The organism is Pseudomonas sp. p106, from assembly GCF_003936645.1.
Lineage (GTDB): Bacteria > Pseudomonadota > Gammaproteobacteria > Pseudomonadales > Pseudomonadaceae > Aquipseudomonas > Aquipseudomonas putida_E.
Map to the genome: position 1 here is coordinate 1 of NZ_RHQR01000003.1, position 42582 is coordinate 42582.

The following is a 42582-nucleotide window of genomic DNA, read 5'->3' on the forward strand; positions in this document are numbered from 1 at the left end:
GAACTCAGTAGTGAAACGATGCATCGCCGATGGTAGTGTGGGGTTTCCCCATGTGAGAGTAGGTCATCGTCAAGATTCATTTCGCAAAACCCCTATCTGCGCGAGCAGGTAGGGGTTTTGTCTTTCCAGCTCCGTTTCCCGAAAGTCGGCTCCCACATTTCGAGCTGTATCACTAGAATAGAGCCGACGTACCTATTCAGAACCTCGAGATGCCCAACCCAGTCGAAACCCAAGCGCTAGAGCAGTTGCCGCTGGACGAGCTGGTCGCGTGCCATGAATGCGACCTGCTGATGCGCAAGCCCCAACTGCAACACGATGAAAAGGCGCAGTGCCCCCGCTGTGGTTATGAGCTATACGCTCACCGGCACAATGTGGTCAATCGCAGCCTGGCACTGGTGCTGACCGCGCTACTGCTCTTCGTGCCTGCCAACTTCCTGCCAATCATGCAGCTGCACCTGCTTGGCCAGACTTCAGACGATACGGTGTGGAGTGGCGTGCTGGGCTTGTACAACTCCGAAATGCGCGGTGTCGCTGTCGTGGTGTTCCTGTGCAGCATGGCGGTTCCGTTTCTCAAGCTGATGTGCCAGCTCATGGTGCTATTGAGCATCCGCCTGAACGTCGGGCGTAGCTACGGGCTGTTGTTCTATCGCATTTATCATCATTTGCGTGACTGGGGCATGCTCGAGGTCTACTTCATGGGCGTATTGGTCGCAATCGTGAAGCTGGTCGACCTTGCCGAGCTGACCGTAGGGCTAGGGTTGTTTTGCTTCATAAGCCTGTTGCTGATTCAGGTTTGGCTTGAAGTGGTGATGTCTCCACACCAGATCTGGAGTGCGCTGTCAGGGGAGGATCTGCATGCGGGCGATTGATGCGGGCATTATGGTCTGCAATGAGTGTCATGAACTGAATCGACAGGATTCCGAGAGCAAGTCGCAGACCTGCACGCGCTGTGGCGCGATTGTGCATGCACGTCGGCCCAACAGTATCGTCCGTACCTGGGCGCTACTCATCGCTGCCTCGATCCTGTACATACCTGCCAACGTGCTGCCGATCATGACTGTCAGTACATTGGGGCAGGGCAGCCCGGACACGATCATGTCCGGCGTCATTACCCTGCTCAAGCATGGCATGTTGCCCATTGCCGCAGTGGTGTTCATTGCCAGTATTCTGGTGCCCACCTTCAAACTGGTGGGCATCGGTTTGTTGTTGTATTCGGTGCAGCGCCGCCAACCCTTGTCAGCGCGGCAACGCATCTTGATGTATCGGTTCATCGAGTTCATAGGACGCTGGTCCATGCTGGACATCTTCGTCATCGCCATCTTGGTGGCGGTGGTGAATTTCGGCCGTATCGCCAGTGTCGAAGCCAACCTGGGCGCTGTCGCCTTCGCTACTGTGGTGATTCTCACGATGCTCGCTGCTTTAACTTTCGATCCCCGACTGATTTGGGATAACACGGAGTCGGATGACGACCATGAGTGACATGCCAACGGCTAAAACCCGGCCCGCCTCCAACTGGTCGGCCATCTGGATTCTGCCGCTGATCGCTTTGATGATTGGAGGGTGGCTGGCCTGGCAGGCCTACCGTGATGCGGGTGTGGAAATCGAGGTTCGTTTCGAGAGCGGTGAGGGCATCGTCGCCAACAAAACCGAAGTCATCTACAAAGGCATGCCCGTGGGCAAGGTAAAAAGCCTGGTGCTCGATGCCGAGGGCGAAAACCAAGGTGTCATTGCCACTATCGAGATGAACAAAGACGCAGAGCCTCACCTTACCAAAGGGACACGGTTCTGGCTGGTCAAGCCCAGTGTCACGCTGGCGGGTATCTCGGGTCTCGAGACATTGGTGTCAGGGAATTACATTGCCGTCAGCCCTGGCGAAGGTGAGCGAACCAAGCGCTTCAAGGCATTGAAGGTGGCGCCACCGCTTTCGGACAGCGAACCGGGCCTGCACCTTACGCTCAAGGCCGATCGCTTGGGCTCGCTCAACCGCGATAGCCCTGTGTTCTACAAGCAGATCCAGGTTGGCCGGGTAAAGAGCTATCGCCTTTCCGAGGATCAGAGCACGGTTGAGGTCAAAGTGTTCATCGAGCCGGCTTATGCCAGCCTGGTGCGCAAACACACGCGCTTCTGGAATGCCAGCGGCATCAGCATCGATGCCGGGCTGTCCGGGGTAAAAGTACGCAGCGAATCCCTCTCCAGCATCGTTGCCGGTGGTATCGCCTTTGCTACACCGGAATACCGCAAGGATAGCCCGCCCACCGACCCGAGCCTGCCATTCCGCTTGTACGAAGATTTCGATGCCGCCCAGGCGGGTATCCGTGTGAAGGTCAAGCTGAGCGACTATGAGGGACTGCAGGCGGGGCGCACCCCGGTCATGTACAAAGGCATTCAAGTCGGTTCGCTGAAAGCCCTGAAGATGGAAAACAACCTTGGCAGCGCCATGGCTGAGCTGACCCTGGACCCCCTGACCGAAGACTATCTGGTCGATGGCACGCAGTTCTGGGTGGTCAAACCTTCCATTTCACTGGCGGGTATCACAGGCCTGGAGGCCTTGGTGAAGGGTAACTACATTGCCATTCGCCCGGGTGAGAAGGGGGCCACGCCGCAGCGCGAGTTCGAAGCAAGGGCCAAGGCACCGCCGCTGGACCTCAAGGCGCCTGGCCTGCACATGGTGCTGTTCGCCGATACGCTGGGCTCGTTGGAGGTCGGTAGCCCGGTGATGTATCGCCAGGTCAAGGTTGGTAGCGTGCAGAGCTACCAGTTCGCCCGCAACAGCAATCGCATCCTGATCGGTGTGCACATCGAAAAGGAGTACGAGAACCTGGTCAATGGCTCTTCGCGTTTCTGGAACGTCAGCGGCATTACCCTCACCGGTGGCCTGTCGGGCATCAAGATAAAGAGTGAGTCGCTGCAGACCCTGATGGCCGGTGGCATCGCCTTCGACACGCCAACGCCGAACGTAGCCCTCAAGCGCCATATTCCAAGGTTCCGGCTGCACGACAGCCAGGAGGCGGTAAACCGTGCCGGCACGCTGATAACCATCCGTGTAGACCGTGCAGATGGCCTCAAGCCGGGAACGCCCATCCGTTTCCGTGGCCTGGATGTTGGTAGTGTCGAGAGTGTCGACCTGACCAAAGACCTGCAGGCTGTGTTGTTGCGCGCGCGTATCACCGAAGCGGCAGACCGCATCGCCCGTGCAGGGACGCAGTTCTGGGTGGTCAAGCCGGCCCTTGGCTTGGTGCGTACAGAAAACCTCGATACCCTGATTGGCGGCCAGTACCTGGAAGTGCAGCCCGCTGTTAAGGACAAAGGCCCGCAGCGTGATTTCATAGCCTTGGCTGACGCGCCTGAGGTCACCGGGGTGGAAGTCGGCCTGCCATTGACCCTCAGCGCCCCGCGCAGGGGGTCGATCAAGCCGGGCGTGCCGGTGACCTACCGTGAGGTCGCGGTGGGTAAGGTAACGGGCTTCGAGTTGGGCCAGACGGCAGACCGCGTGCTGATTCACATCCTGATCGAGCCACGCTATGCCGCGCTGGTGCGCGGTGGCAGCCGGTTCTGGAACAGCAGCGGCTTCGGTTTCGACTGGGGCCTGTTCAAAGGCGCCACTGTGCGCACCGAGTCGCTGGAGACCCTCATCGACGGTGGTATTGCATTCGCCACGCCTGATGGCGAGCAGATGGGTAACCCGGCGCGGCCGCAGCAGACCTTTGCCTTGTTCGACAAGCCCGAGGACGCCTGGCTGCAGTGGGCACCGAAGATCCAGATCGCCAAGTAATGCAGGGGCCGCTATGCGGCCCTATCGCTTTTGTGGGGCCCGGCTTGCCGGCGATGAGGCCGTAACTGGCAACACAAGCATCATCAAATCGCAGGCAATAAAAAACCGACCCTAGGGTCGGTTTTTCGACAAGCGTCGCTTAGGCAGCTGCAGCTTCTTTCAGCGCCTTGATGTGGCCATTCAGACGGCCTTTGTGGCGAGCAGCTTTGTTCTTGTGGATGATACCCTTGTCGGCCATACGGTCGATTACAGGTACAGCCAGAACGTAAGCGGCTTGCGCTTTTTCGGCGTCTTTTGCGTCGATGGCTTTGACTACATTCTTGATGTAGGTGCGGACCATGGAACGCAGGCTGGCGTTGTGGCTGCGACGCTTCTCAGCCTGTTTTGCACGTTTCTTGGCGGAAGGTGTGTTGGCCACCGTCGAGCTCCTCGAAAGACTTTAGGTAAATAGCAAACAAAATAGGCCGCGAATCATGCCGATCAGTTGACCGGATGTCAAGGCCACCTGCAGGGTTCCGCCGAGCGGTGTACCAACAGGAGGGAAATATTCCTTTCTGCTGCACGACCTGTAAACTCGGGAATTTTTGGCTCCCCTGCGAAGGCGCGGGAGTATCGCACATTCGGACGCTGTCTGGCAGCGTCCTCTGCCCTTGGCGTGAATCTTTTCGATGAACCTGCTCAAATCCCTGGCTGCAGTCAGCTCCATCACCATGATTTCCCGGGTGCTGGGGTTCGTGCGTGACACCATCCTGGCCCGTGTTTTCGGCGCCGGCATCGCTACCGACGCCTTTTTCATCGCCTTCAAGTTGCCCAACCTGCTGCGGCGGATTTTTGCCGAGGGGGCCTTCTCCCAAGCGTTCGTGCCGATCCTTGCCGAATACAAGACCCAGCAGGGCGAGGAGGCGACGCGCACTTTCATCGCCTATATCAGCGGCCTGCTGACGCTGGTCCTGGCCCTGGTCACGGTGATTGGCGTGCTTGCGGCACCCTGGGTGGTTTGGGCCACCGCGCCCGGTTTTGCGGACGATGCCGAGAAATACCAGCTGACCACCGACCTGCTGCGGGTGACCTTTCCTTATATATTGCTGATCTCACTGTCGTCCCTGGCCGGTGCGATCCTCAATACCTGGAACCGTTTCTCGGTCCCGGCCTTCACGCCGACCCTGCTCAACGTGGCGATGATCATCTTCGCCCTGCTGCTCACGCCGTATTTCGACCCGCCCATCATGGCACTGGCCTGGGGCGTGCTGGCCGGAGGCCTGGCGCAGTTGCTGTACCAGCTGCCGGCACTGAAAAAAATCGGCATGCTCGTGCTGCCGCGCCTGAACCTGCGTGACTCCGGCGTGTGGCGCGTGCTCAAACAGATGTTGCCGGCCATTCTCGGCGTTTCGGTCAGCCAGATTTCGCTGATCATCAACACCATCTTCGCCTCCTTCCTGGTGGCCGGCTCGGTGTCCTGGATGTACTACGCCGACCGTCTGATGGAGTTGCCCTCGGGCGTGCTTGGCGTTGCCCTGGGTACCATCCTGCTGCCGACGTTGGCCAAGACCTACGCCAACAAGGACCGCGAGGAGTATTCGCGGATCCTCGACTGGGGCCTGCGCCTGTGCTTCCTGCTGGTGCTGCCCTGCACACTGGCCCTGGCGATACTCGCCGAGCCGCTGACCGTTGCATTGTTCCAGTATGGTAAGTTCAGCGCCTTCGATGCGGCGATGACCCAGCAGGCACTGATCGCCTATTCGGTAGGCCTGTTGGCGATCATTCTGGTCAAGGTACTGGCACCGGGCTTCTATGCGCAGCAGAATATTCGTACGCCCGTGCGGATCGCGATCTTCACCCTCATCTGCACCCAACTGTTCAACCTGGCCCTGGTCGGCCCGCTGCAGCACGCCGGCCTGGCCCTGGCGATCAGCCTGGGCGCCTGCCTGAATGCGGGCCTGCTGTTCTGGAAGCTGCGCAGCCAGCAGCTGTTCCAGCCGCAACCGGGCTGGACGCTATTCCTGCTTAAACTCGTGCTGGCGGTAGCGCTGATGGTGGCGGTACTGCTGGTGGGCATGCACTACCTGCCGGCGTGGGAGCAAGGCAACATGTTCGAGCGTTTCGTGCGCCTTGGGGCGTTGATCGCGGCCGGTATCGTGACCTATTTCGGTTGCCTTTACCTGTGCGGCTTCAGGCCCCGGCATTTCGCCCGCAAGGCCCTGCACTGAGCTGGATGGCGGGTCAGGCGTCGGTTTTTCGTTTTCCACGCTGCACCGGGGCGCTGCTGCCTGTCACCAGCGCCCGGGTGTGGTTATAATCGGCCACTTTATGAGCAAGAAGCGCGTTATGCAGCTGGTTCGAGGTCTTCACAACCTGCGCCCCGAGCACCGGGGCTGTGTCGCCACCATTGGCAACTTCGACGGGGTTCACCGCGGCCACCAGGCAATCCTGGCGCGTCTGCGCGAGCGCGGCCAGGCACTTGGCCTGCCTACGTGCGTGGTGATCTTCGAGCCGCAGCCGCGCGAGTACTTCGCTCCGGACACCGCGCCCGCCCGGCTGGCGCGCCTGCGCGACAAGGTCGAGCTGCTGGCTGGCGAAGGTATCGATAGGGTCTTGTGCCTGGCGTTCAACCAGCGCCTGAGCAACCTGAGCGCCGATGAATTCGTCGAGGCGATCCTGGTCGATGGCCTGGGCGTGCGCCACCTTGAAGTGGGCGACGACTTCCGCTTTGGCTGCGACCGCGCTGGCGATTTCACCTTCCTGATCGAAGCCGGCAAGCAGTACAGTTTCACCGTCGAGGCCGCCAACACGGTGATCCAGGACGGTTTACGGGTCAGCAGTACTGAGGTACGCCAGGCGTTGTCCGAAGGCAACTTCGAGCTCGCCGAGCACTTGCTGGGCCGCCCCTACAGCATTACCGGGCGCGTATTGCACGGCCAGAAGCTGGCCCGCCAGCTCGGCACGCCCACCGCCAACATCCAGCTCAAGCGCCGTCGCGTACCGTTGTCCGGGGTCTACCTGGCCAGCATCGAAATCGACGGCAAGGCCTGGCCGGGTGTCGGCAACATCGGGGTGCGCCCCACCGTGGCCGGCGACGGCCGCCCGCACCTTGAAATTCATCTACTGGATTATGCCGGCGATCTGTATGGCCGGCGCCTGACGGTGGAATTCCACCACAAGCTGCGTGAAGAGCAGCGATTCGCCTCCCTGGAGGCGCTGAAGTCGGCGATCGATGCGGATATCGCCGCCGCACGTGCACATTGGCACGCTCAACCGCTAACCAAGAGCCTGAAATGACCGACTACAAAGCCACGCTAAACCTTCCGGACACCGCCTTCCCCATGAAGGCCGGCCTGCCTCAGCGCGAACCGCAGATCCTGCAGCGCTGGGACAGCATTGGCCTGTACCAGAAGCTGCGCGAAATTGGCAAGGATCGTCCGAAGTTCGTCCTGCACGACGGCCCGCCCTATGCCAACGGCAAGATTCACATCGGTCATGCGCTGAACAAGATTCTCAAGGACATGATCGTCCGCTCCAAGACCCTGTCCGGCTTCGACGCGCCTTACGTACCGGGTTGGGACTGCCACGGCCTGCCGATCGAGCACAAGGTCGAAGTCACCCATGGCAAGCACCTGACGGCCGACCGCACCCGTGAGCTGTGCCGCGAGTACGCTGCCGAGCAGATCGAAGGGCAGAAGACCGAGTTCATCCGCCTGGGTGTGCTGGGTGACTGGGACAACCCGTACAAGACCATGAATTTCGCCAACGAGGCCGGTGAAATCCGTGCCCTGGCCGAAATGGTCAAGCAGGGCTTCGTGTTCAAGGGCCTCAAACCTGTGAACTGGTGCTTCGATTGCGGCTCCGCACTCGCAGAAGCCGAGGTCGAGTACGCCGACAAGAAGTCGCAGACCATCGATGTGGCCTTCCCGGTCGCCGACGCTGACAAACTGGCTGCCGCGTTCGGCCTGCCGGCGCTGGCCAAGCCCGCTGCCATCGTGATCTGGACCACCACCCCGTGGACCATCCCCGCCAACCAGGCGCTGAACATCCACCCGGAGTTCAAGTACGCTCTGGTCGATACCGGCGAGCGTCTGCTGGTGCTGGCCGAAGAACTGGTCGAGTCGTGCCTCACGCGCTACAACCTGGAAGGCTCGGTCATCGCCACCGCCCAAGGCTCGGCCCTGGAGCTGGTCAATTTCCGTCACCCCTTCTACGACCGCCTGTCGCCTGTCTACCTGGCCGACTACGTCGAGCTGGGCGCAGGTACCGGTGTGGTCCACTCCGCGCCAGCCTACGGTGAAGACGACTTTGTCACCTGCAAGCGCTACGGCATGGTCAACGACGATATCCTCACGCCGGTGCAGAGCAACGGTGTGTATGTCGAGTCGCTGGAGTTCTTTGGCGGCCAGTTCATCTGGAAGGCCAACCCGGCCATCGTCGAAAAGCTGAGCGAAGTCGGTGCGCTGATGCACACCGAAACCATCAGCCACAGCTACATGCACTGCTGGCGCCACAAGACCCCGCTGATCTACCGCGCTACCGCGCAGTGGTTCGTCGGCATGGACAAGCAGCCAAGCACTGGCGAGCCGCTGCGTGAGCGCGCGCTCAAAGCCATCGAAGACACCCAGTTCGTCCCGGCCTGGGGCCAGGCGCGCCTGCACTCGATGATCGCCAATCGCCCGGACTGGTGCATCTCGCGTCAGCGCAACTGGGGTGTGCCGATCCCGTTCTTCCTGCACAAGCAGACCGGCGAACTGCACCCGCGCACCGTCGAGCTGATGGAAGCCGTGGCCAAACGCGTCGAACAGGAAGGCATCGAGGCCTGGTTCAAGCTGGACGCCGCCGAACTGCTCGGTGATGAAGCCGGCCAGTACGACAAGATCACCGACACCTTGGACGTGTGGTTCGACTCCGGCACCACCCACTGGCACGTATTGCGCGGCTCGCACGACATCGGCCACGCCACCGGCCCGCGTGCGGACCTGTACCTGGAAGGCTCCGACCAGCACCGTGGCTGGTTCCATTCCTCGTTGCTGACCGGTTGCGCCATCGACAACCACGCGCCGTACCGCGAACTGCTGACCCACGGTTTCACCGTGGACGAAAGCGGCCGCAAGATGTCCAAATCGCTGGGCAACACCATCGAGCCGGAAAAGGTCAACAACACCCTGGGTGCCGACATCCTGCGCCTGTGGGTATCGGCCACCGACTATTCGGGTGAGATGGCCGTTTCCGAGCAGATCCTGCAGCGCAGCGCCGACGCTTACCGTCGTATCCGCAACACCGCACGTTTCCTGCTTTCCAACCTGTCCGGCTTCGACCCGGCCCGCGACCTGCTGGCCCCAGAGGACATGCTGGCCCTGGACCGCTGGGCAGTGGACCGTACCCTGCTGCTGCAACGCGAGCTGGAAGAGCACTACAGCGAGTACCGTTTCTGGAATGTCTACTCGAAGATCCACAACTTCTGCGTGCAGGAACTGGGCGGCTTCTACCTCGACATCATCAAGGACCGCCAGTACACCACTGGCGCCAACAGTGTCGCCCGTCGTTCCTGCCAGACCGCGCTGTACCACATCAGCGAAGCGCTGGTGCGTTGGATCGCGCCGATCCTGGCCTTCACCGCCGATGAAATCTGGCAGTACCTGCCGGGCGAGCGCAACGAGTCGGTCATGCTCAACGGCTGGTACCAGGGCCTGAGCGAGCTGCCGGAAGGCACCGAGCTGGATCGCGCCTACTGGGACCGCGTGATGGCGGTCAAGGCTGCGGTCAACAAGGAGCTGGAAAACCAGCGTACCGCCAAGGTCATCGGCGGCAACCTGCAGGCCGAAGTCACCCTGTTCGCCGAAGAGGGCCTCAGCGCCGACCTGAGCAAGCTGGGCGATGAGCTGCGCTTCGTACTCATCACCTCCGCTGCCAGCGTGGTGCCGTTCGCCCAAGCGCCGGCCGATGCCGTGGCCACCGAAGTCGAAGGCCTCAAGCTGAAAGTGGTCAAGTCTGGCCACGCCAAGTGCGGCCGCTGCTGGCACTTCCGCGCCGACGTCGGCAGCCATCCGGAGCACCCGGAAATCTGCAGCCGTTGCGTCGATAACCTGAGCGGTTCCGGTGAGGTGCGCCACTATGCCTAACCCTGCAGCGGGGCGCTTCGGGCGCCTTGCATGGCTCTGGCTCAGCCTGCTGGTCCTGGTCGTTGACCAGGCCACCAAGCTGTATTTCAACAACGCCCTGAGCATGTACCAGCAGATCGTGGTCATCCCTGACTACTTCAGCTGGACCCTGGCCTACAACACCGGCGCGGCGTTCAGCTTCCTGGCCGACAGCTCCGGCTGGCAGCGCTGGCTGTTCGCCCTGATCGCCGTGGTGGTCAGCGCCGTACTGGTGGTCTGGCTCAAGCGCCTGGGGCGCAACGAGACCTGGCTGGCCGTGGCGCTGGCGCTGGTGCTCGGTGGGGCGCTGGGCAACCTGTACGACCGCATCGTGCTGGGCCATGTGGTGGATTTCATCCTGGTGCACTGGAAGAACGTTCATCACTTCCCGGCCTTCAATGTGGCCGACAGCGCCATCACCGTTGGTGCGGTGATGCTGGCGCTGGATATGTTCAAGAGCAAGAAGTCCGAGGATCCGGTCCATGACTGACACCCGTATCGGCCAGAACACCGAAGTTACCCTGCACTTCGCGCTGCACCTGGAAAACGGCGACACCGTCGACAGCACGTTCGACAAGGCTCCAGCCACCTTCAAGGTCGGCGATGGCAACCTGCTGCCGGGTTTCGAGGCCGCGCTGTTCGGCTTCAAGGCCGGTGACAAGCGCACGGTCGTGGTTGCCCCGGAGAATGCTTTCGGCCAGCCTAACCCGCAGAACGTACAGGTCATGCCACGGTCCCAGTTCGAGGGCATGGAATTGTCCGAAGGGCTGCTGATCATCTTCAACGATGCCGCCAACACCGAATTACCCGGTGTGGTCAAAGCGTTCGATGACAACCAGGTGACCATCGACTTCAATCACCCACTGGCAGGCAAGACCCTTACCTTCGAGGTGGAGATCCTCGAGGTGAAGGCCCTGTAAGCCTGGAGCCGAGCATGCAAATCAAACTCGCCAACCCTCGCGGTTTCTGTGCAGGGGTCGACCGGGCGATCGAGATCGTCAACCGTGCGCTGGAAGTCTTCGGCCCGCCGATCTATGTGCGCCATGAAGTGGTGCACAACAAGTTCGTGGTGGAAGACCTGCGCAGCCGTGGCGCCATCTTCGTCGAAGAACTGGATCAGGTACCGGACGACGTCATCGTCATTTTCAGCGCCCATGGTGTTTCCCAGGCCGTGCGCCAGGAAGCCGCCGGCCGCGGCCTGAAAGTCTTCGACGCCACCTGCCCGCTGGTGACCAAGGTGCATATCGAGGTCGCCAAATACAGCCGTGACGGCCGTGAGTGCATCCTTATCGGCCACGAAGGGCACCCGGAAGTCGAAGGCACCATGGGGCAATACGACGCCAGCAACGGCGGTGCCATCTACCTGGTCGAAGACGAGGAGGATGTTGCCCGGCTGCAGGTGCGCGACCCGGACAACCTGGCGTTCGTCACCCAGACCACGCTGTCGATGGACGACACCAGCCGTGTCATCGATGCCCTGCGTACGCGCTTCCCGAACATCGGCGGCCCGCGCAAAGACGACATCTGCTACGCCACCCAGAACCGCCAGGACGCCGTCAAGCAACTGGCCGGTGAGTGTGATGTGGTACTGGTGGTGGGCAGCCCCAACAGTTCCAACTCCAACCGCCTGCGTGAGCTGGCCGAGCGCATGGGTACCCCGGCCTACCTGATCGATGGCGCCGAGGACATGCAACGCGGCTGGTTCGACCAGGCTGCGCGGATTGGTATCACTGCTGGCGCTTCGGCCCCCGAAGTGCTGGTGCGTGGCGTGATCGACCAGCTCAAGGCCTGGGGTGCCACGGGCGCCGAAGAGCTTGACGGGCGCCCGGAGAACATCACGTTCTCCATGCCCAAAGAGCTGCGGGTTCGTTCGCTGATCTGATCAGCGGCCTGCGCACAGGGACTTTTTCAGTTCATCAGTGCGCAGGCTGACCCTACCGCTGGTCGCCAGCACAACACGGTGCCGGCTGGTTGCAGACGAGCGCTCACAGACCTCCAGCCGCCCCCCTGACAAGTTGTTGCTCTTCCCCAATGGCACACCCAGTGCGCTGAATTTCACCTGGCTCCCGATATTGGCTTTCACCCGCTGGGGCCGAGCCAGTCGGTACTCGCGCAGCAACTGCTGGTTATGTTCCAACAGCACGCGCCAGCCCTTGCCCCAATCATTGTCCAAAGACTGCACCACTACCGCCTGGCCCTGCAGGGCCGCGTGGCTGCGTGCGCTACGCAGCGCCTGGGCCAAGTCGCGGGCTGCTGCTGCCCTGTGCAGGTCATCGCTCAATTTCGCGTAGGCCGGCATGCCAAGCTGCGTCAGCAGCGCCGCCATAGCCAGCCCGAACATCATTTGTATCAGTGTTACGCCCTGTTGCTTCACCGTGCATTCCTCCCTGGAAGTGCTTGGCTGTAGCTTCACGGTCGTTGGGCAAGAGGTCCAGTCGGCGAGGTGCAAGGCAATTGCGGGAAAGATCGCAGGAGGTGCAGGGATGCACACGAAACAACGGGGCATGACGCTTCTGGAGGTACTGTTGGCCGTAGCGGTGGTGGCACTGGGCATGTTCGCTGCCGCAGCGTTGCAGCTGCAGGCATTGCAGGCCACTGACAGTGCGCGTCGTGATATGCAGGATGCGCTGGGCGCCCATACGCTGCTTGAACGGGGCAAGGCCGCTGGCAAGCTGACGGTGCCGCGGCCATGAAGCGTGAGCAGGGTGGTTTCGGCCTGGTCGAGGCAATGCTTGCGCTTGCCATCGGCCTGATGCTGCTGACTGCCGCCAGCCAGCTTTTCATCTCGGCCCACCAGAGCTCACTCCTTCAATCTGCTGCGTTGCGCATGCAGGCGGACGCCCGTCTGGCATTGTTGCGTATGGCCCAGGATATCCGTATGGCCGGCATGTTCGGTTGCCTGCGCCTTGAGCCTGGCGACTTCAGGGACCCATCTGCGCGAGAAGCGTTTGCGCGGCCTTTGCAGGTTGGCCCGGCAAGCCTGAGCCTGATAGTGGCAGAGCCGCCTGGGTACCCCGGGGCTCCGGACTGGACCTTGCACACCGATTGTATCAGCGAGGCCGAGGTGCACGCGGGGCGTGCTCAAAGCCCCGGTTTGCCCTTGGCATTTCCCATCAGCCGGCACCACTACCAACTTCGCGGCAGCACACTGAGGTTCATGCGGCGCAACAGCTCTCAGCCCTTGGTCGACCACGTGCGCGAAATGCGCGTTGAACCTGTCGACACCGCCGAAGGGCAGCGGGTGGATGTGCAACTGACCTTGTTCGATCCTGGTCTGGGCATCGAGCAGCGTTACGACATGAGTGTGGCGATCCGCAACCCGGTTGCCAGGCCATGAAGCGCCAGCGTGGCATGGTACTGCTGCTGGCGCTGGTCCTCAGCCTTTTGCTTGGCCTGCTGGCGGCTTCGGCGTTGCGCGATGCCCTGTTGGAAACGCGCATGGCCGGCTACCTGCGCGAGGGTTTGCAGGCATTCGATCAGGCCGAAGCCACGCTGCTGGTCGCAGAGGCCGAACTGCAGCGCGCGCCGCCTGGGTTGTGCCAAGCGTGCCTGCCACCCCCGCGCGCGCATGACTTGCTGGGGCAATGGCAAACCAGCGAGAGCGGATACTTCCAGCTGCAGAACCTTGGCCTAACTACCCGGGCCGCGCATAGGCCGAGGGATGAACCCGTCATGCTTTACCGGGTGACCGCAGTCAGCCGGCAACTCGCGGCCCGGCAAGTACTGGAGGCGGTGTATGCCATGCCAGCGGCTCAAACACAGGCGCCGCAGCGGATTCTCTGGCGGCAGAGACTGAGGGAAGACTGACATGCAGCAAGGCCTGAGCCTGATCGAGTTGTTGATTGTCGTGGCTGTCACCGGCATTCTGGCAGCCATTGCCTACCCCAGTTACAGCGACCAGCTCAGGCGAGCCGCACGCAGCGAAGTGGTTGGCCTGCTGCATGACGCTGCCCTGCGCCTGGAACACCACCGTGTACGCACCGGCCAGTACGCCGAGGGCGAACCGGCATTGCCCGCTGGCAACCGCCATTACAGCCTGCATGCCGAACGCGGCAGCGATACCTTCACGCTGCGTGCACGGCGTCTGCCGCATGGTTTGATGGCGGACGATCGCTGCGGTGATTTCCAGCTCGACCAGGCCGGTGTACAGAGCAACCCGGATGGCACCGGGGCTATTGAGCGCTGCTGGGGGAGCTGAAGGTTGAATGATGCCCGTGCATCGCGGTTTTACTTCAGGTGTTGGATCGACAGATGAACAAGCAAGTAGTGGTGGTCGGCGGCGGGGTGATCGGCCTGTTGACAGCGTTCAACCTGGCAGCGAAGGTCGGCCAGGTAGTGGTATGTGACCAGGCCGAGGTCGGGCGTGAATCGTCCTGGGCGGGCGGCGGTATCGTCTCGCCGCTTTACCCTTGGCGCTACAGCCAGGCAGTCACTGCCCTGGCGCACTGGTCGCAGGACTTTTATCCACAGCTGGGTGAGCATCTGTTCTCCAGCACCGGTATTGATCCGCAAGTCCACACCACCGGCTTGTACTGGCTCGACCTGGACGATGAAGCCGAGGCGCTGGCCTGGGCAGAACGCGAGCGGCGGCCGCTCAGCCCTGTGGATATTTCGGCGGCCTATGACGCGGTCCCCGTACTGGGCCCAGGCTTCAAGCGCGCCATCTACATGGCAGGCGTGGCCAATGTGCGCAACCCGCGGCTGGTCAAGGCACTGAAGGCTGCGCTGCTGGCAATGCCCAACGTGACCTTGCGCGAGCACTGCCAGATCACCGGCTTTGTTCAGGACGGTGAGCGCGTGACTGGCGTGCAGACCGCAGACGGCGTGCTGCAGGCTGATGATGTCGTGCTCAGCGCTGGCGCCTGGAGCGGCGATCTGCTGCGCACGCTAGGCATTGAGCTGCCGGTGGAACCGGTGAAAGGCCAGATGATCCTGTTCAAGTGCGCCGAAGACTTCTTGCCGAGCATGGTGCTGGCCAAGGGACGCTATGCGATTCCGCGCCGTGACGGGCACATTTTGGTGGGCAGCACGCTGGAGCATGCCGGGTACGACAAGACCCCGACCGAGGATGCACTGGCGAGCCTCAAGGCTTCAGCGGCAGAGTTGTTGCCGGAGCTTGCGGATGCCACGGTGGTGGCGCACTGGGCAGGGCTGCGGCCAGGTTCGCCTGAAGGCATTCCGTATATCGGCCGAGTGCCGGGGCATGACGGGTTGTGGTTGAACTGTGGGCATTACCGCAATGGGTTGGTGCTGGCGCCAGCTTCGTGTCAGTTGTTTACTGATTTGCTGACAGGGGTGGAGCCGATCATTGACCCGGCGCCTTATGCCCCGGCCGGGCGTCTTGGCTGAAATCGCTGGGGCCGCTTAGCGGCCCAATCGCCGGCAAGACAGTTGCTCCCACAAGGTACAGCGTGGGAGTCGGCTTGCCGGCGATTGGGCCCGTGCGGTACTGGCTCAGTCCTGCTGGCCAGGCCCTTGCTGAAGGTGCGCCTGGCTGCAATACCACTGACTGCCCTGCTGCAGCGCCCGGTCATTGGGCAGGTGCACGCCGCAGTGGGCGCAGCGCACCATCTTCAGCGGGTCGTCGAGTTTCGGCTCGGACGGCGACTGCTGGCTGATCTTGAATTTGCGCCACAGCCAGAACGCGGCGGCGATCAGGGCGATCCAGAAAAGTAGGCGAACCATGGTGTCCAGCTTGTCTATTGATTGAGGCGACAGTCTAGGACGAGGCCAATAAAAAAGGGAGACCTCAGTCTCCCTTTCTCGCACCCTGTTGAATCAGTCGAACAGACCAAAGGTCATGTAGCTGAACCAGGAGCGGTCTTTTTCGGCTTCTTTCGGCCCTTCCGGCAGGATCGGGTCGCCGTCTTCATCTTTGGGCAGCAAGTCCTGCGGCATCTCGGCGCGGGCATCCTGGAACTGGCGGACCACGTCCTGGTTGGCGCGGGTTTCACCCGGTGGCAGTGGCGCGTCGGTTTCGATCAGGCCCAGGGTGGCCTTGGACAGCCAGCCGCGGCCGTCAGACTCGGTTTGCTTGGGCTGGAACTCACCATCGGCCAGGCTCGGGTGGTCAGGGTAGTTGAGCTTGAGGGTTTCCAGGCTGGTGGCGGCCAGGTCGTCCAGGTGCATCTTCTGGTATGCCTCGACCATCACGGCCAGGCCGTCGCCGACCGATGGGGTTTCCTGGAAGTTTTCCACCACGTAGCGGCCACGGTTGGCGGCGGCCACGTAAGCCTGGCGACTCAGGTAGTAGTCGGCCACGTGGATTTCATAAGACGCCAGCAGGTTGCGCAGGTAGATCATGCGCTGCTTGGCGTCCGGGGCGTAGCGGCTGTTGGGGAAGCGGCTGGTCAGCTGGGCGAATTCGTTGTACGAGTCGCGGGCGGCACCCGGGTCACGCTTGGTCATGTCCAGCGGCAGGAAGCGCGCCACCAGGCCGCGGTCCTGGTCGAACGAGGTCAGGCCCTTGAGGTAGTAGGCGTAGTCGACGTTCGGGTGCTGCGGGTGCAGGCGGATGAAGCGCTCGGCAGCCGACTTGGCAGCCTCGGGCTCGGAATTCTTGTAGTTGGCGTAGATCAGCTCGAGCTGCGCCTGGTCGGCGTAACGGCCGAACGGGTAGCGCGACTCCAGGGCCTTGAGCTTGTTCACGGCGCTGTTGTAGCTGGAGTTGTCCAGATCAGCCTGGGCCTGCTGATACAGCTCGGCCTCGCTGAGGTTCTCGTCAATGACCTCTTTATTAGAGGAACAGGCCGCGGTAAGCCCGAGGATGGCGATCAGCAGCAGGTGTTTCACTTGCATAGCGGCTTGCGTCCCTTTGACGGCCGCTGTCTTGGGCGGTGCCGTCCTGTTATGATGAGCGCCCCGGCCAACCCCGGGACAAAAGAAGCCGTATTTAACCACAAGCTCGCAGCCGAAACCAAAGGCTGTGCGCCCGCCGAATCGAGCATGTCCGAGATCATTCAACTTAGCGCAGAGGTACCGTCCGAACTGGGCGGTCAACGCCTCGACCAGGTCGCCGCCCAATTGTTCGCCGAGTACTCGCGTTCGCGGCTTACTTCGTGGATCAAAGAGGGCCGCCTGACGGTCGATGGTGCCGTCGTGCGCCCTCGAGACACCGTCCATGGTGGCTCCATGCTTGCACTTGAGGCCGAGCAAGAGGCCCAGGGCGAGTGGATCGCCGAAGACATCGAGCTGGACATCGTCTACGAAGACGACCAGATCATGGTGATCAACAAGCCGGCCGGGCTGGTCGTGCACCCGGCTGCCGGGCACGCCAGTGGCACATTGCTCAACGCCTTGCTGCACCATGTGCCGGATATCGTCAACGTACCGCGCGCTGGCATTGTCCATCGCCTGGACAAAGACACCACCGGCCTGATGGTCGTGGCCAAGACCCTGCAGGCGCAGACCAAGCTGGTCGAGCAGCTGCAGAGCCGTACGGTCAGCCGGATCTACGAGTGCATCGTGATCGGCGTGGTAACTGCCGGCGGCAAGATCAACGCCCCGATCGGCCGTCACGGTGGCGCACGCCAGCGCATGGCAGTGACCGAAGGCGGCAAGCCGGCGGTCAGCCACTACCGTGTGCTCAAGCGCTTCCGTTCGCACACCCACGTGCGGGTCAAGCTGGAAACCGGCCGTACTCACCAGATCCGTGTGCACATGGCCCATGTCGGTTTCCCGCTGGTCGGCGACCAGACCTACGGCGGCCGCTTCCGCATCCCGCCGGCAGCCAGCCCGACCATGGTCGAGGCTGTCAAGACCTTCCCGCGCCAGGCCCTGCATGCACGCTTCCTGGCGCTGGACCACCCCACTACCGGTGAGCGCATGGAGTGGGCGTCGGAACTGCCGGATGACTTTGTCTGGTTGCTGTCGCTGCTGAACCAGGACCGCGAGGCGTTTATCGGATGAGTGGCCTGACGCAGGCGCTGCTGTTCCCCGACTGGCCGGCTCCGGCCTCGGTTCGCGCCTGTGTCTCCACCCGTGAGGGTGGCATTAGCCTGCCGCCCTATGAATCCTTCAACCTCGGTGACCACGTGGGCGACGACCCGCTTGCGGTCGCCGAGAACCGCCGCCGCCTGAGCGACGAATTTGCCATTCAGCCCGCCTGGCTCAAGCAGGTGCATGGCGTGATCGTGGCGGATGCCGACCCGTCGGTGGTCGCCGAAGCCGACGCCGGCTGGACCGACCAGCCAGGCATTGCCTGCACCGTAATGACTGCCGACTGCCTGCCCGTGCTGTTCTGCGACCGCGCGGGCACCCGTGTGGCTGCCGCACATGCGGGCTGGCGCGGGCTGGCCGGTGGCGTGCTGGAAGCCACGCTGGAGCGCCTGGCATTGCCGCCTGAAGAGGTGCTGGTGTGGTTGGGGCCTGCCATCGGCCCGCAGGCATTCGAAGTGGGCCTGGAAGTGCGGGATGCCTTCACCGCCGTGCACCCGGAGGCTGCCAAGGCCTTTGTCGAGGGTGAGCGGCCGGGCAAGCTGATGGCCGACATCTATGCGCTGGCGCGCATTCGCCTGGCGGCGCGCGGCGTTACTGCGGTCTATGGCGGCGGTTTTTGCACCGTCAGCGATGAGCGGTTTTTCTCCTATCGCCGCACCCCGCAGGGTGGGCGGTTTGCTTCTTTGGTCTGGCTAGATCCTCGCTGACAGGCCCGGCCTCATCGCCGGCAAGCCGGCTCCCACAAGTACCCACCTTTCTTGAAGTTTGCGCATTCCTGTGGCCGGCTTGCCGGCGATTGGGGCACCGCTAATCCATTAGGCTGACTTTAGTCAACCCCGCTACGCTTGAAACTTCCAGAATCACCCTTATCTATAAGGTCATCTCAGGCAGGTTTCTTCATCAAAGGCGCTGTCCATCGCTCCGACCTGCCCTTACAGGAAGGTATCCCCATGCGAATAGACCGTTTGACCAGCAAGCTTCAATTAGCGATATCCGATGCCCAGTCCCTGGCCGTTGGCATGGACCACCCTGCCATCGAACCCCTGCACCTCTTGCAGGCGTTGATCGAGCAGCAAGGTGGTTCGATCAAGCCACTGCTCATGCAGGTCGGCTTCGACATCAACAACCTGCGCCAGGCACTGGTAAAAGAACTCGACCAGCTGCCGAAAATCCAGAACCCCACCGGCGATGTGAACATGTCGCAGGACTTGGCGCGCCTGCTCAACCAGGCCGACCGCCTGGCCCAGCAGAAGGGCGACCAGTTCATTTCCAGCGAGCTGGTGCTGCTCGCCGCCATGGATGAGAACAGCAAGCTCGGCAAGCTGCTGCTCAGCCAGGGCGTGAGCAAGAAGGCCCTGGAAAACGCCATCAACAACCTGCGCGGCGGCGCGGCGGTGAACGACGCCAATGCCGAAGAGTCGCGCCAGGCGCTGGACAAGTACACCGTCGACCTGACCAAGCGTGCCGAAGAGGGCAAGCTGGACCCGGTCATCGGCCGTGACGACGAAATTCGCCGCACCGTGCAGGTGCTGCAGCGCCGTACCAAGAACAACCCCGTGCTGATCGGCGAACCCGGCGTGGGCAAGACGGCCATCGCCGAAGGCCTGGCCCAGCGCATCATCAACGGTGAAGTGCCGGACGGCCTCAAGGGCAAGCGCCTGCTGGCGCTGGACATGGGCGCGCTGATCGCCGGCGCCAAGTACCGCGGTGAGTTCGAAGAGCGCCTCAAGTCGTTGCTCAACGAGCTGTCCAAGCAGGAAGGCCAGATCATCCTGTTCATCGACGAGCTGCATACCATGGTCGGTGCCGGTAAAGGCGAAGGCGCCATGGACGCCGGCAACATGCTCAAGCCGGCGCTGGCCCGTGGTGAACTGCATTGCGTCGGTGCCACCACGCTCAACGAATACCGCCAGTTCATCGAGAAGGACGCCGCCCTGGAGCGGCGCTTCCAGAAGGTATTGGTGGAGGAGCCGAGCGAGGAAGACACCATCGCCATCCTGCGTGGCCTCAAAGAGCGCTATGAAGTGCACCACAAGGTGGCCATCACCGACGGCGCGATCATTGCTGCGGCCAAGCTCAGCCACCGCTACATCACCGACCGCCAGCTGCCGGACAAGGCCATCGACCTGATCGACGAAGCGGCCAGCCGTATCCGCATGGAGATCGACTCCAAGCCGGAAGTACTCGACCGCCTCGACCGTCGCCTGATCCAGCTGAAGGTGGAATCCCAGGCGCTGAAGAAAGAAGAAGACGAAGCAGCCAAGAAGCGCCTGGAGAAGCTGACCGAGGAAATCGAGCGCCTGGAGCGTGAGTATTCCGACCTGGAAGAAATCTGGGCGTCCGAGAAGGCAGAAGTGCAGGGCTCGGCGCAGATCCAGCAAAAGATCGAGCAAGCCCGCCAGGAGCTGGAAGCGGCCCGTCGCAAAGGCGACCTGAACCGCATGGCCGAACTGCAGTACGGGGTTATCCCGGACCTGGAGCGCAGCCTGCAGATGGTCGACCAGCATGGCAAGACCGAAAACCAGCTGCTGCGCAACAAGGTGACCGAGGAAGAGATTGCCGAAGTAGTGTCCAAGTGGACCGGCATCCCGGTGGCCAAGATGCTGGAAGGCGAGCGCGAAAAACTGCTGAAAATGGAAGACCTGCTGCACCAGCGCGTGATCGGCCAGCACGAGGCGGTGACCGCCGTAGCCAACGCCGTACGCCGTTCGCGTGCCGGCCTTTCCGACCCGAACCGGCCAAGTGGTTCGTTCATGTTCCTCGGCCCGACCGGTGTGGGCAAGACCGAGCTGTGCAAGGCCCTGGCCGAATTCCTGTTCGACACCGAAGAGGCTATGGTGCGGATCGACATGTCCGAGTTCATGGAGAAACACTCCGTGGCTCGCCTGATCGGCGCCCCACCAGGCTATGTAGGTTATGAAGAGGGCGGTTACCTGACCGAAGCGGTACGGCGCAAGCCATACTCGGTGGTGCTGCTGGATGAAGTGGAGAAGGCTCACCCGGATGTGTTCAACGTGCTGCTGCAGGTGCTCGAGGATGGCCGCCTGACCGACAGCCACGGCCGTACGGTGGACTTCCGCAACACGGTGATCGTGATGACCTCCAACCTGGGCTCGGCGCAGATCCAGGAGCTGGCCGGTGATCGCGAAGCGCAGCGTGCGGCAGTGATGGATGCGGTGGGTGCGCACTTCCGTCCGGAGTTCGTCAACCGGATCGACGAAGTGGTGGTGTTCGAGCCCTTGGGCCGCGAGCAGATCGCCGGCATCACCGAGATCCAGCTTGGCCGCCTGCGCAGCCGCCTGAGCGAGCGCGAGCTGGCCTTGAGCCTGAGCCCGGAGGCGTTGGACAAGCTGATCGCGGTGGGTTACGACCCGGTGTATGGCGCCCGGCCGCTGAAGCGGGCGATCCAGCGCTGGATCGAGAACCCGCTGGCGCAAATGATCCTGGCCGGCAAATTCATGCCGGGTTCGGCGATCACTGCCAAGGTGGAAGGCGAAGAAATCGTGTTCGCCTGATCCCTTCGCTGCAAAAACTAGCCCCGCACCTGCGGGGCTTTTTTAAGGCCGCAGCGTTTCGGCAGCCCACGGGGAACCCTGTGGGGGGCGGCTTGCCGGCGAACAGCCCCGGCCAAACCCAGCAAAATCGGGGCCTCGCCAGTTTTTTCCATAACTTGCTGAAATTTTTGAAAAAAACGCTTGCACAGAAATTAGAGTGCCCCTAATATACGCCGCGTTGTCAGGCACTAAGCGAATCACCAGCAACATCGGTGACCGCAAAACAACTTAGAAATCAGTAAGTTGAATGAAAAAAAGTGGTTGACAAGCAAAACGAAGAATGTAGAATAGCCGGCCTCAGCAGCGACAACGCGAAAGCGGATAGCCAAAGAGATCGAAGCTAACACAGACTTCGAAGCTGTAAAGATGTACCGAAGTTCAGTTCCGCGATAGCTCAGTCGGTAGAGCAAATGACTGTTAATCATTGGGTCCCTGGTTCGAGTCCAGGTCGCGGAGCCAATCTCGGGGTGTAGCGCAGTCCGGTAGCGCGCCTGCTTTGGGAGCAGGATGTCAGGAGTTCGAATCCCCTCACCCCGACCATTTTCAGGGTCGTTAGCTCAGTTGGTAGAGCAGTTGGCTTTTAACCAATTGGTCGTAGGTTCGAATCCTACACGACCCACCATGTAAAAAGGGCATCTCGACTGAGATGCCCTTTTTCTTTTGTCTCGCGAAAAGTTTTGGCCAGTACCGCCAACCGGAAGCAAAAAAAAGGGCCGCATCAGCGGCCCCCTTTCTACACGATCAGTGCAGCTTCAGTCGCGGCTCAGTGCCCCTCCCAATTTTGCTTCCCAGCATCATCATCGCCGTGCGGAAGAACCCGTACAGCGCCATCTGGTGCATGCGGTAAAGCGACACATAAAACATCCGCGCCAGCCAGCCCTCCAGCTTCACGCTACCCATCAGGTTGCCCATCAGGTTACCCACCGCCGAGAAGCGCGACAGCGACACCAGCGAACCGTAATCCTTGTAGGCATAGGTCGGCAGCGGCTTGTTCTCCAGGCGCGCTTTCAGGCTCTTGGCCAGCATCTCGGCCTGCTGGTGCGCTGCCTGGGCGCGTGGCGGCACGTTGCGGTCGCTGCCCGGTTGCGGGCAGGCTGCACAGTCACCGAAGGCGAAGATGTCATCGTCGCGGGTGGTTTGCAGGGTAGGGCGCACCACCAGCTGGTTGATACGGTTGGTTTCCAGGCCGTCGATATCCTTGAGGAAGCCCGGCGCACGAATACCGGCCGCCCACACCTTGAGGCTGGCCTGGATCACTTCGCCGTTGGCGGTCTTCAGGCCATCGGCGGTCACTTCGCTGACGGCAGCGTTGGTCATCACCGTCACGCCGAGCTTTTCCAGGGTCTTGTGCACCGGCACGCTGATGCGCTCTGGCAGCGCCGGCAGCACGCGCGGGCCCGCCTCGATCACGGTGATGTGCATGTCTTTTGGCTGGATACGGTCCAGGCCATAAGCCGCCAGTTCATGCGCTGCGTGGTGCAGTTCGGCCGCCAGCTCCACACCGGTGGCACCGGCGCCGACGATCGCCACGCTGATCTTCTCGCTGGCCTGGTCACCCGCATGGGCACGCAGGTAGTGGTTGAGCAGTTGCTGGTGGAAACGCTCGGCCTGCTTGCGGGTATCCAGGAACAGGCAGTGCTGCGCCGCGCCAAGGGTACCGAAGTCGTTGGTGTTGCTGCCCACGGCAATGACCAGGGTGTCATAGCGCAAGGTGCGCGCAGGCACCAGCTCGCGGCCCTCTTCATCGAGGGTGGCGGCCAGTTGGATCTGCTTGCCTTCACGGTCCAGGCCGCTCATGCGCCCCAGCTGGAAGTTGAAGTGGTTCCACTTGGCCTGGGCCACGTAGTTCAGTTCGTCTTCCGAGGAGTTGAGCGAGCCGGCGGCCACTTCGTGCAGCAGCGGCTTCCAGATGTGCGTGAGGTTGGCGTCGACCAGGGTGATTTCGGCCTGCTTGCGCTTGCCGAGGGTTTTACCCAGGCGGGTCGCCAGTTCCAGGCCGCCGGCGCCGCCGCCGACAATCACGATGCGATGAGTCATGGGGATATCTCATAAGGTTTACGGAATTCGTGGCCCCAGGGGCCGGCCGCAAACTGCATGAGGGGAGGGCGAGCGCGAGGCAGCTCATAGCACCAGTCCACTCAACAGGCGGCTGATGAGGCCCAGCCCGATGGTCACGGCCACCACCAGCACAAGGAGCAGCCACGGCCGGAATGGCTTGCGCTCGACTTGGTGCTGAGGGGCTCGCAGATACTCATCGACACGACGCTGATCTTCCGGATTCAGTCGGCTGGTCATGGTGGGCCTCGTCAGGTAGACGTATGTGACTGCCTGAACGCTACAGCGTTCCGGCAAGTACTTGAGACAAATGATAAAGCTTTCTATCCCTGGCGCCGAGTGTACGCCATCGCAAAGACTCTCGGCACTGGATCAAAGACTGATGCCCACGTCGAACACGATGCTGCGCCCCAGGTTGCCGCGCAGAAAGTCCGGGGCATCGGGGTGGGCGAACAGCACCCGGGCAAAGGTCGGCCCCACCAGCGACAGCGAGCGCCAACCCTGGCGCAGGTACTCGGTGGGCGGCGGGAAGTGGGTGTTGAGGTCGAGCACTTCACGCTTGAGGCTGGCGAAGGCGATGATGTCCAGCTCGCTCAGGTCCAGCCCGCGTTCGCGATAGTTGTGCGCCTTTTTGCGCAAGGTGGGCGCCAGCCGCGCCAGCAGCTCGGTGGCGGCGATACGCCTGGGCCGCGCCTCGCGCCGTACCAGCTGGGCCAGTGAAAAGGCGCTGCGCCTTCGCTGCAGCTCTTCGCGCCACTCATCATTGAGCCGGCGGCCTTCGTCGAGCACAAAAAACACCTCGAACGACGCATCGCGGAACAGCACGTCGGGCGGCTCCTGGCCGGCCGGGGTGAAATCTTCACTGCGATAGGGGATGTTCAGCCCCTGCAGCAGGCGCTGGCATACCCAACGCTCCCGCTCCCATTTGCGAGCATTGGAGAGGAATGCATTGGCTTGTTCGGCCTGGATGGTGAGCAGGCGCAGGTAGTCTGAGTCATCCATGCTCACAGCTTAGACGCTAAACCATGACGATAAGATGCTGTTTTTGAATGGGTGTAGACTCAGGTATGTCCACAGTCTCGACAGGGGCATTCGTCAAGTGATCAGCGCGCAAGTGTTGTCCAGCACCAGCCTCACGCTCGGTTGGGTAGGGTTCGTCCCTTTGCTGCTGTGGGCGGCCAGCCGCACTCGCTGGCTGGAACTGTTCGCCGACAGCCGCCGGCAGCACCTGCTGTTCGGTACGGTGTTCTGCCTGTTTGCACTTTGGCTAGTCAGGCGCGACTTCGACACCGGTGTGTCGTACCACTTCATCGGCATGACCGCCGTGACGTTGTTGCTGGACTGGCCGCTGGCGGTGCTTGGCGGGTTTCTGGCCCAGCTCGGCTTGTTGGCGCTGGGGCGCCAGGACCTGGCAGCACTTGGTATCAACGGCCTGCTGCTGATCGGCCTGCCGGTGCTGATCACCGAGGTGTGCGCCATCCTGGTCGAGCGGGCGCAGCCGCGTAACCTCTTCGTTTACATCTTCTGCTCGGGGTTCTTTCCCGCAGCACTGACCGTGCTGGTGTGCCTGCTGGCCGGGTTGGGGCTGCTGTGGCTGGACGGGCGCTTCGCCATGCCGGAGTGGCTCAGCGACTTTGTCGGCTACCTGTGGCTGATGATGTTCCCGGAGGCGTTCATCAACGGCATGGTGGTCAGTGCGCTGGTGGTGTTCTGCCCGGAGTGGCTGGAGACATTCAACCGCACGCGGTACCTGCAGGCAGCGTGGAAGGACGAGTAGCAGCGGCCTTGTGTCGCGAAAGGGCCGCAGAGCGGCCCCAGCAATTGTTGCATCAATACCGAAACATCGAGGGCCGCTGCGCAGCCCTTTCGCGACACAAGGCCGCGCCTACCGGTCCCGATGCGGCGCCTTAGTGCCGCGGCTCCAGGTCGCCCGAATACAACTCATCCTCGGACTCTTGCGACCCCGCAATCTTGTGCTCCTCAGCCGCCCAGGCACCCAGGTCGATCAACTTGCAACGGTCAGAGCAGAACGGCCGGAACGCGTTCTTCGCGTCCCATTCCACAGGTGCGCCACAGGTAGGGCAATCGACGGTCAATGGCTGGCTCATGGCTGGCCTCCTCGTAAAGTCAGGTAAAAGTGGTGCAGATGGTCGATCTGCGCATGCAGCGCGGCAAGGTCACTGTCGTTGACCACCACATCATCGGCATGGCGCAAGCGCTCGTCGCGGGCCAACTGAGCCTTGAGGATGGCTTGCACCTGCTCGGGGCTGGTGTTGTCCCGCTGCAAGGTGCGCGCTACCTGCAGCGCTTGCGGTGCATCGATCACCAGCACTCGCTGGGTTTTCTGGTACTGGCCAGACTCGATCAGCAGCGGCGACACATACACCGCATACGGCGACTCAGCCTTGGCCAGGTAGCTGAATATCTCCTGCCCGATCAGTGGGTGCAGCAGCTGTTCAAGCCATTTGCGCTGGGCCGGGTCGGCGAAGATCAACTGGCGCAACGCTGTGCGATCGAGCTGGCCGTCCTCCAGCAGCACGCCCGGGCCAAAGCGCTCGACAATGCTGGCCAGGGCCGGGCGGCCGGGCTCCACGACCCAACGCGCTGCCTGGTCGGCATCGACCAGGTGCACACCAAGCTCGACGAAGCGCTCGGCGGCAGCGCTCTTGCCGCTGCCAATGCCGCCGGTGAGGCCGAGAATCCAGGGGGTGAACGGCGCAGTGGTCATCAGAATCCAAGCAGTTGCAGGTATGAGGTGTATATTTCATCACCCCAGAGCACGGCAATCCACCCCGCAATGGCCAGATAAGGACCAAAAGGTATCGCCGTACCCATCGAATGGCTGCGCAGGCGCAACATGCACAGCCCCACCACCGCCCCGACCAGCGACGATAGCATCAAGGTCAGCGGCACTACCTGCCAGCCGCCCCAGGCCCCGATCAGTGCCAGCAGTTTGAAGTCGCCGTAACCCATGCCTTCCTTGCCGGTGATCAGTTTGAACAACCAATACACTGTCCACAGGCTGAGATAACCAGCCATCGCGCCCCAGATGGCGTCGGACAATGGCACCACGGTATCGAAAACATTGACGATCAGCCCCAGCCACAGCGTTGGCAGCACCAGCACATCCGGCAATATCTGCTTGTCGTGGTCGATAAGGCTCAGCGCCAGCAGGCTCCAGGTAAAGGCCAGCAAGGCCAGTGCCTCCATCCCGGCACCGGAATGCCAGGCCACCGTCAGCGACAGCAAGGCGCAGGCCAGCTCCACCAGCGGGTACCGTGAGCCGATAGGCTGTTTGCACGCAGAGCAGCGCCCGCGCAAGGCCAGGTAACTGAGCACCGGAATATTCTCCCAGGCACGAATCGCATGCCCACAGTGCGGGCAACGTGAAGCGGGCAGGCACAGGTCGAAGCGCTCATGCTCATCGGTCGGCAGCCCCAGCGCCTCCTGCGCTTCACGCTGCCATTGGCGCTCCAGCATGATCGGCAGCCGGTACGCCACCACATTGATGAAGCTGCCGACCAACAGGCCAAGCACTGTCGCAAGGGTGAAGAAGTACGCCGGCTGTTCGGCCAGTAAAGTCCATAAAGTCATGTTCAGATCAAACTACCCAACTGGAAGATCGGCAGGTACATCGCCACCACCAGGCCACCGACCAGCAGGCCCAGGACCAGCACGATGGCTGGCTCCAGCAGGCTGGTCAACTGGTCCAGCGCCTGGCTGACCTGTTCCTCGTAAAGGCTGGCGGCTTTTTCCAGCATCTGGTCCAGGGTGCCGCTTGATTCACCGATGGCCGTCAGCTGCACCAGCAACGGCGGGAACAACGGCTCAGCCGCCATCGCCTGATGCAGCCCTTGCCCATTGGCCATGCCCTGGCGCAGCCGCAAAATGGCCCGCTCGTGCAGCTCGCCCCCACAGGCCCTGGCCACGGTGCCCAGCCCATCCAGCAGCGGTACCCCAGCGGCATACGCCGTAGCCAGGCTGCGTGCAAAACGGGCGAGCGCTGCTTGTCCCAGCAGCCGACCGAACACCGGCAGGCGCAGTACCTGGCAAGATATCCACAGGCGTGCTGGCGCATGCTGCCGATACAGCTGGCGCATACCCAATACCACCACAAGCAGGGTTATCAACAGCAGCGGCCCATGGCGGCCCAGCCCTGTGGACAAGCCGATGACCCATTGCGTGAACGCCGGCAACGCAGCATCAAAGCCGGCAAACAGACTTTCAAAGCGCGGAATCACTTCCAGCAACAGCACCGCCGACACGCCTAGGCCGGTGAGCAACAGCAGCAGCGGATACAGCATCGCCTTGCGCACCCGTTTGAGCAGTGCCTGGCGCTGCTCCAGCATGCCCGCCAGTTGCTCAAGCTGCCGGTCGAGCGTGCCGGATTGCTCGCCCACGCGTACCAGGTTGCAGTAAAGCCCGTCGAACCACTGCGGGTGGCGCTGCAACGCATCCGCCAGCCCCAACCCCGCCGCCACATCCTGTTTCAAACGTTCCAGCAACGCTGCCTGCCCCGCGCTGCACCCACTGCGGCCCATCACCTGGAAGGCCTGCAGCAGCGGTACACCTGCCCTCAGCAACGTTGCCAACTGCCGGCTGAAACCCGCCGGGTCGCTCTTTACCCTACGTGCAGGCCAGCGCCACACCAGCCCGCCCGCGGGCCGCAAACTAGCCACGCGAATGCCCTGGCGCTGCAGCCCGGCCCGCACATAGGCCGGGCTGCGCCCAGCCATCTGCCCGCGCACTTCTGCGCCATTGGCATCGATGCCCTGCCAGGCATAGCGCTGTGTTGAATGGTTCATGCAAAGGTCCTTTTCTGCCCGTGTGACAAGCCTGGAAACAGCTTGTCGTGTCCATGAAGGGGCGCGCATTGGCGATGCTCACTAGAGTAGTTCAGCGAAGGTGACGCCCCGGCCGGCAGGGGTGACAAAAGGTGTCTGTTCAGGCCTACTGCGCCGCTGCCAGCCGGGGTCGAGCCTGACCTCAACGAACACGCGTATCAAAAAGGAAACCGTTCATGAAAGGGCAACGCGGTATCACCCTGATCGAACTGATGATCGTCGTCGCGATCATCGGCATCCTGGCGACCATCGCCATCCCGATGTACACCAACCACCAGTCACGCACCAAGGCGGCTGCCGGTTTGCTGGAGATCAGCGCGCTGAAGACAGCGATGGACCTGCGCTTGAATGAAGGGAAGGATGTGGCCGATGTAGCTGCACTGGGCGGCCAGCCCGCGACCGCGCATTGCTCGATCACCGCTGCCGGCAAGGCTGCCGACGGCAACGGGAGCATCGTCTGCACCCTGGTGGACGCGCCGGCCAATGTGGCGGGCAAGGCCCTCACCCTGACGCGCTCGGCTACCGGCTGGCGCTGCACCACCAACATCGAGGAAGACTTGGCGCCCAGTGGCTGCAAAGGGGCCTGAGGGCAGGGGAATAAGTCAGCGGAAACAGGCGTTTGCGTAACGGCTGCGGCAGTGGTACGTTGCGCTACACGCCGGTGTAGCTCAGTCGGTAGAGCAGCGCACTCGTAACGCGAAGGTCGCAGGTTCGATTCCTGTCTCCGGCACCACATCCAGCTCCACTGCATTCCGCTGAATGCTTTGGAAGCCCTCTAAACCGGCCTTCTGGCCGGTTTTTCATTGCCACGACCCTCCGTCGGGAACCAATAAAATCCCCAATAACCGGGGGGTGTTTTTGGGGGACAGCGTCTTTCCTGAATGGAGAACGTACCCCTATGCCACGCCTAGCCATTCCGCTCAGCGACCTCAAATGCCGCAGGGCCAAACCGCGTGATCGCGCCTACAAACTGTTCGACGGCGGGGGTATGTACCTGTACGTCGCGCCGAGTGGCTCGAAGACTTGGCGGCTGCGGTATTTCAAACCCAGCGGCAAGGAAGGCACGCTGATCATCGGTAAGTACCCCATCGTTTCGTTGGCTGTCGCGAGGACCAAGCGCGATGAGGCCAAGGCTCTGTTGCTCGACAACGTTGATCCGATGGAAGAAAAGCAGAAGGCCAAGATCGCTGCTCAGCGGGCGAGCCTTCTCTTTGAAACCGTCGCTTTGGAGTGGCACGTCGAAATGTCCCGACGGTGGACTGAGAGCCATGCCAAGACGGTGCTGAGCAGGTTGCGTACCCATGTGTTTCCATTGATTGGCCAGCGGCCTATCGCTGAGCTCGACACCCATGACCTCCTTGAAGTCACCCAGCGGATCAAGGATCGCGGCACCATGGATGTAGCGCTGCGTGTGCAGAACTATCTATCCACGATTATGCGGGGTGCGAAGCGGGCGCGGCAGATCACTCAAAACCCGGCGCTCGATCTGGCCGGCTCGATTCAAGCGCCGCGCGCCGTGCACCGTCCTGCGCTCTCGCTAAACCGCCTTCCTGAACTGTTGGATCGAATCGACAACTACACCGGTCGCGAGCTGACCCGGCTTGCAGTGCTGCTGACGCTGCATGTGTTCGTGCGCTCCAGCGAACTGCGCTTCGCCCGGTGGGATGAATTCGACCTCCAACGGGCGATGTGGGAGATCCCCGATACCCGCAAGCCGATTGAAGGCGTCCGCTATTCCACACGCGGGACCAAGATGAGTGGGGACATTCAGATAGTGCCGCTGTCGCCTCAAGTGATCGAAATCCTTGAACGGCTGCGCAGCTTGAATCGCTTCTCTGAACTGGTGTTGCCCGGTGACCACAGGTACTGGAAACCCTTGTCGGAGAATACGGTTAACCAGGTGCTGCGCAATATGGGGTACGACACCACCAAGGACGTCTGCGGACATGGTTTTAGGACCATGGCTTGTAGCGCCTTGCTCGAATCGGGGCTGTGGACGGACGCGGCGATTGAGCGCCAGATGAGCCATCAGGAGCGTAACCGCGTGCGCGCCGCGTATATCCACAAGGCCCAATTTCTGGAGCAGCGTCGGTTGATCATGGCGTGGTGGAGTAACTACATCGATGCCAACAGATCGGGCCATGTTACCCCGCATGAGTTTGCCCATCCGGTAGGCGACAACGTCACAGCCTTGCCAAATGGTCATGGCGCATTCAATCGCGGGTGAGTCTGCAAGATCGGCGCGGGCTGCTCTTTCACGCGGGTCCATCCAAACAGGGCTGCAAAGCCGCCCTGTTTGGATGGACCTCACTTTGAAGAGCTAAAAGCCACGACGTTGTCCGGGATTTACCAAGGAATTCCACCAATGGATAAACGCTTTTCACGTCCCCAAGAGCACTGAGTTTCGACCCTTGACCGAGTTTATCCACAGGCGTAGAACTGGCCGTGCAAGCGCTGTCGATGACAGCACCCCAGGTGGCCCGAACCTCAAAGGTCACGCCGCTCTCGCGGTGGTTCTCCCCAAGGGCGATTCGCATCCGGCAGTTCGCCCGGTTACCTCCCCGGTGATGGATGCTCTCTAATCTCATGGCCCTCGTGCGCCAGCTACACCGTACTGTGCTGCCCTGCAGCAACCTATCCGCTTGGCCGAATCTTGCGCCAACCTGCGCCCGTCTCTTTTTCCTGAAAAGAGACGGGCGCTTCTAGCACTGCTGCAGCCCTCATCGCTCTTGGCTTTGCGGCAACTCCACTCGTGACAATCGGCGTGACAAACGCCGATGTCACCAGCAACAGCGTTGTAGATGATGGTGCCGCAGGCCAAGGAATGGACTGCACCTGACTGACAGTCAGGCATGCCCCGGTCATCGCATCGCAGTGTTCACCCGACTCAAGATCTCCAGGCGCTGGTCTCGTCAGCCAGTGCTGCCTCCACCCGCCCACCGGTAACGGTGCTCAGGAGGCCAGATCATGAGATGCCCTTGCTCCCGGACGTAAGGAGTCGCCAGTCCCGCGTAGAGGACATTCCCCACAGGTCGCAGGGGCCTTGATCCCTGATAACACTCAGCATTCTTGGCGGGATGACGTGGGGCGAGGATCGGAGAACGGCAGATGAGGTGACGGCCATGGCATTGGGTATGCAGCGCACTGGGGTTCGACAGTCAGTGCCGCAAGGCCAGGATCGCGAGCACGTGAAGCAGATCGTCAACGCACTTTGCAGCCAACATCATCAACGCGCTGCCGCGATTGCGCTGTTGGCGCGAGCCACCGGCATGCGCTTGCGTGAGGCCATCTTGGCCGATCTGCCAAGGCTAAACTGTGAGGCTGACCACCAAGGCCAGATCAACATCCAGGATGGCACCAAGGGCGGCCACGCCGGGGCCTCGGCGCCACGTTGGATCGCATTGGACGACCATATTCGAGGTGCACTAAGGCTTGCACGGCAGGTGTCGCCTGCGGGTAGCCGCAACCTGATTGCGCCACACGAAAGCTACCTGAGCATTTTGCAAAGAATCATCCGCCCTGCGCGGGACATTCTGCATGCACACAACCTCAAAGGCTTCCATGAATTACGAGCGGCGTTCGCATGCGAGCGCTATGAGCAGATCACCCAACATCGCGCACTTATCAACGGCGGCCACTATTGTCTGGTAGATAAGACCCTTGATCGTGAGGCCCGGCGGCAAGTCAGCTATGAGCTGGGCCACGGTCGGATTGATGTGGTCGCGGCTTACATTGGAGGACGGACATGAGCAAGCCATTCGATATGGAGTTGTTCTTGGCTGGCGTGCTGACCGGGTCGCACGCGACGCGGCAACGCCATATGCGGCAGGCAACGCTTATCCAAGCTGAAATTGCAAATCGCTGGCAGCGAGAGACGCCTTGGGCCTGGCAGAGAAAGCATTTGGCTTGGTTTCTAAAACATCTTCAAGATCGACACAGCAGGATGACGCGTTACTACTATTTTCTGACCGTGCGGCTACTCGTTTGTCGTTTACACAAAACATGGGTGTTCAAGCTCTGAGCGAGGATCGATATTCATAGGCAGGACTGACAGCAACGACCCAATATAAATAGTCCGTTCTCGGAAGGCCGCAATCGGCCAATCGCAGCCTTTCACCCTATGGCGCGCACAGTGTTCATCCCTGAACCGCCAGATAAGCCGTGATGGGTAGCAAGCCAATAATTGGAACACTGCATCAGGCTGGGGGCGATTCCCAGACTTTTTGTCCAGCGTCCATGTGAGGATCAATTTTCACGGAATCACCGCATACCATTGCGGGAGTGGACTTGGCCGCAAAGAATACGACGCGGTGTATGGCTCTGGCCTGGCCGGTGAACCCTCTTGATAAATGCAGGACAAATACCCGGACCGCAACCCTTCGGCCCAATTGCCCACGACCATTCATCCAAGCTACCATTGCTAATAATTCCTATTAGCACAATGGCGTCCTCCCATGAATGCCCCTCCCCGTGCTCCAGCCCCGGGTTTCGAACTGGAGGCACTCTACCGTGCCCACCACGGCTGGATCCGCCAGTGGCTACAGCGCAAGCTCGGTAATGCCCATGATGCAGCGGAGCTGGCGCAGGATGTGTTCGTGCGGTTGCTGACCAAACCCCGCGCCTTCAATGACCACGAGCATGCCCGTGCGTACTTGGGGCGCATGTCGCGCAATGCCTGTGTGGATTTCTGGCGGCGGCGGCGGGTGGAACAGGCCTACCTGGAAGTGCTGGCAGCTCAGCCAGAGCATCTGGTGCCCTCGCTGGAGCATCAAGCCGTCATCCTGGAAACGCTGGGGCAATTGCAGGCGATGTTCGAACGCATGCCCAAGCGGGTGGCCGAAGCGTTTTTCATGGCGCAGCTGCAGGGCATGAAGCAACGCGAGATCGCCGAGCAACTGGGCGTGAGCGAGCGTAGCGTGAACACATACCTGGCCCAGGCGATGTACCAGTGCTTGCTGCTGGAAGTGCAGCTGGATGACGCGCTGATATGAGTAGGGCACAACTCGACCATGCCGTGCTGCAAGCGGCTGCCGGATGGTTTGCGCGGCTGTACGCAGCGCAGCATGACCCTGCTGCCAACGCGCAATGGCGTGCCTGGCTGAACGAAGATGCGCGCCACCGCTTGGCCTGGTGCTATGTAGAGAACATCAACCAGCGTTTCGGTACCCTCGACGGCCAAACAGAGCAGGCGCGGCGTGTGTTCGAAAGCGTCCGCCGAGGCCAGCAGTCGCGCCGTGCCGTGCTTGGCAGCCTCTGCGTGGCAGGTGCATCAGGGCTGTTGGGGTGGGTCGGCTGGCAGCGGGCGTGGGTGGACTCGCCACGGGGCTGGTTTGCCACCTACCGCACCGGCTTGGGCGAGGTGCGGCCGCTCACCTTGGCGGATGGCAGCCAGATGTGGCTGAACGGCGAAACGGCGCTGGATGTGCAGTTTGATGAGGGCGTGCGGCAGATGCGCCTGTATCACGGCGAAATCTTGGTTGAAACCGGCAAGGACCCTCGGCCCCTAATCGTGGTGACGCGGGCAGGCCGCATGCAACCGCTTGGCACGTACTTCAGCGTGCGGGATCAGGGCTTGGAAACGACCTTGAGCGTGTTCGAGGGCGCCGTGCAGGCAACCTGTTCCAACAGTGGTTTGCAAACCACACTGGGCGCAGGGCAAACGCTGGTGTTCGATTCGCAGCAGGCCAACCCATCCACGGCTGCACAAGCCTTGCGCCAGGACTGGAGCCGTGGAGTGCTGGTTGCAGAAGACATGCCGTTGGGCCAGGTGATCGATATTCTGCGCGACTACCGCCATGGCCATCTGGGCATCGACCCTTCGCTGAACAGCTTGCGTGCGGTAGGTACCTTCCCGTTGCTGGACACCGACCGAACCCTGGCAATGCTTGAGCGTGCGTTGCCCATTCGGGTAGTGCGCACCTTGCCTTGGTGGGTCTCCGTCGAGGCGAACTGAAATAAAACAAAATTCTTTTTCTGGTTTTGAGATGCTCATGCGCTTGGTGGGATGACGCTACTTCATCCTACTTCCGGAAGGACCCCTTCATGCTGCTCCGCGACTCTGCTTCTTCGCGCCGTCACCCGCTGGCGCTGGCCATCTTCCTTGCCCTTGGCTGCCACACTGCTGCCGCCCAGGCCTACAGCAACGACGCAGCGGCACAAGGGGTAGTGTATGACATTCCGGCCGGGCCGCTGGCGCGGCAACTGAACCTGCTGGCCAGCCAGGCCGGGTTGTTGATTGGCGGTGATGCCACGCTCACCGCCAACAAGCATAGCCAGGCGGTGCACGCTACCAGTGTGGAGCAGGCGCTGGTGCAGATACTGGCAGGCAGTGGTGTGCAAGCGGTGCGCACCGACGAGCGGGAATTCCAGTTGGTGCATCAGGCCGAGGACCCAGCGGGTGCAGTGACACTGGGCAGCACCACCATATCCGGTCAGGGCCTGGGCGATGTGACAGAGGGCACGGGGGCTTATGCCACGGGCCGTTCGTCCACTGCCACAAAGCTACCCATGAGCCTGCGCGAAACGCCGCAGTCGGTCACCGTGGTCACCCGCCAACGGATGGATGACCAGAACATGAAAAACCTCGATGACGTGATGCGCAATGCCACTGGAGTCACCATCATCAAGAACGGCGGCGAGCGCTCGCTGTATCAGGCCCGCGGGCAGACAGTCGAAAACCTGCAGATTGATGGCGTGCCGACCAACATCGGCAACCCGTACTCGATGGACACCATCTCCAAGCCCAATACCGATATCTACGACCGTGTGGAAGTGGTGCGTGGCGCCACCGGGCTGATGGAAGGCGCGGGTAACCCGTCTGCGTCCATCAACCTGATTCGCAAGCGGCCCACGGCCGAGCGTCAGGCGTTGATCGAGACGTCGGTCGGCTCGTGGGACGATTACAAGACTATGGTCGACCTGTCTGCACCGCTGAACGAAGCAGGCACCCTGCGCGGCCGTTCGGTCATTACCTACAACAGTGCAAACAGCTACCTGGACACTGCCCAGAAAGAAAACCAGCTGTTCTACGGCATTCTCGAAGCGGACCTGGATGAGTCGACCCTGGCCACCTTCGGCTTCACGTACCAGAAGGACCGCAACTCGGGTTATGACTGGTCGGGCCTGCCCAGCCAGGAGAGCGGCGCGTTCTACCCAATTTCACGTTCTACCTCGCTGACTGGCGACTGGAACCACCTGGACAAGCGCAATACCACCGTGTTTGGCGATATCCAGCACACCTTCGCTAACGGCTGGAAGGGTGTGGTGGCGGTGAACCAGATGTGGGCCAAGTCGGACTTTTTGGGCAACTACACTTACCCAGGTGGTGGCACCGACCTGTTCACCCTCAACCCGCGCCATTTTCACTTCGATGACACCCAGACCAGCATCGACGGCTACTTCACCGGCCCGTTCCAGCTGCTTGGCCGCCAGCATGAGCTGATTGTTGGCGGCAACTGGAACAAGGACGACTTCGACTATCACGGCGGTCGCGATGCCACATACCGCTACATCGTCGACATGAACAACCTGGCCGCGTTCGACCCGCCCAGCCCGACCGCTCTCAACGTGAACCAGTGGCAATACAATCGCACCCAGGAGCAGAAGGGCGTGTATGCGGCCAGCCGGTTCAGCCTTACCGACAGCACCACGCTCATCCTCGGCAGCCGCTGGAGCTGGTACAGCCACGATGCGCTGGACGACACCAATGGCGTGCGTGAGTCCACAGACCATAAGCATTTCTCCAAAAGTGGCGAAGTCACCCCATATGCCGGCCTGGTGCAGGACCTGAACGAAAACTGGTCGGCCTACGCCAGCTACACCGAAATCTTCAAGCCGCAGAGTGCGCAGGACCCAGATGGCAACACGCTTCTGCCGATGACCGGCACCAATTACGAAATCGGTTTGAAGGGTGAGTTCCTGGACAAGCGCCTGCAGACCTCCATGGCGCTGTTCCAGGCCGACCAGACAGGCCGTGCCGAACGGGTGACCTGTGCGCAGACCTTTGCCTGCTACCGTGCATCCGACAAGGTGCGCAACAAAGGCATCGAGCTGGAGCTGACCGGCGAGGTGCTGCCGGACTGGAACGTATCGGCGGGGTACACCTATACCCAGTCCAAGTACATCGGTGGTGAGCAGAAAGGCGAAGACTTCAACGGCGCCTCGCCCCGCCACCTGTTCAAGGTTGCGACCGACTACCGCCTGCCGGGCGCGCTCAATCAGTTGCGTGTGGGTGGCAGCTTCTATGCGCAAAGCAAGATGACCCAGACCGAAGTCGGCGAAGACTACAAGATTCAGCAGGACGCCTACCACTTGACCAACCTGCATGCGATCTACGAGATCACCAAGAACCTCGAAGTGCAGTACAACCTGGATAACGTGTTCAACAAGAAGTATTACCAGACCTTGGGCAACCCCAACTACTGGAACTTCTATGGCGAGCCGCGCAATTTTAACCTGGCGCTGCGGGCTAGGTTCTAACTGGCTAATGCGCCGGCAAACTCATTGGCGGCGCTTTGTGAGAGCGGGTTCACTCGCGAAGCATTCACCGCGGTGGATGGCACCGGCGTTGCCGGTGTTCGCGGCTGAAGGCGCACCCACGAAGGGCGGTTACAGGTCCAGCCTGTGTGAAAACGCAAGTAAGTAAGTCGAGTAGCGAAAGAAGCTGGGGCCGCTTGTAAATTCGCAGATGTAAGTGGAGATCTACCCCAGTCGGGCACCAGCCGCGGCCTGTGCTATCTGGGCAAAGGCAGCGGCCCAGAAAGCCGTACACGGATGCAAAAAACGATTGGACTCATGTCCTGATCGCTTTAATCAGCCCAGCGATGCCAAAGATGCTCATCATTCGTTTGGGATTGTAGGCAAGCACGTGAAGGCTCATTTCGGTGTTTACCCTCGGTAGGGTTATGGTCAGGCCTCACCTACAATAAACCGCTTTGTGATCGTCCCCGCCACGATCTCGACGATCAGAAGGTTAGACAATCGCAGCTGTTTTCATAGAGCCTGGGTCGCTAGCTGCCATCTTCGCACGGATTCTGTCGTTCCTTACCTAGCGTTTGAGGCGGGGGGGCGTCGCTCTCACTGGAGTTCAACAATCCCGATTCGATTCCACGGAAAGCCATAATTAGCTGATTTATTTGTAGATACCCTATGAGGTACATCAAAAAATCCACTAAATTCCAACCCCACGAAAACGGGGCCCTCACGGCCAGTAACCGTCCGTCTGTCTCCGGCACCACATCCAGATTGGCCAGTGGCGATCTTTCGCTTGTTGGCCCTGCTAAGAAGCCCGCCGTGTGCGGGTTTTTTTGTGGCTGTCTTTTACGCTGTGAATCTGCGTGCTTTGACTTAATGGGGCGCGGTTTTCCACTTAGGGTTGCACGGTTTTCTAGATAGTGGTTATCTGTTGATTCGGTTTTAGCCAACGTTTACAGGGCAAATGCCGGATTTTTTCTAGATAATGGTTTTTCTGTTTAGAGATAATTTTGAGATGCCCCAGTTTTCCCACTACGACCTGCAGCTGCTGAACCCCTCCTTCGACTCGCCATTGGTTGACGTTCTGGCCGAACTCGAGTTTCTGCGCAGACTGAGGTTGGAGGGAGACACCCCGCCCCAGGTGTTCTTTCAGCTCAAGGCGCTGTTCCATACCTTGGAGAGCTTGGGGTCTGCTCGAATCGAGGGCAACCACACCACGCTGGCCGACTACATTGACAGCAAGGTCGAAGGCAAAGCCGAGAGCACCGACCAGTTGCTGGAAATTGCCAACATCGAGAAGGCAATGGACTACATCGAAGAGGTGGTTAAGCCCGGTGAAGACCTGACAGAGCATACGATTCGAGAGCTGCACGCCATGACCGTGCACGGGTTGCGGCGCGAAGGCGATAAAACGCCTGGCGCCTACCGGGAAGGCGCGGTCAGGATCGCGCAGGCGGAGCATCTACCTCCGGAAGGTGTGCTGGTGCCCCAGTACATGCAAGAGTTGGTCAGCTTCATCAATCGTGACGACTCGCCTAAGTACGCCCTGATGAAGGTCGCCCTGGCGCACCACCGTTTCGGCTGGATTCACCCATTCGGCAATGGCAATGGGCGGGTGGTAAGGCTGCTGACCTATGCATTGTTGATGAAGTACGGCTTTAACGTGAACTCGGGTGGCCGAGTGCTCAATCCCACGGCAGTGTTCTGCAATGACCGAGACAAGTACTACACCATGCTGGGGGTGGCTGATACCGGTACCATCGCGGGCTTGGAAGCATGGTGTACCTATGTGTTGCAAGGCATTCGGGATGAGCTGGAGAAGGTGGACAAGCTCACCGACTATGGCTATCTCACGAAATGCATTCTGCACCCAGCGGTGAGCTTTGCACGCAGTCGGGAATGGATTACCGAGACCGAGGAACGGATCCTTGTCGGCGTGATAAAGATGAAGGTAGTGAAATCAAGTGATATTGCCCAGGCGCTTCCAACGCTCACCCCTAACCAACGAACGTATCAGATTAAAAATCTGGTAGAGCAAGGCATGCTTTTGCCGGTCAATCCGGGGGCGAGGCAATACACCATTGGCTTCTCCAGCAACTACCTGGTGCGTGGGGTAATCAAGGCGCTGAGAGAGCAGGGGTTCATTCCTGAACCTCTCGATAGGCCTTGAGAAATCGCAGGTTCGTGCCGAATCCAGCTTGATCTTGCCACCCTGGCGCGGCCTTGCCGGGGCGCCGGGCCGGTCGGAAAGGGCCGCAAGGCGGCCGCTGCATTTCTTGAACCACCGTAATCTACCCATCCAATCTCGCTGCGACCGTCTTCTTGGAGCGCATCGCCGAACACCCGATCAATCGGGTCGATAAACTGCCTTCCGTGGTACGTTTCTTTCACCCTACTGAACTCTGCGAGGTGCCCTTACCCATGGTCAAAACTGTTCGCTTGCCCAAACCCGCGGCAGACCTGTTGTTGCTGCACATTGAATTGAAACACATCGAGCCGGCCATCTGGCGCCGCGTGGCGGTACCGGAAAACATCACCCTGGGCAGATTGCATTCAGTGATCCAGGTCGTGATGGGATGGGAGGGTGGGCACCTGCATGAATTTGAAATTGCCGGTGAGAATTACGGCATACCCGACCCCGATGGCTGGGGGCCGCCGGTAAAGCCGGAAGCGCGCAAGACCTTGGTCAAAGCTTTGTGCGGGAAGAAGAGTTTCCGCTATGTGTATGACTTTGGTGACGGCTGGGATCACCGGATCAAAGTCGTGAAAGTGCTGCCCGCCATCGCCTGTCCGCAGGTGCCGTATTGCGTCGATGGTGCCAATGCGTGCCCGCCGGAAGATGTGGGCGGTGAGCCGGGCTATGCCGAGTTTCTTCAAGCCATGGCAGACCCCAATCACCCAGAGCATGAGGCCATGATGGAATGGCATGGGGATATCTTCGATCCGGCGGCTTTCGACTGTGAACTTACGAATGGTTGGCTGAAGGAATTCAGGGTCTGACAGTCCCGGGCGGTGCGGATTCTCGCGCTTTGATGCTTACCAGGCGTGGCAACTACCTCTAGCACCACCCGTGCGCTGTGAATGCATAATCGGTAGTTCGCTGCCGGTTTTACCCGTGCTTAAGCTTTTAATCAGCATCGTATTGCCGGTTTCCGCTATGCTCACTATGATAATCAGCACTCAAATGCTGATTAATGGTGTGGCGATGCCGCTCAAACTCACGATCCAGGCTTTCTCCGATGGTGCATGGGGCGATGCAGCGACACTCACGGTCGAGAACCCCGAGCGTGTTGCTGATGGACGGTGCCTTGTCGCATACGACAGCGACTACATCATCGCGAACTTAGATCGCATGGAAGATCGTTGCGAACTGGCCCTAAGCGTTAACCTTCCGTTGAACTGGGACCACCATGACGTCACAGGGTATCCAGCATTCCTCTACGACATCATTCCCTCTGGTGCTGCCAAGGACTCTCTTGAATCCCGCTACGGGCGTCTTAAGCCCGAAGGCGTGGAAATGGGGCTGTACCTTCTGGAGCGCTTCACGTCGGCCCCTATTGGGCATCTGCGCATCAAGGAGTCGGTGGAGGGCCTTCAGCCGGATCGGAACGAGGCTTTCGCGCATGCTGAAGTCGTGGACAGGACGAACGAATTTCTTGAGTACGCCTATGAAAGCGGCGCGGCGTTGGGCGGTGCTACCGGTGCCAACGGGCAAGCCCCCAAGCTGGTCATGACCCAAGCCCACGACGGCGCTTTGTATGCTGATGCGATGCTCCCCGATGACCAGGCGTGCCGTCACTGGCTGATCAAGTTTGCGCGTAATCGAGGCGGCGAGCGCGACCAAGACATCCTGCGAACAGAGTTTCATTACTACAAGGCGGTCGCTGCCCTCGGCCTTGATACGGTTCCCACTGATGGTTTGGCGCTTGAAGAGGCAGTGAAGCCAAGCCTCTGGATGCCACGATTTGATCGCCGAGTAGTGGATGGCGGGGTGGAGCGGATACCGCTGGAGTCGGTGTACTCGATCTGCGGCATTACCGGCTACGCGCATCCGATGGCGCATGCCGAAGTGGTTCACCGACTGGTAGGTCTATGGATCGATAACGGCCAGCAGGATGAGGTGGACGACCTGGTGTTCGAGTACGTGCGGCGCGATCTGCTGAATCGCATTCTAGGGAACACCGATAACCACGGCCGCAACACCTCCATCATGCGTGTGGGTGGGAGGTTTCGTTTGGCGCCAATCTATGACCTTGCGCCAATGATTCTGGATGAAGAGGGCATCACACGGACGACGAAGTGGGCGGCGGAGCGCAAGGGGTCTTCCAATTGGAGCGACAACTGCGCTGAGCTCGTTGGTTACACTGATCCCGATGTTCTGCTGCAACGGTTGAGGAATGCGGCTGAGGAATTCAGGGCGTTGCCCGATCTGCTGACCGATGCTCCTGAATCGATGCGCAATGCAGCCTCTCTACCCGTGAATAACCTGGATAAGCGACTCGTGGAGTGGGGACTGCGATGAAAAAACTACAGCCTGAAGAGCGCGCTCAGCTCGTAGAGGATATCGTCAAGCGCAACGCGGCTGGGCTCGATCCAATCGGCACATCCATCCGCCGTCTGCGGCTGGAAGTCACCGGGCTTGACCAAGAGACCTTCGCGGCCATGTGCAGGATGTCCACGAAAAGCCTGTACGAACTGGAAAGCGGGAAGTCGAATCCGAAGCTCAGCACTTTGGAGGCTGTGCTGCGTCTCTTTGGTGTGCGGATGGGTATGGTGATGACTGCCAAAGACAAGCCCATCGCAACGGTCGTCGGCAACAGTTTCGGCCAATTGAAGGCCGGTGGGCCAATCGCTGTGGCCGCGCCGCTGGCCAGTTCCTACGTGGTGGCCGGACCCAAGCGAGGGAAAAGCCCTGCGGCAGCCAAAGCGAAGAAGGCAGTGTCGAGCCCGGCATCGCCACGGGCACGGAAAAGCAGTCAGGAAAAGTGAGATTGATGTGGGATGCAAATAAAGTCTCATCCCATTTGCCTCTAACTGATCGGTTGCGGCATTAAGTCTGGTTGCTCGCAGTAGTTCCAAACCACGACGGCTTCATACTTGTAACGGTAACCATGGGTAATCGGGGGTTGAGTTTTTCCGCAGAACGTTGCAAGGTCCTCTAGATAGCGGTTATCTGTGTTTTCGGTTTTGGCGTGTCTCGTGTAATGGCGGCTGTGTGTGGGCAGGCTTCGGCCTGGCCGGGTTTCCAAGTTCCCCGGTATTCCTACCCCATACAAAGCTGCCACCCCCCAATCCTGCCGGAAGTAGCGATTAGGCTGCTGGGTAACAATCCCAAGCCTGATCCTTACGGGCGAACGTGACAGTTCAGCATGATTGTCGCGCCACTGCGCGCTATGGCGTGCTGTCGTGACAACTCCTACGGCTCATGATGCACTTTCGGACCACACTGAACCTTGCGGAAGCTGGCCTGGAGGGATAAATTCATCGGGTCGCAACCAATTGTGCGACCGGGTTTGGCGACCCGTATGAAAAGGCGCAACGGCGCCCCGATCACGATTGCAGGCGCTTTTTTTGCGTCCGCTGTCTCGTGTAATGGCGGCTGTGCGTGGGAGACCCTCGGGTCTGCCGGGTTCCTTTTCCTCGGTTCGCCAACCTGCGTACAGCTGCCACCCTAACCGTTTGGCGACGGTCAGCGTGGTGCTCCAACCGAAAAGGACCTCATGCATGCTCACCGTAAGTCTATCCAGGATCCTCGCATCCGTTCTCCGCCGCCGTCGCCCTTCGCCGGCTCCCGAACCCCACCGGTTCTACCCCATCTACGACCC

At 60.9% G+C, this 42582-nt stretch carries 39 protein-coding genes, 4 tRNA genes and 1 pseudogene; 33 read left to right on the forward strand and 11 right to left on the reverse strand.

Features of this window, described 5'->3' with window-relative positions; all coding sequences use genetic code 11:
• The first annotated feature begins 209 nt into the window (after positions 1-209).
• Genes EGJ09_RS04565 through EGJ09_RS04575 form a run of 3 tightly spaced genes read left to right on the forward strand, consistent with a single transcriptional unit; the run spans position 210 to position 3772 of the window.
• Complete coding sequence (locus EGJ09_RS04565) at positions 210-869, forward strand: paraquat-inducible protein A (RefSeq protein ID WP_125923355.1); 660 nt, start codon at positions 210-212, stop codon at positions 867-869.
• Positions 856-1479 (forward strand): paraquat-inducible protein A, encoded by a 624-nt coding sequence (locus EGJ09_RS04570; protein ID WP_046784656.1) that lies wholly within the window; start codon positions 856-858, stop codon positions 1477-1479. Before EGJ09_RS04565 ends, EGJ09_RS04570 begins: the two co-directional genes overlap by 14 nt.
• Positions 1472-3772, forward strand: a complete 2301-nt coding sequence (locus EGJ09_RS04575; protein WP_046784655.1) for a PqiB family protein — start codon at positions 1472-1474, stop codon at positions 3770-3772. Before EGJ09_RS04570 ends, EGJ09_RS04575 begins: the two co-directional genes overlap by 8 nt.
• A 139-nt stretch (positions 3773-3911) precedes the next feature.
• Here EGJ09_RS04575 and rpsT read toward each other — a convergent pair whose 3' ends face one another.
• Positions 3912-4190, reverse strand: coding sequence for a 30S ribosomal protein S20 (gene rpsT / locus EGJ09_RS04580; protein WP_003247625.1), 279 nt, complete (start codon positions 4188-4190; stop codon positions 3912-3914).
• Positions 4191-4440: 250 nt separating this feature from the next.
• Between rpsT and murJ the strand changes: the two genes are divergently transcribed.
• The 6 genes from murJ to ispH all read left to right on the forward strand — a co-directional run bounded on the left by murJ (position 4441) and on the right by ispH (position 11776).
• Positions 4441-5979 (forward strand): murein biosynthesis integral membrane protein MurJ, encoded by a 1539-nt coding sequence (gene murJ, locus EGJ09_RS04585; RefSeq protein ID WP_125923356.1) that lies wholly within the window; start codon positions 4441-4443, stop codon positions 5977-5979.
• A gap of 118 nt (positions 5980-6097) precedes the next feature.
• Complete coding sequence (gene ribF, locus EGJ09_RS04590; RefSeq protein ID WP_125923357.1) at positions 6098-7048, forward strand: bifunctional riboflavin kinase/FAD synthetase; 951 nt, start codon at positions 6098-6100, stop codon at positions 7046-7048.
• A complete protein-coding gene (ileS, locus tag EGJ09_RS04595) occupies positions 7045-9876 on the forward strand; it encodes an isoleucine--tRNA ligase (RefSeq protein ID WP_046784652.1) in 2832 nt (943 codons plus the stop codon). Before ribF ends, ileS begins: the two co-directional genes overlap by 4 nt.
• Positions 9869-10384 (forward strand): signal peptidase II, encoded by a 516-nt coding sequence (gene lspA, locus EGJ09_RS04600; RefSeq protein WP_012316359.1) that lies wholly within the window; start codon positions 9869-9871, stop codon positions 10382-10384. Before ileS ends, lspA begins: the two co-directional genes overlap by 8 nt.
• Entirely contained in the window at positions 10377-10814 is a 438-nt protein-coding gene (gene fkpB / locus EGJ09_RS04605) for an FKBP-type peptidyl-prolyl cis-trans isomerase (RefSeq protein WP_012316358.1), read from the forward strand. Before lspA ends, fkpB begins: the two co-directional genes overlap by 8 nt.
• Positions 10815-10828: 14 nt before the next feature.
• Positions 10829-11776 carry a 4-hydroxy-3-methylbut-2-enyl diphosphate reductase gene (gene ispH / locus EGJ09_RS04610; protein ID WP_012316357.1) on the forward strand — a complete coding sequence of 316 codons (948 nt, stop codon included), beginning with the start codon at positions 10829-10831 and terminating at the stop codon, positions 11774-11776.
• Here ispH and EGJ09_RS04615 read toward each other — a convergent pair whose 3' ends face one another.
• Complete coding sequence (locus EGJ09_RS04615; protein WP_046784651.1) at positions 11777-12268, reverse strand: GspH/FimT family protein; 492 nt, start codon at positions 12266-12268, stop codon at positions 11777-11779.
• Positions 12269-12377: 109 nt separating this feature from the next.
• Here EGJ09_RS04615 and EGJ09_RS04620 point away from each other — a divergent pair, with 109 nt between their 5' ends.
• The 5 genes from EGJ09_RS04620 to thiO are packed head-to-tail and all read left to right on the forward strand — an operon-like array spanning position 12378 to position 15243.
• Positions 12378-12587 (forward strand): prepilin-type N-terminal cleavage/methylation domain-containing protein, encoded by a 210-nt coding sequence (locus EGJ09_RS04620; protein WP_046784650.1) that lies wholly within the window; start codon positions 12378-12380, stop codon positions 12585-12587.
• Complete coding sequence (locus EGJ09_RS04625) at positions 12584-13231, forward strand: PilW family protein (RefSeq protein ID WP_125923358.1); 648 nt, start codon at positions 12584-12586, stop codon at positions 13229-13231. Before EGJ09_RS04620 ends, EGJ09_RS04625 begins: the two co-directional genes overlap by 4 nt.
• Positions 13228-13701 (forward strand): hypothetical protein, encoded by a 474-nt coding sequence (locus tag EGJ09_RS04630; RefSeq protein ID WP_125923359.1) that lies wholly within the window; start codon positions 13228-13230, stop codon positions 13699-13701. Before EGJ09_RS04625 ends, EGJ09_RS04630 begins: the two co-directional genes overlap by 4 nt.
• Position 13702: 1 nt before the next feature.
• Positions 13703-14092, forward strand: coding sequence for a type IV pilin protein (locus EGJ09_RS04635; protein ID WP_046784647.1), 390 nt, complete (start codon positions 13703-13705; stop codon positions 14090-14092).
• A gap of 53 nt (positions 14093-14145) precedes the next feature.
• A complete protein-coding gene (thiO, locus tag EGJ09_RS04640) occupies positions 14146-15243 on the forward strand; it encodes a glycine oxidase ThiO (RefSeq protein WP_115273825.1) in 1098 nt (365 codons plus the stop codon).
• Between the two features lie 105 nt (positions 15244-15348).
• Here thiO and EGJ09_RS04645 read toward each other — a convergent pair whose 3' ends face one another.
• Positions 15349-15579, reverse strand: a complete 231-nt coding sequence (locus EGJ09_RS04645; RefSeq protein WP_012316350.1) for a PP0621 family protein — start codon at positions 15577-15579, stop codon at positions 15349-15351.
• Positions 15580-15672: 93 nt separating this feature from the next.
• Entirely contained in the window at positions 15673-16692 is a 1020-nt protein-coding gene (locus tag EGJ09_RS04650; protein ID WP_125923360.1) for an outer membrane protein assembly factor BamD, read from the reverse strand.
• A gap of 147 nt (positions 16693-16839) precedes the next feature.
• On the opposite strand from EGJ09_RS04650, the gene rluD reads away from it, so the two are divergent.
• The 6 genes from rluD (at position 16840) to EGJ09_RS04680 (ending at position 22008) form a co-directional block, all read left to right on the forward strand.
• A complete protein-coding gene (gene rluD / locus EGJ09_RS04655; protein ID WP_039602973.1) occupies positions 16840-17802 on the forward strand; it encodes a 23S rRNA pseudouridine(1911/1915/1917) synthase RluD in 963 nt (320 codons plus the stop codon).
• On the forward strand, positions 17799-18539 hold the full coding sequence (pgeF, locus tag EGJ09_RS04660) for a peptidoglycan editing factor PgeF (RefSeq protein ID WP_125923361.1): 741 nt from the start codon (positions 17799-17801) through the stop codon (positions 18537-18539). Before rluD ends, pgeF begins: the two co-directional genes overlap by 4 nt.
• A 243-nt stretch (positions 18540-18782) precedes the next feature.
• Positions 18783-21347, forward strand: a complete 2565-nt coding sequence (gene clpB, locus EGJ09_RS04665) for an ATP-dependent chaperone ClpB (protein WP_046784643.1) — start codon at positions 18783-18785, stop codon at positions 21345-21347.
• A 422-nt stretch (positions 21348-21769) separates the two neighbouring features.
• Positions 21770-21845 (forward strand) — tRNA-Asn (locus EGJ09_RS04670).
• 4 nt (positions 21846-21849) lie between these two features.
• Positions 21850-21926: transfer RNA gene (locus EGJ09_RS04675), tRNA-Pro, on the forward strand.
• 6 nt (positions 21927-21932) lie between these two features.
• Positions 21933-22008: transfer RNA gene (locus EGJ09_RS04680), tRNA-Lys, on the forward strand.
• A 119-nt stretch (positions 22009-22127) separates the two neighbouring features.
• Here EGJ09_RS04680 and EGJ09_RS04685 read toward each other — a convergent pair.
• The 3 genes from EGJ09_RS04685 to EGJ09_RS04695 all read right to left on the reverse strand — a co-directional run bounded on the left by EGJ09_RS04685 (position 22128) and on the right by EGJ09_RS04695 (position 24443).
• Entirely contained in the window at positions 22128-23423 is a 1296-nt protein-coding gene (locus EGJ09_RS04685) for an NAD(P)/FAD-dependent oxidoreductase (RefSeq protein WP_012316345.1), read from the reverse strand.
• An 84-nt stretch (positions 23424-23507) separates the two neighbouring features.
• Complete coding sequence (locus EGJ09_RS04690; RefSeq protein ID WP_012316344.1) at positions 23508-23681, reverse strand: DUF3094 domain-containing protein; 174 nt, start codon at positions 23679-23681, stop codon at positions 23508-23510.
• A 132-nt stretch (positions 23682-23813) separates the two neighbouring features.
• Complete coding sequence (locus tag EGJ09_RS04695) at positions 23814-24443, reverse strand: DUF1780 domain-containing protein (protein WP_012316343.1); 630 nt, start codon at positions 24441-24443, stop codon at positions 23814-23816.
• A gap of 34 nt (positions 24444-24477) precedes the next feature.
• On the opposite strand from EGJ09_RS04695, the gene EGJ09_RS04700 reads away from it, so the two are divergent.
• Positions 24478-25218 carry an energy-coupling factor ABC transporter permease gene (locus tag EGJ09_RS04700; protein ID WP_125923362.1) on the forward strand — a complete coding sequence of 247 codons (741 nt, stop codon included), beginning with the start codon at positions 24478-24480 and terminating at the stop codon, positions 25216-25218.
• 130 nt (positions 25219-25348) lie between these two features.
• Here the strand turns inward: EGJ09_RS04700 and yacG are convergent, their stop codons facing one another.
• Genes yacG through EGJ09_RS04720 form a run of 4 tightly spaced genes read right to left on the reverse strand, consistent with a single transcriptional unit; the run spans position 25349 to position 28246 of the window.
• Entirely contained in the window at positions 25349-25549 is a 201-nt protein-coding gene (gene yacG, locus EGJ09_RS04705) for a DNA gyrase inhibitor YacG (protein ID WP_012316341.1), read from the reverse strand.
• Positions 25546-26169, reverse strand: a complete 624-nt coding sequence (gene coaE, locus EGJ09_RS04710; RefSeq protein ID WP_046784640.1) for a dephospho-CoA kinase — start codon at positions 26167-26169, stop codon at positions 25546-25548. The genes yacG and coaE overlap by 4 nt, the downstream gene beginning before the upstream one ends.
• Positions 26169-27035 (reverse strand): A24 family peptidase, encoded by an 867-nt coding sequence (locus tag EGJ09_RS04715; protein WP_125923363.1) that lies wholly within the window; start codon positions 27033-27035, stop codon positions 26169-26171. The genes coaE and EGJ09_RS04715 overlap by 1 nt, the downstream gene beginning before the upstream one ends.
• A gap of 2 nt (positions 27036-27037) precedes the next feature.
• Positions 27038-28246 (reverse strand): type II secretion system F family protein, encoded by a 1209-nt coding sequence (locus EGJ09_RS04720; RefSeq protein ID WP_125923364.1) that lies wholly within the window; start codon positions 28244-28246, stop codon positions 27038-27040.
• A 215-nt stretch (positions 28247-28461) separates the two neighbouring features.
• Between EGJ09_RS04720 and EGJ09_RS04725 the strand changes: the two genes are divergently transcribed.
• The 12 genes and pseudogenes from EGJ09_RS04725 to EGJ09_RS04785 all read left to right on the forward strand — a co-directional run bounded on the left by EGJ09_RS04725 (position 28462) and on the right by EGJ09_RS04785 (position 41746).
• Positions 28462-28872, forward strand: coding sequence for a pilin (locus tag EGJ09_RS04725; RefSeq protein ID WP_125923365.1), 411 nt, complete (start codon positions 28462-28464; stop codon positions 28870-28872).
• A gap of 70 nt (positions 28873-28942) precedes the next feature.
• Positions 28943-29018: transfer RNA gene (locus tag EGJ09_RS04730), tRNA-Thr, on the forward strand.
• A gap of 165 nt (positions 29019-29183) precedes the next feature.
• The gene (locus EGJ09_RS04735; RefSeq protein WP_125923366.1) at positions 29184-30512 is read left to right on the forward strand and encodes an integrase arm-type DNA-binding domain-containing protein; all 1329 of its coding nucleotides are present in this window, start codon (positions 29184-29186) and stop codon (positions 30510-30512) included.
• An 898-nt stretch (positions 30513-31410) separates the two neighbouring features.
• Positions 31411-32034 (forward strand): annotated as a pseudogene (locus tag EGJ09_RS04745) (integrase domain-containing protein); the annotation flags it as partial.
• Positions 32031-32306, forward strand: coding sequence for a hypothetical protein (locus EGJ09_RS04750; protein ID WP_125923368.1), 276 nt, complete (start codon positions 32031-32033; stop codon positions 32304-32306). The pseudogene EGJ09_RS04745 and the gene EGJ09_RS04750, both read left to right, overlap by 4 nt.
• 433 nt (positions 32307-32739) lie before the next feature.
• Positions 32740-33276, forward strand: a complete 537-nt coding sequence (locus EGJ09_RS04755) for a sigma-70 family RNA polymerase sigma factor (protein WP_125923369.1) — start codon at positions 32740-32742, stop codon at positions 33274-33276.
• Positions 33273-34238 carry a FecR domain-containing protein gene (locus tag EGJ09_RS04760; protein WP_125923370.1) on the forward strand — a complete coding sequence of 322 codons (966 nt, stop codon included), beginning with the start codon at positions 33273-33275 and terminating at the stop codon, positions 34236-34238. Before EGJ09_RS04755 ends, EGJ09_RS04760 begins: the two co-directional genes overlap by 4 nt.
• An 89-nt stretch (positions 34239-34327) precedes the next feature.
• Complete coding sequence (locus EGJ09_RS04765; RefSeq protein ID WP_125923371.1) at positions 34328-36763, forward strand: TonB-dependent receptor; 2436 nt, start codon at positions 34328-34330, stop codon at positions 36761-36763.
• 1009 nt (positions 36764-37772) lie between these two features.
• Positions 37773-38927 (forward strand): Fic family protein, encoded by a 1155-nt coding sequence (locus EGJ09_RS04770; RefSeq protein WP_125923372.1) that lies wholly within the window; start codon positions 37773-37775, stop codon positions 38925-38927.
• Positions 38928-39178: 251 nt separating this feature from the next.
• Positions 39179-39757, forward strand: a complete 579-nt coding sequence (locus tag EGJ09_RS04775) for a plasmid pRiA4b ORF-3 family protein (protein WP_125923459.1) — start codon at positions 39179-39181, stop codon at positions 39755-39757.
• 157 nt (positions 39758-39914) lie between these two features.
• Positions 39915-41279: a type II toxin-antitoxin system HipA family toxin gene (locus EGJ09_RS04780; protein ID WP_177433149.1), complete on the forward strand. Its 1365-nt coding sequence runs from the start codon at positions 39915-39917 to the stop codon at positions 41277-41279.
• Positions 41276-41746 carry a helix-turn-helix domain-containing protein gene (locus tag EGJ09_RS04785; RefSeq protein WP_046784623.1) on the forward strand — a complete coding sequence of 157 codons (471 nt, stop codon included), beginning with the start codon at positions 41276-41278 and terminating at the stop codon, positions 41744-41746. The genes EGJ09_RS04780 and EGJ09_RS04785 overlap by 4 nt, the downstream gene beginning before the upstream one ends.
• Positions 41747-42582 lie beyond the last annotated feature (836 nt).

Bases quoted from the DNA above. Each gene is read 5' to 3' on its own strand.
- EGJ09_RS04565 (WP_125923355.1), top strand. From the start codon at position 210: ATGCCCAACCCAGTCGAAACCCAAGCGCTAGAGCAGTTGCCGCTGGAC.
- EGJ09_RS04570 (WP_046784656.1), top strand. From the start codon at position 856: ATGCGGGCGATTGATGCGGGCATTATGGTCTGCAATGAGTGTCATGAA.
- EGJ09_RS04575 (WP_046784655.1), top strand. From the start codon at position 1,472: ATGAGTGACATGCCAACGGCTAAAACCCGGCCCGCCTCCAACTGGTCG.
- murJ (WP_125923356.1), top strand. From the start codon at position 4,441: ATGAACCTGCTCAAATCCCTGGCTGCAGTCAGCTCCATCACCATGATT.
- ribF (WP_125923357.1), top strand. From the start codon at position 6,098: ATGCAGCTGGTTCGAGGTCTTCACAACCTGCGCCCCGAGCACCGGGGC.
- ileS (WP_046784652.1), top strand. From the start codon at position 7,045: ATGACCGACTACAAAGCCACGCTAAACCTTCCGGACACCGCCTTCCCC.
- lspA (WP_012316359.1), top strand. From the start codon at position 9,869: ATGCCTAACCCTGCAGCGGGGCGCTTCGGGCGCCTTGCATGGCTCTGG.
- fkpB (WP_012316358.1), top strand. From the start codon at position 10,377: ATGACTGACACCCGTATCGGCCAGAACACCGAAGTTACCCTGCACTTC.
- ispH (WP_012316357.1), top strand. From the start codon at position 10,829: ATGCAAATCAAACTCGCCAACCCTCGCGGTTTCTGTGCAGGGGTCGAC.
- EGJ09_RS04620 (WP_046784650.1), top strand. From the start codon at position 12,378: ATGCACACGAAACAACGGGGCATGACGCTTCTGGAGGTACTGTTGGCC.
- EGJ09_RS04625 (WP_125923358.1), top strand. From the start codon at position 12,584: ATGAAGCGTGAGCAGGGTGGTTTCGGCCTGGTCGAGGCAATGCTTGCG.
- EGJ09_RS04630 (WP_125923359.1), top strand. From the start codon at position 13,228: ATGAAGCGCCAGCGTGGCATGGTACTGCTGCTGGCGCTGGTCCTCAGC.
- EGJ09_RS04635 (WP_046784647.1), top strand. From the start codon at position 13,703: ATGCAGCAAGGCCTGAGCCTGATCGAGTTGTTGATTGTCGTGGCTGTC.
- thiO (WP_115273825.1), top strand. From the start codon at position 14,146: ATGAACAAGCAAGTAGTGGTGGTCGGCGGCGGGGTGATCGGCCTGTTG.
- EGJ09_RS04645 (WP_012316350.1), bottom strand. From the start codon at position 15,579: ATGGTTCGCCTACTTTTCTGGATCGCCCTGATCGCCGCCGCGTTCTGG.
- EGJ09_RS04650 (WP_125923360.1), bottom strand. From the start codon at position 16,692: ATGCAAGTGAAACACCTGCTGCTGATCGCCATCCTCGGGCTTACCGCG.
- rluD (WP_039602973.1), top strand. From the start codon at position 16,840: ATGTCCGAGATCATTCAACTTAGCGCAGAGGTACCGTCCGAACTGGGC.
- pgeF (WP_125923361.1), top strand. From the start codon at position 17,799: ATGAGTGGCCTGACGCAGGCGCTGCTGTTCCCCGACTGGCCGGCTCCG.
- clpB (WP_046784643.1), top strand. From the start codon at position 18,783: ATGCGAATAGACCGTTTGACCAGCAAGCTTCAATTAGCGATATCCGAT.
- EGJ09_RS04685 (WP_012316345.1), bottom strand. From the start codon at position 23,423: ATGACTCATCGCATCGTGATTGTCGGCGGCGGCGCCGGCGGCCTGGAA.
- EGJ09_RS04690 (WP_012316344.1), bottom strand. From the start codon at position 23,681: ATGACCAGCCGACTGAATCCGGAAGATCAGCGTCGTGTCGATGAGTAT.
- EGJ09_RS04695 (WP_012316343.1), bottom strand. From the start codon at position 24,443: ATGGATGACTCAGACTACCTGCGCCTGCTCACCATCCAGGCCGAACAA.
- EGJ09_RS04700 (WP_125923362.1), top strand. From the start codon at position 24,478: ATGCTGTTTTTGAATGGGTGTAGACTCAGGTATGTCCACAGTCTCGAC.
- yacG (WP_012316341.1), bottom strand. From the start codon at position 25,549: ATGAGCCAGCCATTGACCGTCGATTGCCCTACCTGTGGCGCACCTGTG.
- coaE (WP_046784640.1), bottom strand. From the start codon at position 26,169: ATGACCACTGCGCCGTTCACCCCCTGGATTCTCGGCCTCACCGGCGGC.
- EGJ09_RS04715 (WP_125923363.1), bottom strand. From the start codon at position 27,035: ATGACTTTATGGACTTTACTGGCCGAACAGCCGGCGTACTTCTTCACC.
- EGJ09_RS04720 (WP_125923364.1), bottom strand. From the start codon at position 28,246: ATGAACCATTCAACACAGCGCTATGCCTGGCAGGGCATCGATGCCAAT.
- EGJ09_RS04725 (WP_125923365.1), top strand. From the start codon at position 28,462: ATGAAAGGGCAACGCGGTATCACCCTGATCGAACTGATGATCGTCGTC.
- EGJ09_RS04735 (WP_125923366.1), top strand. From the start codon at position 29,184: ATGCCACGCCTAGCCATTCCGCTCAGCGACCTCAAATGCCGCAGGGCC.
- EGJ09_RS04750 (WP_125923368.1), top strand. From the start codon at position 32,031: ATGAGCAAGCCATTCGATATGGAGTTGTTCTTGGCTGGCGTGCTGACC.
- EGJ09_RS04755 (WP_125923369.1), top strand. From the start codon at position 32,740: ATGAATGCCCCTCCCCGTGCTCCAGCCCCGGGTTTCGAACTGGAGGCA.
- EGJ09_RS04760 (WP_125923370.1), top strand. From the start codon at position 33,273: ATGAGTAGGGCACAACTCGACCATGCCGTGCTGCAAGCGGCTGCCGGA.
- EGJ09_RS04765 (WP_125923371.1), top strand. From the start codon at position 34,328: ATGCTGCTCCGCGACTCTGCTTCTTCGCGCCGTCACCCGCTGGCGCTG.
- EGJ09_RS04770 (WP_125923372.1), top strand. From the start codon at position 37,773: ATGCCCCAGTTTTCCCACTACGACCTGCAGCTGCTGAACCCCTCCTTC.
- EGJ09_RS04775 (WP_125923459.1), top strand. From the start codon at position 39,179: ATGGTCAAAACTGTTCGCTTGCCCAAACCCGCGGCAGACCTGTTGTTG.
- EGJ09_RS04780 (WP_177433149.1), top strand. From the start codon at position 39,915: ATGCTCACTATGATAATCAGCACTCAAATGCTGATTAATGGTGTGGCG.
- EGJ09_RS04785 (WP_046784623.1), top strand. From the start codon at position 41,276: ATGAAAAAACTACAGCCTGAAGAGCGCGCTCAGCTCGTAGAGGATATC.